Consider the following 57,671-nt stretch of genomic DNA (forward strand, 5'->3'; position numbering starts at 1 on the left):
CCTGGTGCGTGTCGAGTTCGCTCATGGACCGACTGTCCCGCGCCGCGGCCTTCCAGGTCCATCGAATGTTTTCGACGGTGTTGTTCAGTTTTCCTGAACGGTTTCGCGTTCGGCGGCCGCCCGGTGGAGCGCGGCCAGGACCCGGGCCACCGCCGGCCCCTCCTCGGCCCCACCGCGCACCGCCGCGACGACGTGGCGGCGCGGCTGGTCGGCGGAGAGGACGCGCATGACGACCCCGGTGCCGCCCCGGCGTTCGGCGGAGGCCATGCGGGGCACGAGCGCGACGCCCATCCCGGCCTCGACCATGGCGAGGATCGCGGTCCAGCCCGAGGCGCTGTGGGCCTGCTCGGGCACGAAGCCGGCGGCCTCGCAGGCGGCGGTGGTGATCTCGGACCAGGGGCCCGAGCCGCCGTAGATCCAGGGCTCGGCGGCCAGGTCGGCGAGCCGCAGGCCGGGGGCGGCGGCGAGCGGGTGCCCGGCGGGCAGGGCCACGTCGAGCGGGTCGGCGAGCAGCGGCACCCGGCTGAACTTGGGGTCGCGGGCGGAGGGGGCGTGGGCGGCGAGCGAGAGGGCGAGATCGACCTCGCCGGCCGTGAGCAGTTCGTACGCCTCCGCCGCCTCGGCCTCCCGGACCCGGACGTCGAGCCGGGGGTGCGCGGTCCGCAGGTGCCGCACGGCGGGGACGACGAGCGCGGGCACGGAGGTGGAGAAGGCCGCGACCCGCACCTGCCCGGCCTCGCCGCGCAGATAGCCGTCGAGTTCGGCGTCGGCGCGCTCCAGCTGCGCGAAGACCGCCTCCGCGTGCCGCAGCACCAGGTGGGCGGCGTCGGTGAGCCGGACGCGGCGGCCCTGGGCCTCCAGGAGCCGGACCCCGAGCTGCTTGGCGAGGTTGGCGAGCTGCTGCGAGACGGCCGAGGGGGTCATGAGCAGGGCCTCCGCGGTCGCGGTGACGGTGCCGCGGTCGCGGAGGGTGCGGAGGATATGGAGCTTCTTGATGTCCCACTCGGTCATGGGCGCAACCTATCGGGGGGCCTTCGAGGGCTCTTTCCCGATCGGGGTCTCTTTCACGATGGGGGCCGCTTTCTCGACCGGGGCGCCCTTCTCGACCGGGGCTTCCTCACCAGTGGGGGCTCGGCCTTCGACGTCCGCCGGGGCTTTGGGCGTACGGGAGTTCAGCTGGCCCGCCGCGGTGGCGCCGAGGGCGATCGCCATGCCGAGGAGCTGGACCGGGCCGAGCGCCTGGCCGAGGGCGGCCCAGCCGATGATCGCGGCGGTGACCGGCGAGAGGGGGCCGAGGAGGGTGACCGAGGAGGCGCTCAGCCGCTCGATGCCGCGGAACCAGAGGACGTACGAGATCGCGGTGTTGCCGAAGGCCAGGTACGCGTAGCCGGCCAGGTTGGTGCCGGTCAGGGCCGGTGGGGCGCCCTCGACGAGGAGGGCGACCGGCAGGATGACGAGGCCGCCGGCGGTGAGCTGCCAGCCGGTGGCGGCGAGGGCACCGACGCCCTCGGGGCGGCCCCAGCGCTTGGTGAGGACGACGCCCGCCGCCATGGAGAGGGCGGAGAGCAGTCCGGCGGCCACGCCGACGAGGTCGAACGCCGCCCCGGCCCGGAGGACCACGAGGCTGACGCCGAAGGCGGCCGCGACGGCGGTGAGCAGGGTCCGGACGGTGGGCCGGTCGCCCAGGAGGAGGGCGGCGAGGCCGACGACGAAGAGCGGGCCGACGGAGCCGACGACGGCGGCGATGCCGCCGGGGAGCCGGTAGGCGGCGAGGAAGAGCAGAGGGAAGAAGGCGCCGATGTTGAGGGTGCCGAGGACGGCGGCCTTCCCCCACCAGGCGCCCGTCGGGAGCTTGCGGGTGAGCGCCAGGAGCAGGAGTCCGGCGGGCAGGGCGCGTATCAGGCCGGTGAAGAGGGGCCGGTCGGGCGGCAGGAACTCGGTGGTGACGTAGTAGGTGGAGCCCCAGGAGATCGGGGCGAGGGCGGTCAGCGCGACGAAGGCGGCCCGGTGGGGCGCGCGGGCCGTGTGGGCCTTGTGGGACATGCGGGTTCCCCCTGGAGGCGGGTGCCGGTGCGCCGGGGTGCGGGGTCCCGGTCCGACCGGTTCAGCTTGGCGCTAATTAACTTAGCACTAAGCTACTTGCACGCAAGCTACTTTCTTGCCGTCGAGTCGTACGGAAGGAGAGACTGGGAGCATGGACACGAAGACCCCCGGCCCGGGCCCCGCCCGCGACGCCGTCGACGCCATCACCGACCAGTGGGCGGCCGTCCGGCCCGACCTGGACACGGTGCCGATGGCCGTCTTCGGCCGGATCTACCGGCTGGCGAACGCCATGGGCGACCGGGTGAGCAGGGCGTACGCGCCCCACGGCGTGGCGCGCGGGGAGTTCGACGTGCTCGCGACCCTGCGCAGGTCCGGGGAGCCGTACACGCTCTCGCCGCGCGAGCTGTCCGCCACGCTGATGATCACCACGGGGGGCATGACGGGCCGCCTCGACCGCCTGGAGAAGGCGGGGCTGCTCAGCCGCAGTCCCGACCCGAACGACCGGCGCGGACTGCGGGTCACCCTCAGCGAGCGCGGCCGGGAACTGGTGGACCGGGCGGTCGCGGACGGCCTCGCGGAGCAGCGGGCGGCCCTGGAGGCGGCGCTCGACGCGGAGGAGGCGGAGCGGCTGGCCGGACTGCTGCGCAAGCTGCTCGCGACCACGGCGTGACGCGGGTACGGGCGCGTGCGGGCGCGCGAAGGCGCCGCACGGTACGTCGGTACCGTGCGGCGCCTTCGACGGAGCCGGAGGAAGGAGTTACGCCTTCTTGGACTTGTCGAGCACCATCACCAGGCCGGTGATGACCAGGAACAGCACCAGCGGGGCGGCCACGAACAGGCCGAGGGTCTCGACGACCTCCAGCTTGGGGGCCGGGTCGTCACCGTCGTCGCGGGTGAGCGCGAGCGCGGGGGACGACATGAGCAGCATCATCAGCGTCGTACCGGCCGCGACGGCGCCGGCGCGCAGGGCGTTCTTCTTGTCCACGGTGCAAACGTAGCGAACGCCTAAACGCGCCGCGCGCCCGGGGGTGCCGTACGGGCGTGCAGCTCGCTCAGGAGGGCGTGCGCCCGGGGCGAGGCGGCCAGCTGCTCCAGGGTGAGCGGCTGCCCGTCGGGGCCCGCGACCGGCAGCCGCCAGTTGGGGTACTCGTCCCAGGTGCCCGGCAGGTTCTGCGGTCTGCGGTCGCCCACGGCGTCCGGCAGCCACACCCCGACCATCCGGGCCGGGGTGGCGAGCAGGTACCGGTGGACGGCCCGGATCTCGGCCTCCTCCCCCGGCCCCTCCGGAAGCAGTCCGAGGCGCTCGAACAGGCCCCGCCACTCGGCGGTCTCGGCCCGGTCCGCCGCCCGCTCGCGCTCCAGGTCGCCGGCGAGCAGCCCGAGCCGGTGCCGCAGCACGACGTGGTCGCCGGAGAGCCGGGCGGCGGTGGAGGGCAGGTCGTGGGTGGTGGCGGTGGCCACGCACTCCGCGCGCCACTCCTCCGGGGGCAGCGGGCGGCCGGTGCCCGCCCAGTCCCGCTCGAACCAGAGCACGGAGGTCCCGAAGACCCCGCGCCGGGCCAGCTCCTCCCGCACCCCCGGCTCGACCGTGCCCAGGTCCTCGCCGATCACCAGGGCCCCGGCGCGGTGCGCCTCCAGGACGAGGACGGCGAGCATCGCGTCGGCGTCGTACCGGACGTACGTGCCCTCGGTGGGCTCGCGGCCCTCCGGCACCCACCAGAGCCGGAAGAGGCCCATCACGTGGTCGATGCGCAGCGCGCCCGCGTGGCGCAGGAGTTCGCGCAGGAGCCCCCGGTACGGGGCGTAACCCGCGGCGGCGAGGGCGTCGGGCCGCCAGGGCGGCAGGCCCCAGTCCTGACCCCGGGAGTTGAAGGCGTCGGGCGGGGCGCCGACCGACATGCCGGCGGCGAAGGCCTCCTGCCCGGCCCAGGCGTCCGAGCCCTCCGGGTGGACGCCGACCGCCAGGTCGTGGACGATCCCGACCGCCATCCCGGCCTCGCGGGCGGCCCCGGCGGCGTCCGCGAGCTGCCGGTCCGTCAGCCAGGCGAGCCGGCAGTGGAAGTCGACCCGGGCGGCCAGGGCGGGATCGGCGCGCACGGCCGCCTCCGCCGCGCGCGGGGTGCGCAGCGCCTCGGGCCAGGAGCGCCAGTGGGGGCCGTGCCGCTCCGCGAGGGCCTGGTAGGTGGCGTGGTCCTCCAGGGCGCGGCCCCGCCCGGCCAGGAAGTCGTGGAAGTCGGCGCGCCTCCCGGGGCCGAGCTCCACGCTCGTGAGGAGCAGTTCCAGGGCCCGCCGCTTGACCTCCCAGACCGCGTCCCGGTCGATCAGGGCGCCCTTGCCGAGGACCCGTTCGCGCAGCTCGGCCGCGTCGGCGAGGATCCGGTCCAGCTCCTCGCGGCGCTCGGGGCCGATCAGGGCGTACTCGGGGATCTCCTCGATCCGCAGGTGGACGGGGTCCGGGAAGCGGCGCGAGGAGGGGCGGTACGGGGAGGGGTCGGCGGGCGCGCCGGGCACGCCCGCGTGGAGCGGGTTGACCTGGACGAACCCGGCGCCGTGCCGGCGGCCCGCCCAGGTGACGAGCTCGCGCAGGTCGCCGAGGTCGCCCATGCCCCAGGAGCGGCCGGAGAGCAGCGAGTAGAGCTGGACGAGGAGGCCGTACGCGCGCCGGGCGGGCCCGGGTACGCGCGCGGGGCTCACGATCAGGGTGGCGGTGGCCGTGCGCCCGTCGGGGGCCTCGGCCTCGACCGTGTGGACGCCGAGGGGCAGCCCCGACCAGTCGTCGCCGAGGACGACGGCACCGTCCTCGGTGGTGACCTGGAGCCGGGTGCCGGGCGGGAGGTGGGACGGGGGGCGGAGGGGGGCGTCCCCGGGGTACGCGGGGGGTTCCCCGTACGGGGCCGTGCTCTCGTACGGGCCCGCGTTCTCGTGCGGGTCCGTACCGGGCGCGTGGGTCCCGCCCCCGCCCGGCCCGTCGCCCCCGTCCCCGGTCCGCCAGTGGACCAGGGTCGGGGGCAGCAGGCGCTCCCGGTCGGCGCGTTCCGCCGCTTCGAGGGCGGCCGTGACCGCCTCCGGCGTGGACGCGTCCACGCCCAGAGCGGCGAGGACGGCCACCACGGTGGCCTCCGGCACGGGCACGTCGCGGCCGTCGGCGGGGCTGTGGACGGTGGCGACGCCGTGGCGGGCGGCGAGACGGGCCAGGGTCACTTCACACTCCGGGGGACTCCGGGCCGCCCGCGTAACCGGGGGCGGTGGGTTCGCTGGTCAGATGGGCCTCCGCGGTCAGCGGGGGCTCGCTGGTGAGGGGGGACGCTTCGGGCAGGGGCGGCTCGCTGGTCAGCGGTTCGCCGACGGGCGCCGACTGCTGCGGAATCCGTATCCGTTCGTGGCGGGCGGTCGTGGTCACGGGGGTCTCCCGATTCGTCTCGACAGGTGGGACCTGGACAACGACTGAGCCATACCCACCGCACCTCGTTTTACCGGCGGAAAGTGACGAAGTGACGTCACCCCGCCGACAACCCACCGGGCAAAGCCGACACATCGGCCATGTGCATTGACACTCGCGTGCGACGGGTGGTGGGCTCGTGACCGACTCGTGACCAACCGGCGGAGCGGCCGGCCCCGCCGAAGGGAGACCCCCGTGCACCTCGGGCGCAGGAAGCGCACCGCGACGGCCGTCGCCGCCGCGGTCATCGGCGGCCTCCTCGGCGGCACGGTCCCGGGCACGGCGCAGGCGCTCCCGAGGGTGCCGGCGGCCCCCGCGACCCCGACGGCTCCCGCGCCCTCACGGACCCCCGCGGCCCCGAAGCCCCCGCCGGCCCCCGGGGCCGCCACCGCTCCCCCGGCGGCCTCCCGCGCGGACACCGACCGGCAGACCCCCGCGCGCGTGCCCGCCGTCTGGCCCCGGCCGCAGTCCCTGACCGGCTCCGGTCCCTCCGTACGGCTCGGGGGCGAGGTGACGCTGCTCGCGGACGCCGACGCCGACCCGTACGCCCTCGACGCGCTGCGCGGGCTGCTGCGGGCGGCCGGGGTGCGGACCGTCCACACCGGGCTCCCGGGCCGGGGCCCGGTGGTCCGGGCCGCCGGACCCGCCGGGGAGGGCGCCGAGGAGGCGCTGACCGCCCTGGGCGTGCCCGAGCGCTTCGACCTGCCGCGCGGCGGCTACCGGCTCGCCACGGGCCGGTTCCAGGGGCGGGAGACCGTCGTCCTGGACGGGGTCGGCGAGGACGGCCTGTTCCACGCCGTGCAGACGCTGCGTCAGCTCCTCGGCTCCGGCCGGGAGGTGCCCGGGGTCGTCGTCCGGGACTGGCCCGGCACGGCCGAACGCGGCATCACCGAGGGCTTCTACGGGCGCCCGTGGACCCTGGAGGAGCGGCTGGCGCAGCTCGACTTCCTGGGCCGGACCAAGCAGAACCGCTATCTGTACGCACCCGGGGACGACCCGTACCGGCAGCTCCAGTGGCGGGAGCCCTACCCGGCCGCGCAGCGGGCGGAGTTCCGGGCGCTCGCGGAGCGGGCCCGCGCCAACCACGTGACGCTCGGCTGGGCCGTGTCGCCCGCCCAGTCCATGTGCCTGGCCTCGTCCGCCGACGTGGCGGCGCTGACCCGGAAGCTCGACGACATGTGGGCGCTCGGGGTGCGCTCCTTCCAGCTCCAGTTCCAGGACGCCTCGTACGACGAGTGGCACTGCTCCCGGGACGCCGACGTCTTCGGGCGCGGTCCCGAGGCCGCTGCCGCCGCCCACGCGCGCGTGGCGAACACGGTCGCCCGGCACCTGGCCGAACGGCACCCGGACGGCGAGCCGCTGACGGTGATGCCGACGGAGTACTACCAGGACGGTTCGACCGCGTACCGGACGACGTTCGCCGGGGCGCTGGACGCGGACGTGCGGGTGGCGTGGACCGGGGTCGGCGTCGTGCCGCGCACGATCACCGGCGGCGAACTGGCCGGCGCCCGGAAGGCGCTGGGCCACCCGCTGGTCACCATGGACAACTACCCGGTCAACGACTACGCGCAGGACCGGCTGTTCCTCGGCCCCGCGACGGGCCGGGAGCCGGCCGTGGCCGCCGGTTCCGCCGCCTTCCTCGCCCTCGCCATGGAGCAGCCGGCGGCCTCCCGCGTCCCGCTGTTCACCACCGCCGACTACGCCTGGAACCCGAAGGGCTACCGGCCCGAGGAGTCCTGGCGGGCCGCCGTCGACGACCTCGCGGGCCCGGACCCGGCCGCCCGCGAGGCGCTGCGGGCGCTCGCCGGGAACGGCGCCTCCTCGATCCTCGCCCCGGCGGGCGAATCGGCCTATCTGAAGCCGCTCCTGGCCGCCTTCTGGGAGGCGCGCGGCGGCGCGGACACGCGCGCGCGTGAGGAGGCGGCGCGCGGGCTGCGGGACGCGTTCACCGTGATGCGGCAGGCCCCCGAGCGGCTGACGGACACCGCGGGCGGTGTCCTCGGCGCCGAGACGGGGCCGTGGCTGGAGCAGCTCTCCCGGTACGGCCGGGCGGGCGAGACGGCGGTCGACATGCTGCTCGCGCAGGGGCGCGGCGACGGCGCGGCGGCCTGGCGGGCGCAGCTGGAGCTCGAAGGGCTGCGGAAGGAGCTGGGCGCGAGCCGGGTGACGGTCGGCGCGGGGGTCCTCGATCCCTTCCTCACGCGCGCGGTGACGGAGGCGGCGGCCTGGACCGGCGCCGACCGGGTCCCGGCGGCGCGGGCCGAGCGGGCCGCCGGCTCGTACACCGTCCGGCTCGACCGGGCGCGGTCCGTGGAGGCCCTGACGGTGCTCGCCGCGCCGGGGCCGGAGGGCGGCCGCGCGGGCACGGACGCGCGCGTGGAGGCGTACGTCCCCGGCGAGGGCTGGCGGCCGCTCGGCCCGCTGTCGCCGTCGGGGTGGACGCAGACGGAGCTGAAGGGGCTGCGGGCCGAGGCGCTGCGGGTGGCGTGGAGCGAGGGCGGACCGGCCCCCGAGGTGCGCTCCCTGGTGCCGTGGTTCGCGGACGGGCCGCGCGCCGGTGTCGCCCTGGCCCGTGCGGAGGCGGACGCGGAGATCGGCGGTCCGGCGCAGCGGGTGGACGTGGAGCTGACGGGCCGGCGCGCGGGCGGGGTGAGCGGGCCGCTGACGGCGAGGGCCCCGAAGGGGATCGCGGTCCGGCTGCCGAAGCAGGCGGCGGTGGAGCGCGGCGCCCGGACGCGCGTCCCCCTGGAGGTGTCGGTGGCGGCGGACGTGCCGGTCGGGGCGTACCGGGTGCCGGTGTCCTTCGCGGGCGAGGAGCGGGTCCTGACGGTCCGGGCCTTCCCCCGTACGGCGGGCCCCGATCTGGCGCGGACGGCGGAGGTCTCCTCGTCGGGCGACGAGACCTCCGACTTCCCGGCCTCCTCGGCGGCGGACGGCGATCCGGCCACCCGCTGGTCCTCCCCGGCGGAGGACGGCGCCTGGTGGCAGCTGGAGCTGCCCGCGCCGGCCCGGATAGGGCAGGTGGTGCTGCACTGGCAGGACGCGTACGCCTCCCGCTACCGCGTCCAGGTGTCGGCGGACGGCCGGGTGTGGCGCACGGCGGCGACGGTCGCCGAGGGCAGGGGCGGCCGGGAGTCGGTCCGGATGGACGCGGCGGACACGCGCTTCCTGCGGGTGCAGGGGGAGAAGCGGGCGACCCGGTTCGGCTACTCGCTCTGGTCGGTGGAGACGTATGCGGTGGCGCCGCCGGAGAAGCCGGAGACGTCCGAGGAGCCCGGGAAGGCGCCGCCGGAGAAGCCGGAGAAGCCCGTGACGGCTCCGGACGCCCCCGCGACCGCGCCCCCGGGCGCGCCGGAGGAGCGGCCCGCCCCCTGAGGGCGCACCGCTCGGTGCCGCAGGCTCCCGCGTACGCGAAAGGCCCGGCTCAACCCGTCGTGAGCGCCCCCACGGGGGTCTCCGCGACGGAGTCGATCCGGGCCATCACGTCCTCGGCGCCGTAGGGCCGCAAGTACGGCAGCCAGCGGGGGTCCCGGTGGCCGGTCCCGATGATCCGCCAGGCCAGGCCGGTCGGCGGGGCCGGTTGGTGGCGCAGCCGCCAGCCGAGTTCGCGCAGGTGCCGGTCGGCCTTGACGTGGTTGCAGCGGCGGCAGGCCGCCACCACGTTGTCCCAGGCGTGCGTGCCCCCGCGGCTGCGCGGGACGACGTGGTCGACGCTGGTCGCGACGCCCCCGCAGTACGCGCAGCGCCCGCCGTCGCGGGCGAAGAGGGCCCGGCGGGTCAAGGGAACGGGCCCCCGGTAGGGGACCCGCACGAAGCGCTTCAGCCGCACCACGCTGGGCGCGGGGACGACTTGGGTCTCGCTGTGCAGGAAGGCGCCGGACTCCTCGAGGCAGAGAGCCTTGTTCTCCAGGACGAGGACGAGTGCGCGGCGGAGCGGTACGACGCCGAGCGGCTCGTACGACGCGTTGAGGACCAGGACATGCGGCACGGATGCCTCCTATGGCGCCGGCGGCGCGTGGCTCGCGCCGGGACGAACTGCTCTCAGTCTCTCCTCATGCCTGGTCGGAGCGCCACCACGTATCGGGATCGGGGTGAGGGGCCCGGAGTGTTCTCGACCACACCGGCCGCACCGGCGCCCCTCCTTCCCCTCCTGGTGAGGTCCGTCTCTCCCCTCGTCGGGACCACGGGACCACGTCCGGCGCCCCGTTACTGTGGATGGCCTGCGTACGCGATGCCTGGAGGTTGTCCCGTGTCCTGGTCCGCCCTGGCGGCTGCCACCGAACCCGAACCCATGCCGGTGACCCTGGACGAGGCCGCGGAGCGGGCCACGAACGCCGCCACCTGGGTGGAGGAGAACTGGTCCACCTGGCTGAACACCGGCCTGCGCATCCTCCTGATCCTGGTCGTCGCGCTGCTCCTGCGGATGGCCGTCCGCCGGGCCCTGACGAAGCTGATCGAGCGGATGAACCGCTCGGCGCAGGCGGTGGAGGGGACGGCCCTGGGCGGTCTGCTCGTCAACACCGAGCGGCGGCGGCAGCGCTCGGAGGCGATCGGTTCCGTGCTGCGCTCGGTGGCGTCCTTCCTGATCCTGGGCACGGCGGGCCTGATGATCCTGGGCGCCTTCAAGATCGACCTGGCGCCGCTGCTCGCGTCGGCCGGTGTGGCCGGTGTGGCGATCGGTTTCGGCGCGCGGAACCTGGTGACCGACTTCCTCTCCGGCGTCTTCATGATCCTGGAGGACCAGTACGGCGTCGGTGACTCGGTCGACGCGGGCGTGGCCTCCGGCGAGGTCGTCGAGGTGGGCCTGCGGGTAACGAAGCTGCGTGGGGTGGACGGCGAGATCTGGTACGTGCGCAACGGCGAGATCAAGCGGATAGGCAACCTCAGCCAGGGCTGGGCGACGGCGGCCGTGGACGTGACGGTCCGGCCGACGGAGGACCTGGACCGGGTGCGGTCGGTGATCACCGAGGCGGCGGAGGCCATGGCCAAGGAGGAGCCGTGGAACGAGCGCCTGTGGGGTCCGGTGGAGGTGCTGGGCCTGAACGAGGTGCTGCTCGACTCGATGACGGTCCGGGTCGCGGCGAAGACGATGCCGGGCAAGGCGCTCGGCGTGGAGCGCGAGCTGCGCTGGCGGATCAAGCGGGGCCTGGACGAGGCCGGCATCCGGATCGTGGGCGGCCTCCCGGCCCCGGCCGAGGAGTCGGCGGCCGATCCGACGGCGGGCATGGCGGCCCCCTCGGTCTTCGGCAACGCGGCCTCGCCGCAGTCGGTGGCGACGACGCCGCTCCCGAAGGACCTCTCCAAGTAGATCGCGGCGCTGTCTGTTCGAAGCCCCCGCGGGTAACGCTTTCGTTGCCTTCGGGGGCTTCGCGCGTTCACGGGTCCGGGGCTTCGTCCGTTCACGGGTATTGACGGGCCGGTGGCGGGCGAATTATTTTCCTCCCACCCAATAGGAAACTTTCCTAACAGTGTAGGCAGTGCAGACAGGGCAAGGACAGGTGCGCACCCATGGCCGGTACGACCCCGGGAACCCCCGGTACGCCGCGCGTGCTGCGGGCCATGAACGACCGCGCCGCCCTGGACCTGCTCCTGGAGCACGGCCCGCTCTCGCGGACCCGGATCGGCAAGCTCACCGGCCTCTCCAAGCCGACCGCCTCCCAGCTCCTCGCCCGCCTCGAAGCGGCCGGGCTCGTCGTCGCCACCGGCACCACCGAGGGCCGCCCCGGGCCGAACGCCCAGCTCTACGCGGTGAACGCGCGCGCCGCGTACGCCGCCGGGCTCGACGTCACCGCCCACCGCATCCGCGCCGCCGTCGCCGACGTCGCCGGCGCGATCGTCGGCGAGTCCGAGCTGCCCACCCCCGGCCGCTCCGCCACCGGGGTCGTCGGCCAGGTCACCGAGGCCCTCGACGGGGCCGTGAAGGCGGCCGGGATCGCCCGCGAGGACGTGCGGCGCCTGGTCATCGGCACCCCCGGCGCCTTCGACCCGGCCACCGGGCGCCTGCGGTACGCCTCCCACCTGCCCGGCTGGCACTCCCCCACCCTCCTGGAGGAGCTGGCCGCCGCCCTGCCGATGCCGTTCGAGTACGAGAACGACGTCAACCTCGTCGCCCTGGCCGAGCAGCGCCTGGGCGCCGCCCGGGGCCACTCCGACTTCGCCCTGCTCTGGAACGAGGAGGGCATCGGCGCCGCCCTCGTCCTCGGCGGGCGGCTGCACCGGGGCTTCACCGGCGGCGCCGGCGAGGTCGGCTTCATGCCCGTGCCCGGCACCCCCCTCGTGCGCCGGGTCGCCCGGGCCAACTCGGGCGGCTACCAGGAGCTCGCCGGGGTCCAGTCCGTGCCCCGGATCGCCCGCGCCCTCGGCATCGACACCCCCGAGCAGCCGTACGTGCCGGTGGCGTCCGGGCTGCTCGCGCACGCCGCCGGGGAGGGGGCCGGGGACCCCCGGTACACGGCCCTCCTCGACCAGTACGCCGAGCGGGTCGCCATCGGCCTCTCCTCCGTCGTCGCCGTCCTCGACCCCGAGCTGATCGTGCTCTCCGGCGAGGTCCTCGTCGCCGGCGGCGAACCCCTGCGCGCCCGCGCGCAGTCCGCGCTCGCCGACCTCGCCGCCTCCCGGCCGCGCCTCGTCCTCGCCGCCGTGCCCCGGCGCCCCGTCCTGCGCGGGGCCCTCGAAAGCGCCCTCGCCGCCACCCGCGACGAGGTCTTCGACACGTCCCGCTGACCCCGCTTCCCCTCCGCCCGCGACCCCGTTTCCCCTCCGCCCGCCCCAGGGAGAACCCGTCATGCCCGTACGCCCGCGCAGAGCCGCCGCGGCGCTCGCCGCCACCGCCGCGCTCGCCCTCCTCTCCTCCGCCTGTACCGGCTCCGCGAACGACGCGGCCGCCGACGACCCGAAGGCGGAGACGACGATCACCTTCTGGCACGGCTGGTCGGACCCCGCCGAGGTCAAGGCGATCGAGGCCAACGTCGCCCGCTTCGAGAAGGCCCACCCGAACATCAAGGTGAAGCTCGTCGGCAACATCAACGACGACAAGCTCGGCCAGGCCCTGCGCGCGGGCGGCTCGAACGGGCCGGACGTCGTCTCCTCGTTCACCACGTCCAACGTCGGCAAGTTCTGCGCCTCGGGCGCCCTCGCGGACCTGAAGCCCTTCATAGAGAAGTCCAAGCTGGACCTGGACAAGACCTTCCCGAAGGTCCTCCAGGACTACACGCAGTTCGAGGGCCGGCGGTGCAGCCTGCCGCTGCTCTCCGACGCGTACGGGCTCTACTACAACAAGGACGCCTTCCGGGAGGCCGGGCTCGACCCCGAGGCCCCGCCGAAGACCTGGTCCGAGTTCACCGAGGTCGCCAGGAAGCTGACGAAGCCCAAGGGCGACTCGTACGAGCGGCTCGGCTTCATGCCGACCTACCTCGGCTACGAGACGGTCGTCTCGCACTACATGTCGCAGTGGAAGCACGGCGGGTACTTCGACGCGGACGGGAAGTCGGCCGTCGCGAAGGACCCGGCGTTCGCCGAGATGATGACGTACCAGAAGTCCCTGGTGGACGCCCTCGGCGGCTTCCGGAAGCTCGACAAGTACCGCACCACCTTCGGTGACGAGTGGGGGGCCGAGCACCCCTTCCACACCGGGCAGGTCGCCATGCAGCTCGACGGCGAGTGGCGGCTGAGGTTCGCCGAGAAGGCGAAGCCCGGCTTCGAGATCGGCGTCGCGCCGCTGCCGGTCGCGGACGACGAGGTGGCCGAGTACGGCAAGGGCTACCTCTCCGGCACGATCATGGGCATCGCGCCGCAGAGCCGGAAGCAGAACGCGGCCTGGGAGCTGGTCAAGTACATGACCACGGACACCGACGCCGTGGTCGCCTTCGCCCACGACATCGGCAACGTGCCCTCCACCCTGGAGGCGCTGAAGTCCCCGAAGCTGAACTTCGACCCGCGCTTCAAGACCTTCCTGGACATCGCCCGGCACCCCGCCTCCACCACCTCGGACGGCGCCGTCAACGGCTCCGCCTACCAGGACACCCTCCAGAAGTTCTCCCAGCAGTACGAGAAGGGCCAGGTCACCGACCTGAAGAAGGGGCTCGCCGACACCGCCGCCCAGATCGACCGCGACATCGCCGCGGCGAAGTGACGGCCGGACACCGCCCATGAGCACGGACACCCTGCCCGCGAAGGAGGCGGCCGCCCCGGCCGCCCCCTCCCCCGGGGGACGGAACACACTGCGGTCCAGGCGCCGCCGCGACGCGCTGCGCACCCTGGCGTTCCTGTCGCCCTGGCTGATCGGATTCGGCGTCTTCTTCGCCTATCCGCTGGTCTCCACCGTCTACTTCTCCTTCATGAAGTACGACGGCCTCAACCCGCCCGAGTGGCGGGGCCTCGCCAACTGGTCGTACGTCTTCGGCGACTTCCCGCAGTTCTGGCCGGCCCTGCGCAACACCCTCTGGCTCTGCGTCGTCATGGTCGCCTGCCGGGTTCTCCTCGGCCTCGGCGTCGGGCTGCTGATCACGAAGATCAAGACGGGCGCCGGGATCTTCCGTACCCTCTTCTACCTGCCGTACCTGGCCCCGCCGGTGGCCGCCACGCTCGCCTTCGTCTTCCTGCTCAACCCCGGCACCGGGCCGGTCAACTCGCTCCTGGAGGCGGCCGGCCTGCCCGCCCCCTCCTGGTTCAACGACGCGTCCTGGTCCAAGCCGGCCCTCACGGTCCTCGCCGTGTGGGGCGTCGGCGACCTCATGGTCATCTTCATGGCCGCGCTGCTCGACGTGCCGAAGGAGCAGTACGAGGCGGCCGAACTGGACGGCGCCTCGCCGTGGCAGCGGTTCCGCCACATCACGCTGCCCACCATCGCGCCGATCGTCCTCTTCGCGGTGGTCACCGGGATCATCGGCGCGATGCAGTACTACACGCAGCCGATCGTGGCCTCCAAGGTCGCCTCGGGCGTGATGGGCGGCTCCGGCGTCACCTTCGTCCCCGGCTATCCCGACGACTCCACGCTGACCCTGCCGCAGCTCGTCCACAGCCTCGGCTTCAGCCAGTTCAACTACGGCGCCTCCTGTGTGGTCGCGCTGGTGCTCTTCGCCTTCTCCATGGCCTTCACCGCGCTCCTGATGCGCCGGCGCGGCGGCCTGATCGGCTCGGGTGACTGACCATGACGACCCCCACCGCCACCGCCCCGACTCCCGCGGGAAGGCGGGCCCGGCGCAAGGCGCTGCTGCACTGGATCGCCGTGCACGCGCTCGGCGTCGCCGCCGCCCTGTTCTTCGTCCTGCCGTTCGTCTTCGTCCTCCTGACCTCCCTGATGAGCGACCAGCAGGCGCTCACCCGGGACCTGACCCCGGACTCCTGGCACTGGGAGAACTACGTCCGGGTCTTCGAGACCGAGGGCTTCCTCACCTGGTGGCGCAACTCCCTGCTGTACGCCGGGCTCGGCACCGTCCTCGTCGTGGTGTCCTCGGTCCCCGTCGCGTACGCCCTCGCCAAGTTCCGCTTCCGGGGCCGGCACCTGTCGATGCTGCTCGTCATCGCGATGATGATGCTGCCGCCGCAGGTCGTGATCATCCCCATGTACCTGTTCTGGGCCAAGCAGATGGACCTCTCCGGCACCCTGTGGCCGCTGATCGTCCCGATGGCGTTCGGGGACGCCTTCGCCGTCTTCCTGCTGCGCCAGTTCCTCCTCACGATCCCCGACGAGTACGTGGAGGCGGCGCGGATCGACGGGTGCGGCGAACTGCGCACCCTGCTCAAGGTCGTGGTCCCGATGGCCAGGCCCGGGATCGCGGCCGTGGCCCTGTTCCAGTTCTTCTACTGCTGGAACGACTACTTCGGGCCGCAGATCTACGCCTCCGAGAACCCCGGCGCCTGGACCCTGAGCTACGGCCTGGAGTCCTTCAAGGGCGCGCACCACACCGACTGGAATCTGACCATGGCCGCGACCGTCCTGGTCATGGCCCCCGTGATCCTCGTCTTCTTCTTCGCCCAGAAGGCGTTCGTCGAGGGAGTCACACTGACCGGAGTGAAGGGCTGAGCCACACATGAAGCTCACTGTCGTGGGGGGCGGTTCCACCTACACCCCCGAACTGATCGACGGATTCGCGCGGCTGCGCGACACCCTGCCGATCACCGAACTCGTCCTCGTCGACCCCGCGGCCGACCGGCTCGACCTGGTCGGCGGGCTCGCCCGCCGGATCTTCGCCCGGCAGGGGCACGACGGGAGGATCACCACCACCTCCAACCTGGACGCCGGGGTCGCGGGCGCCGACGCCGTCCTGCTCCAGCTGCGGGTCGGCGGACAGGCCGCCCGCGAGAAGGACGAGACCTGGCCGCTGGAGTGCGGCTGCGTCGGCCAGGAGACCACCGGCGCCGGCGGCCTCGCCAAGGCGCTGCGCACGGTCCCGGTGGTCCTGGACATCGCCGAGCGGGTCCGGCGCACCAACCCGGACGCCTGGATCATCGACTTCACCAACCCGGTCGGCATCGTGACGCGGGCGCTGCTCCAGGCCGGGCACAAGGCCGTCGGCCTGTGCAACGTGGCCATCGGCTTCCAGCGCAAGTTCGCCGCGCTCCTGGACGTGGCCCCCTCCGACGTGCACCTGGACCACGTCGGGCTCAACCACCTGACGTGGGAGCGGGCGGTACGGATCGGGGGCCCCGGCGGCGAGGACGTGCTGCCCCGGCTGCTCGCCGGGCACGGCGACGCGATCGCGGACGACCTGCGGCTGCCGCGCCCGGTCCTGGACCGGCTCGGCGTCGTCCCCTCGTACTACCTGCGCTACTTCTACGCGCACGACGAGGTCGTGCGCGAGCTGGGGACCAAGCCCTCGCGGGCCGCCGAGGTGGCCGCGATGGAGAAGGAGCTCCTGGAGATGTACGGGGACCCGGCGCTCGACGAGAAGCCGGCCCTGCTCGCCAAGCGCGGCGGCGCCTTCTACTCGGAGGCGGCCGTGGACCTGGCGGCGGCCCTCCTGGGCGGGGGCGGTTCGCCGTACCAGGTGGTGAACACGTACAACAACGGCACGCTGCCGTTCCTGCCGGACGACGCCGTCATCGAGACGCAGGCGGCGGTCGGCCCGGAGGGCGCGGTGCCGCTGCCGGTCGCGCCGGTGGACCCGCTGTACGCCGGGCTGGTCGCGAACGTGACCGCCTACGAGGACCTGGCCCTGGAGGCGGCGCTGCGCGGCGGCCGGGACCGGGTCTTCAAGGCGCTGCTCGCACACCCGCTGATCGGGCAGTACGCGTACGCCGACGGCCTCACGGACCGGCTGGTCGCGCACAACCGGGAGCACCTCGCGTGGGCGTGAACGGGACCTTCCCCGCGGCGGGCGCGGGGGTGCTCCTCGCGGTCGACGCGGGGAACAGCAAGACCGACGTCGCGGTCCTCTCCGGGGACGGCGCCGTCCTCGGGACGGCCCGCGGCGGCGGGTTCCAGCCCCCGCTGGTGGGGGTGGCGGCGGCGGTGGACGGGCTCGCGGAGATCGTGGCGCGGGCGTGCGCGGAGGCCGGGGTGCCGACGGAGTTCGCGCACGTCACGGCCTGTCTCGCCAACGCCGACCTGCCCGTGGAGGAGGCCGCGCTCCGGGACGGGGTGCTCTCCCGGGGCTGGAGCCGGTCGGTGCGGGTGCACAACGACACCTTCGCCATCCTGCGGGCCGGGATAGACGAGCCCCGGGGCGTGGCGGTGGTCTGCGGGGCCGGGATCAACTGCGTCGGGATGACCCCGGACGGGCGGACCGCCCGCTTCCCCGCCATCGGGAAGCTCTCCGGGGACTGGGGCGGCGGCGGCGGACTGGCCGAGGAGGCGCTGTGGTGCGCGGCGCGCGGCGAGGACGGGCGCGGCGAGCCGACCGGGCTGTCGCGGGCGCTGCCCGCGCACTTCGGCCTGGAGACGATGTACGCGCTGATCGAGGCCCTGCACCTGGGGCGGATCCCGATGGAGCGGCGGCACGAACTGGCGCCCGTGCTCTTCCGGGTGAGCGCGGCGGGCGACCCGGTCGCGCTGTCGCTGGTGCACCGGCTGGCCGAGGAGGTCGTGGCCATGTCGTCGGTGGCGCTCGGGCGGCTGGGGCTGCTCGACGAGCCGGCGCCGGTGCTGCTCGGCGGCAGCGTGCTGGCCGCCCGCCACCCGCAGCTGGAGGAACGCATCCGCGAACTCCTCGCGGCGCGGGCGCCGAAGGCGGTGATCGGCTTCGTGACGGCGCCGCCGGTCCTCGGGGCGGGGCTCCTCGCCCTGGACGAGACGGCGGCGGACCCGTCGGCGGCGGCCCGGCTGCGGGAGCACTACGGGGCATAGGGGCGCGGGCGCGGGGCGTCCTCGCGCGGCCCGGGGGCGGGGCGTCCTCGCCGGTTCGGCGGGGGCGCCCCGCACGCATGTTCACCTGTTCGAGCGACGTCCGGCCCGGAACCGATTCCGGAGCGGGGACGTATTCAAGGTGAGGGGGTTCTCCCGCGGTCGCGTGGGAGGCATGGGGCACGATAGGAGCCGTCAGGAACAAGATCCAGTCAATCCCGGTGTGCGGAAGGGCCCGTGCGGCCATACTGCTCGCCGGGGTGGTCCTCCACCGGAGCCGGTCCGCCGGCGCTCCGGGGCGGGCCGGACCGTCAGCGACCGAGGGGGAGGTCACGTGGCACACCCGCCGATCCCGCCCGCCGAACCGGCGGCGCGGAGCACGGCCCCGGCGCCCGCGCGCCCGGCCGGCGTGCCCGCGCAGACGCCGCCGGTGCAGCCGTCGCCCGTGCCGCCTACCGCGCCGCCCGCCGGGCGCGGGGCCTGGGCCGTGGGCCGGGAGCAGCTGCGGACGGTCACGACGACCGAGCCGGGCCGGCTCCGGATCCTCGGGGCCGTACTGGCGCTGCTCGTCGTCGCGTTCGGGGCCGTCACCGCCCTGGAGGTCACCGGCCGGGCCTCCGCCGCCGACGACGTCGTGGGCCGCAGCCAGCCGCTGAGCGCCGACGCCGCCGCGCTCTACCGCTCCCTGGCCGACGCCGACACCACCGCCGCCAGCGGCTTCCTCGCCGGCACCCTGGAGCCGGCCGGGTCGCGCGAGCGGTACGCGGAGGACGTCGCCACCGCCTCCCGGCTCCTCGTCAAGGCCGCGGCGCACACGGACGGTTCGCCGGAGTCGACCCGCGAGATCACCGTGCTCGGCGAGCAGCTCCCGCGCTACACGGGCCTCGTGGAGCGCGCCCGGGCGGCCAACCGGCAGGGCCTGCCGCTGGGCGGCGCCTATCTGCGGTACGCCAACCAGCAGATGACCACCGTCCTGCTGCCCGCCGCCGAGCGGCTGTACGCGGCGGAGACGGAGCGGCTCCACCGGGACGACGACGCGGCCCGCGCCTGGCCGTACGCGTCGCTCGCGCTCGGCCTGGTCGCCCTCGCCGCCCTCGGGTGGGCCCAGCGCCGCACCTACGTCCGCACCCACCGGGTCTTCAACCACGGGCTGCTCGCCGCCACCGCCGCCACGGGCGCCGTCCTGCTCTGGCTGCTGGCCGCGCACACCGTCGCCCGGGCCGAGCTGAACAACGCGCGGGCGCACGGGCAGGAGTCCCTCCAGGTCCTCAACACGGCCCGGATCAGCTCGCTCACCGCCCGCGCCAACGAGAACCTGACCCTGGTCGCCCGGGGCGCCGTCCTCACCGAGGACGGCAAGGGCGACAAGTACGAGGCCGACTACACGGCCGGCATGGGCGCCCTGAAGGCGGCGCTCGCCTCGGCGCGGGAGCTGGCCGACGACGACGCCGGCCGGGGCCCGGTCGGCGAGGCCGCCGCCCGCGCGGGCGAGTGGTCGCAGCGCCACAAGGACGCACGGGCGAAGGACGACGACGGCGACTACGAGGGCGCCCTGGACCGGATCGTCGGCCCGAAGGGGTCCACCGGGGAGTCCTTCGACCAGGTCGACGCGGCCCTGGAGCGGGCCCTCGCGCACGAGCAGGCCGAGTTCACCCGCTCCGCCGGGGACGCCCGGGACGCGCTGTCGGCGCTGCCCCTGGGCGCGGCGGCCCTCGGGATCCTGGGGGCGGCGGGCGCCGTGCTCGGCGTCAACCGCAGACTGTCGGAGTACCGGTGAGAGGGGGAGGGATGTCCGAGGACACGGAGCCGCTGGTGCGGCGGGCGGCGAAGCGGCTGCGCGGCTGGGGCGGAGTGGCGGCCATGGCCGTGGCCTGCGGGCTCACCGCCTCGCTCACCCTGCTCCCGCTGGCCCGGGAGGGGAGCGACGCGGCGGCGGCACCCGGGCCGGGGACGGGCGCCGGTGCGGGCAGCGGTGTGGGGGTCGGCGCCCAGGTCAAGGCCGACACCTGCCGGAACCCGGAGGCGTCCCTCACGCCCTCCACGGAGGACGGGCCGTCGGTCCGGGCGATCAAGGAGCGCGGGAAGCTGATCGTCGGCGTCGACCAGTCCAGCTACCGCTGGGGCTACCGGAATCCGGAGAAGGGCGTCCTGGAGGGGTTCGACATCGCCCTCGCCCGGGCCGTCGCCAAGGGCGTCCTCGGCGACGAGAACGCCGTCGTCTTCCGCGCGATCCCCACCAACCAGCGGATCGCCGCCCTGGACAGCGGCAAGGTGGACCTCGTCGTGCGCACCATGACGATCAACTGCAAGCGGATCGAGCAGGTCGCCTTCTCCACCGCCTACTTCCAGGCCGGGCAGCAGGTCCTGGCGCCCAAGCGCTCCGACATCACCGGGTACGACTCCTCGCTGCGCGGCAAGCGGGTCTGCACCGCCGAGGGCTCCACCGCCCACGAGGCCCTGGAGGAGAACTCCTTCGGCGCGGTCTTCAAGGACGAGGGCGACGGCACCAAGGACGACAGGGACCTGCTGACCGTCCCCAACCAGCTGGACTGCCTGGCCCGGCTCCAGCTGGGCGAGGTCGACGCCGTCGTCACCGACAACGCCCTCGCGGCCGGCCAGGCCGCGCAGGACCCGGCGGTCGAGCTGAAGGGGGAGCCGTTCACGAAGGAGTACTACGGGGTGGCGGCCAAGCTGGGCAACGACGACCTGGTCCGCCGGGTCAACCACGTCCTGGTGGGGTACCGGCAGGGGCCCTGGCAGGCGGCGTACAGACAGTGGCTGGAGAAGGACCTGCCCGGGATATCCGGGCCGCCCGCTCCCCTGTACAAGTAGCCGCCGAGAGCAGTTCCCGCACACAAGACTCCTTGCACACATGGCGGAAGAGGTGACCGATGGGCGTCACGGGACCCCCTGGGCCGGTGATGGACCGGGACGAGGTGGACCGTGCGCTGGCGCGGCTCGGCGCCGAGCACAAGGCGGTCGAGGACTCGCTCCTCGCACTCCAGGACCACGCGGGCCGCAGGCTCCTCGAAGGGGCCGAGCTGACCGGTACGACCCGGGAGCGCTGGGCGGCGGCCGAGCGGACCATCACCCTGCTCTGGACCTGCTTCGACGTGTACACCGACGCCCTGCGGGAGGCCCGTGAGGTACGGGCGCGGCGCCGCTGGCCCGGGCGGGAGGAACTGGTGGAGCTGACCGACCGGCTGCGCGGCGAGAGCGTCCTCGTGCCGGGCGGGGCGGGCGAGGGGGCGCTGCTGTCCGAGCGCTTCACCCTGGAGGGCCTGGTGCGGCGGATGAACGAGCTGTACGCCTCCTCGCTCGACCTGGTCGTCACCGCCGACGCCGTCTGGTCGGCGCTGCCCGCCCGGATAGACCTGCTCGCCGCCGAGCTGGGCCGGACGCGGTCCCTCGCGCACTCGGTGGGCGTGCGGCCGGGCGAGCACCCGGCCGGGGACGAGCTGGAGGAGATCACGGCCGAACTGGGCCTGCTGCGCTCCCAGGTGATCACGGACCCGCTGGCCTTCTGGCGTCCGGCGGCGGGCAGTTCGGCGCCCGGCGGGGGCCGCCCCGACACCGGTCGGTACGACCGGGCCGCCCTGGCCCTGGAGGACGTGCGGCGCGAGATCGAGGCCGTCCTCGCGGTCCGGCAGGACTCCGAGGAGCGGCTGCTCCGGCTGCGGGACGTGCTGTCGCGGGCGGACCGGACGCTCGCCGAGGCACGGGCCGCGCGCGGCGAGGTCCTGGCGAAGATCGCCGCCTCCGAGGTGCCGGCCGTCAGCGGGCCGCCGACGGCGCTCCAGGAGCGGCTGGTGGCCGCCGCCGAGTACCGCAGGCACGCCCAGTGGCACCGGCTCTCCCCGCTCCTGGACTCCCTGGAACGGGAGGCGGAGGACGAACTGCTGCGGGCCCGCGAGTCGTTGACGGCGGTGACCGCGCCGCTCGCGGTCCGGGCGGAGCTGCGCGGCCGGCTCGACGCGTACCGGGCGAAGGTGGCACGGCTCGGCGCGGCGGAGGACCCGCTCCTGATCGAGCGGTACGACGCGGCCCGGCGGATGCTGTGGAGCGCGCCCTGCGACCTGCGGGTCGCGGAGCAGGCGGTGCTGCGCTACCAGCGGGCGGCGGCGGAGGTGCTGTCCGGGCCGGGAGACGCGGAGGGCGCGCGGACGACGGGGGACGCGGGGAAGACGGAAGGCGCGGGGAACGCGGAAGGCGCGGGAGGGCGGCAGTGGTGAGCGGGGAGACGGGTGCGGGGAGCTGCCAGCGTCCCTCGTGCGAGGGCTCGTACGAGGACATGGGGAGCGGCGAACTCTACTGCGACACCTGCGGGCTCGCGCCGGTCGTCGCGCCCGGCGGGATGATCGGCTCGATGCCGACCGGGGTGGCCGTGCCCGGCCGGTCCACCCGTACGGGAACGGGCACGGGGACGGGCGCGGAGGTCGGCGGGCCGGACTCCCGCTCCGCGCGGAGCGGTTCGCGGGCCTCCTCGCGGGCCTCGTCCCGCTCCTCGACCTCGCGCCGGTCGGTCTCGGGGCGTCTGTCGCGCTCGCTGTCCGGGCGGTCCACGGGCCGTTCGGTGTCGGTGCGCAGCTCGGGCCCGTCGACCGGGCAGTCCGCCCGGAACCGGCTCGGCGCGGGCCTGGTCACGGTCCCGGAGGTGCCACGCCCCGACCCGCGGGCCGCGGTGATGGAGAATCCCGAGGTCCCCGAGCGGAAGCGGTTCTGCTCCCGTTCCGACTGCGGGGCCCCGGTGGGCCGGGCGCGGGGCGACCGGCCGGGCCGCACGGAGGGCTTCTGCACCAGCTGCGGGCACCCGTACTCCTTCGTGCCGAAGCTGCGGGCCGGGGACATCGTCCACGGGCAGTACGAGGTGGCGGGCTGCCTCGCGCACGGCGGTCTGGGCTGGGTGTACCTGGCCGTCGACCGGGCCGTCTCGGACCGCTGGGTCGTCCTCAAGGGCCTGCTGGACACCGGCGACCAGGACGCCATGGCGGCGGCGATCTCGGAGCGCCGCTTCCTCGCCGAGATCGAGCACTCCAACATCGTCCGGATCTACAACTTCGTCGAGCACCTCGACCAGCGGACCGGCTCCCTGGACGGCTACATCGTCATGGAGTACGTCGGCGGCAAGTCGCTCAAGGAGATCGCCAACGGGCGCCGGACGCCCGACGGGCGGCGCGACCCGCTGCCGGTGGAGCAGGCCTGCGCGTACGGCATCGAGGCCCTGGAGGCGCTCGGGCACCTGCACAGCAGGAACCTGCTGTACTGCGACTTCAAGGTCGACAACGCCATACAGACCGAGGACCAGTTGAAGCTCATCGACATGGGCGCGGTCCGGCGGATGGACGACGACGAGTCGGCGATCTACGGCACGGTCGGCTACCAGGCGCCGGAGGTGGCCGAGGTCGGCCCCTCGGTGGCGAGCGACCTGTACACGGTGGCGCGCACGCTCGCCGTGCTGACCTTCGACTTCCAGGGCTACACGAACGTCTTCGTGGACTCGCTGCCCGACCCGGAGAACATCGCGGTCTTCCGGACGTACGAGTCGTTCTACCGCTTCCTGGTGCGGGCCACCGACCCGGACCCGGCGCGCCGGTTCGCCTCCGCGCAGGAGATGGCCGAGCAGTTGACGGGCGTGCTGCGGGAGGTGGTGGCGCTCCAGTCGGGGCGGCCCCGGCCGGCGCTCTCGACGCTGTTCGGCACGGAGGTGCGGGTCACGGACACGGAGCTGTTCGCGGAACTGACGGAGGACGTGTCCTCGTTGGGGGCGCGGCGGGCCCGCGGGGGGCGGAAGGCGCGGTCGGGGGCGGGAGCCGGTGCCGGCTCGGCGGTTCCGCCCGGGGCCGCTGCCGGTGCCGTGGTTCCGCCCGGGGCCGGGCTCGGGGGGCTGCTCGCGCCGCTCGACACGCCCGCCACCGCGCTCGCGCTGCCCGTGCCGCACGTCTCCCCGGCCGACCCCAACGCCGGTTTCCTCGCCGGTCTGGCGGCCGCCGCGCCGAACGAGCTGCTCGGGGCGCTCCAGGCCGCGCCCGCGCCCTCCGTCGAGCTGCGGCTGCGCACCCTGCGGGCCCAGCTGGAGCTGCGCGACCTGCCGGCCGCCGCCCGGACCCTCGCCGGTCTGGAGGAGCGGGACCCGGACGACTGGCGGGTCGTCTGGTACCGGGGCGTCGCCTCCCTGGTGACTGGGGACCACGCGCACGCGGCCCTCGCCTTCGACGCGGTGTACGACGCCTTCCCCGGCGAGCCGGCGCCGAAGCTGGCCCTGGGGATCTGCGCCGAGGTCCTCGGCCAGCTGGACAACGCCGCCGAGTACTACCGCCTGGTGTGGACGACCGACCCCGGTTTCGTCAGCGCGGCCTTCGGGCTCGCCCGGGTGCGGCTCGCGGCGGGCGACCGCGCCGGGGCCGTACGGACCCTGGAGTCGGTGCCGGAGGCGTCGATCCACTACACGGCGGCCCGGGTCGCGGCCGTGCGGGCGCGGCTGCGGCGGCGCCCGCCGTCCGACCCGCTCGGCGCCGACCTGACGGCCGCCGCGGCGCAGGTCTCGGCGCTCCAGGGCTTCGGTCTGGACGCGGTGCGCCGGGAGCGGTTGTCGACGGAGGTCCTCGGAACGGCCCTCGACTGGGTACTCTCCGGGAGTCCCGGTGCGGCACCGGGCGGCGGCGCGCTGCTGCTCGGGAGCGAACTGGACGAGCGCGGACTGCGCTTCGGCCTCGAACGCGCGTACCGGGTGCTGGCCCGGCTCGCCCAGCAGGGCGGGGAAAGGATCGAACTGGTGGAGCGGGCCAACCGCTTCCGCCCCCGGACGTGGGTGTGAGGATGTCCCAGAAGCCGAAGCCGTCGCACGGACTCGCCGCCTGCCCGGGCTGCGCGGAGCCGCTGGATTCGGGTGACCGGTTCTGCGGGGCGTGCGGTTACGACCTGTCGGCCGTCCCGGCCGCCGGGATCGGTCCCGACCGCCCGACCGTGGCGATCGGCACGCCCGTGAACTGGCCGGACGCCCCGCCCCGCGAGCCCGGTTCGCTCTCGACCGTGACCCAGCACCCCGGCGACCTTCCGGGCACCGACTCGGGCGGCCACGACCTGCCCGCCGCCCCTGCCCCCACCGGGGACTTCGAGCTGGCGGCGCCCGACCCCCGGGCGGCCGTACGGGTCGACGACCCGGTGCCGGTCCCGGGCGTGGCTCCGGGCGCGGCTCCGGCTTCCGTATCGGCGCAGGCGCAGGCGCAGGCACAGCAGGCACCGGCCCCCGGGGCGGCGCACGGCGACGGGCTCTGCGTGGCCTGCCGGGCCGGGCGGGTGGACACCGACGGGTACTGCGAGAACTGCGGGCACGCGCAGCCCCGCGAGCGCGACCACATGGAGCGGGAGCTCGGCGGCGTGGCCGCCGTCAGCGACCGGGGGCTGCGCCACCACCGCAACGAGGACGCGTTCGCGGTCTCCGCGACCACCCTGGCCGACGGCTCCCCCGCCACCCTGGCCGTCGTCTGCGACGGCGTCTCCTCGGCGACCCGTCCCGACGAGGCCTCCGCCGCCGCCGCGGAGGCGGCCGGCGCCGCGCTGTGCGCCGCGCTGCCCCGGGGCACGCACCCGCAGCAGGCCATGCACGAGGCGATCGTCGCCGCCTCCGAGGCCGTCAACTCCCTCGCGGAGAAGGCTGCCGACGGCGAGCCCCACCGGAACGCGCCCGCGTGCACCATCGTCGGCTCCGTCGTCGCGGACGGCCTGCTCGTCGTCGGCTGGGTCGGCGACAGCCGCGCCTACTGGGTGCCCGACGACCGGACCGCCCCGGCCGCCCGGCTCACCGAGGACGACTCGTGGGCCGCGCAGATGGTCACGGCGGGCCTGATGAACGAGGCCGAGGCGTACGCGGACGAGCGCGCCCACGCGATCACCGGCTGGCTCGGCGCCGACGCGTACGAACTGGACCCGCACACGGCCGCGTTCAAGCCGGACCGCTCCGGCGTGGTGGTGGTCTGCACGGACGGCCTGTGGAACTACGCGGAGGGCCCCGAGGACATGGCGCGGGTCGTCCCGGCCGACGCGGCGGACCGCCCGCTGCACGGCGCCCGGGTCCTGGTCGGGCACGCCCTGGACGGCGGGGGGCACGACAACATCACGGTCGCGCTCGTCCCGTTCGCCGTCCCGCCGCAAGGGGCAGGATCGGCCTGAGCACCGGCCGGTCCCCCGTCCCTCCGCCCCGCATCTCCGTCCCACAGCCACTGCCCCGTCCGTCGCTGCCCCATGACCGCCGTCCCGTCGCCGTTGCCCGAGGAGCCGAACTGATGGCGAACTTCTCCAAGCCGACCGTGCCCCGGTTCTCGGTGGACGTGTACCAGAACGAGTTCCTGCCGGAGGGCGGCCGGGACGTCAACGCGATCGTCACGGTGACCTCGACCGGCGGCGGCACCGTCGGCGCGGGCGGCCACGGCTCCGCCGGTGTCGTGATCATGGTCGACTGCTCCGGCTCGATGGACTACCCGGCCACCAAGATGCGCGGGGCGCGGGAGGCGACCGCCGCCGCCGTCGACACCCTGCGCGACGGCACCTCCTTCGCCGTGGTCGCCGGCACGCACGTGGCGAAGGAGGTCTACCCCGGGAACGGGCGGCTCGCCGTCGCCGACGCCCGCACCCGGGCCGAGGCCAAGGAGGCGCTGCGCCGGCTCACCGCGAGCGGCGGCACGGCGATCGGCACCTGGCTGCGGCTCGCGGACCGGCTGCTCTCCTCCGCCGACCTCACCATCCGGCACGGCATCCTGCTCACCGACGGGCGCAACGAGCACGAGTCCCCGGAGGCGCTGCGGGCCGCGCTCGACGCCTGCGCGGGCCGGTTCACCTGCGACGCGCGCGGGGTCGGCACCGACTGGGAGGTCAAGGAGGTCACCGGGATCGCCTCGGCGCTCCTGGGCACCGCCGACATCGTCGCCGACCCGGCCGGCCTCGCGGCCGACTTCACGGCGATGATGGGGCAGGCGATGGGCAAGGGCGTGGCGGACGTCGCGCTGCGCCTGTGGACCCCGGTCGGGGTGGAGATCGCCTTCGTGAAGCAGGTGGCGCCGACGGTCGAGGACCTCACCGGGCGGCGTACGGAGGCGGGGCCGCGTGCCGGGGACTACCCGACGGGCTCGTGGGGCGACGAGTCCCGCGACTACCACGTGAGCGTGCGGGTCCCGCGGGCCGCGGTCGGCCAGGAGATGCTCGCCGCCCGGGTCTCCCTGATCGCCCCGGACCCGGCGGGCGGCGACCCGCGCCCGCTGTCTCAAGGGCTGGTACGGGCGGTGTGGACGGACGACCTGGCGATGTCGACGTCGATCAATCCGCAGGTGGCGCACTACACGGGCCAGGCCGAGCTGGCGGACGCCATCCAGGCCGGACTGGATGCCCGCAAATCGGGCGATCACGACGGCGCGACGGCCAAACTGGGCCGTGCCGTGCAGCTCGCGGCGGCCTCCGGCAACGCGGATACGGCGAAACTCCTTTCGAAGGTGGTCGACGTGGTCGACGCGGTGGCGGGTACTGTGCGTTTGAAGGCGAAGGTCGCCGAAGCGGACGAGATGACACTCGAAACCCGCTCCACGAAGACCGTTCGCGTCAAGAGGTAGCCCGGTCACCGGGCCGGACGACGAGAGGGGGAAGCACCGACATGCCGACCTGCCCGAACGGACACCAGTCGGTCTCCGACGACTGGTGCGAGGTCTGCGGCCATCGCATGGCCGCGGCGGGCGCGCCGACGGGTGCCGTACCGCCGCCTCCCCCGCCGCCGCCCTCGTACGGATACCCCGGCCCCGGTGGACCGGGAGGCCCCGGCGGCCCCGGTCCCGGTGGTCCTGGCCCCGGCCCCGGCCCCGGTCGGCCTCCGGCCGGCCCCCCGCCGGGTGCCCCCGGCGGCTTCGGTCCCGGTGGCGACCCGAACGCCACGGCCCAGGCGGAGCTGTGCCCGCAGTGCCGTACGCCGCGTGAGCACATGGCGCCGTTCTGCGAGGAGTGCCGCTGGAACTTCCTCACGAACACGGCGACCTCGTACACCCCGGTGGCCCCGGCCAACCTCCCGCCCCGGCAGCCCGGGCCGCCGCCCGGCCTGAACCTGCCGCCGGGCTTCCAGACCCCGCCGCCGGGCGCCCCGCAGCCGCCGCAGCCGCAGGACCCGTTCGGGTACCAGGGCTCGCGGCCCTCGCAGGTGAACCGTCCGGCGGAGCCGCTCGGCGCCGAGCCCACCCACCACCAGGCCCCGCCGCAACGCCCGCAGGCACCGCAGCAGCAGCCCCCGGGACAGCAGCAGCACCAGGCGCCGCAGCCTCCGGGGCAGCAGCACCAGGCCCCTCAGCACCACCAGCAGCAGCCTCCGGCGCCCCCCGCGTACCACCAGGCTCCGGCCCAGGCGCCCGCCCAGGCCCCGGCGCCGCCCGCGCCGCCGCAGCCGCGCGCGGACGACGACTGGCTCCTGCCCCCGCCGTCCCAGCACCAGCCGCCGCAGGCGCCCCCGCAGCAGCACCAGGCACCGCCGCCGCAGGCGCCCCCGCACCAGGGACCGCCGCAGCACCAGGGACCGCCCCAGCCCCCCGCGCACCAGGGGCCCCCGCCACAGCAGCATCAGGCGCCTCCGTCGCCCCCGCAGCAGCACCAGGGGCCGCCGCAACAGTTCCAGCCGCCGGGGCCGCCCCGGAGCTGGAGCGCGGTCATCGGTCCGGACCGCGCGTACTTCATGGCGATGATGCAGCGCAGCGGCCCGGAGGCCACGGGCCTGAACCTGCCCGCGTACTCCCCGGACAAGCACCTGCCGCTCCAGGGCAACCAGGTCTCCATCGGCCGCCGTCGGCACTCCACCGGCGAGTCCCCCGACATCGACCTGTCGGTGCCGCCGGAGGACCCGGGCGTCTCGCACCAGCACGCGGTCCTGGTGCAGCAGCCGGACGGCTCGTGGGCGGTGGTGGACCAGAACTCCACCAACGGGACCACGATCAACGGCGGCGAGGAGCCGATCCAGCCCTACGTCCCCGTCCAGCTCCAGGACGGCGACCGGGTGCACGTCGGCGCCTGGACCACGATCACGATCCGCCGGGACTGAGCCCCTGAGGAAGCCGGGGGCCGGGGGTCCTGGACCTCCGGTCCTCGGCCGGGGCATCTGAGACGATGGAGCGGTGAGCGAGATTCCCGGGAACACGACACAGGAGCAGACCTTCTACGAGCAGGTCGGCGGCGAGGAGACGTTCCGCCGTCTCGTCCACCGCTTCTACGAGGGCGTCGCGGAGGACCCGCTGCTGCGCCCGATGTACCCCGAGGAGGACCTCGGCCCCGCCGAGGAGCGCTTCGCCCTCTTCCTGATCCAGTACTGGGGCGGGCCCCGCACCTACAGCGACCGCCGGGGCCACCCCCGCCTCCGGATGCGCCACGCCCCGTTCGCCGTCGACCGGGCCGCCCACGACGCCTGGCTCCGCCACATGCGGACCGCCCTGGACGAGCTGGGCCTCGCGCCCGAGTACGAGGCGGAGCTCTGGCGGTACTTCACCTACGCCGCCGCCTCGATGGTGAACACGGCGGGCTGACCCCGGCTCCCGGCCCGCCCCCTGGTCCGCGACTCGCCCATGGGCCTCCTCGCCGGCGGTCTCGCGCCGGCCTGTGCCGTCTGCGCGGCGGCCACGGTCGCCGGCGGCCGGCCGGCCGCTTCACGCACAGGTGGGTACCGCACGGGGAGTGACGGGGCGGGGAACGGCCGGGCGGGGCGGGCGCCAGGTGCTTCCGGGCAGCACCGGGGGCACTTCCGGGCAGCCCCCGCGTACGGAAGGGCACATTCCGGAGCCGTGGCACCGAATAACGGTCACGATCGCGTCAAGGTGGGCCCGCAAGCGGTTTCCAGCCGTACGTGCGTTCTGAAAGCATCCGGGAGGGGTGCCGGGGCGTTCGGAAGGCGTTCGTCGCGCGCACCGTGATCAGGGCGGCCAGGGGGACGGGTGACGGGGTTCGTATTTCTGCGTGTCGGGGCGCACCGGCTGCTGCTCGCCGCCGCGCTGCTCTCCGTGCTCCTGACCACCTCGGTGCTCGCCACCCTCGCCGCCTTCTCCGGCGCGATCGGGGACGCCGCGCTCCAGGCGGGCCTGCGGGGCCGGTCCGCGGCCGCCGCCTCGCTGCTCGTGAGCGGCCAGGTGCCCGCCGAGAAGCGGGCCGCCGCCGACGCCGCCGTACGCGACGGGACGCGGGCCTCCTTCGACGGACTGCCGGTGACCGTGCGGCGGCTCGAACACTCGGGGACGTACTCCCTGCCCCGGACCCTCCAGCCGGCCACCGCCCGCGAGGGCGAGCCCGACCTCACCCGCTTCGCTGCGCTCGACCGCTCGCGGCTCTCCCTCGTCCGGGGCTCCTGGCCCTCGGCCGCCCGGCCCAGCGGCATGGTCGAGACGGCGCTGCCCGAGGAGGCGGCCCGGCGTCTGAAGGTCGGCCCCGGCACCGTGCTCGACCTCACCGACCGGCTCACCGAGCGGCGGGTGAAGGCCCGGATCACCGGCGTCTACCGGCCCGTGGACACCGCCGACCTGTACTGGCGGCTCGACCCGGCCGGCGGCCGCGGCGTGCGGACGGTGTCGTTCACGACGTACGGGCCGCTGCTCGCCGACCCGGCCGTCCTCGCCTCCGGGGCCCTGGCCCCCGGCGACACCTCCTGGCTCGGCACCGCCGACTTCACCGGCCTCACCACGGACCGGATGGACGCGCTGCGCGCCGCCGCGACCGAGGGCCCGAAGGCGCTGGCCGAGAACCGGGCCGCGTTCGGCGCGACGGTCTCGGCCTCCACCGCGCTGCCCGCCGTCCTGGAACAGACCGGGCGGGCCCTGCTCGTCTCCCGCTCCACCCTCCTGATCGTCGCCGTGCAGCTGGTGCTGCTCGCCGCGTACGCGCTGCTGCTCGTCGCCCGGCTGCTCAGCACCGAGCGCTCCGGCGAGACGTCCCTGCTGCGGGCGCGCGGCGCCTCGCGGCGCCGGATCGCGGGTCTCGCCGCCGCCGAGGCACTGCTGCTCGCCCTGCCGGCGGCGGTCGCGGCCCCGCTCCTGTCCGGGCCGCTGACCGGGCTCTTCGCCGAGCGGTCCGCGCTCTCCTCGCTCGGGGTGCGGCTCGACACCTCGCCCTCGCCCGGGGTGTGGCTGGTCGCCGCCGTGGTGGCGCTGTGCTGCGCGGCGGCCGTCGTGGCGCCCGCGCTCGCCGCCGGGGACGGCGCGGCCGTCTCGCTGCGCAAGGCCCGCTCGGCGTCGCTGCCCGGCGCGGTGCGGGCCGGGGCGGACCTCGGGCTGCTCGCCGTCGCCGCCGTCGCGTACTGGCAGCTCCAGCGGCCCGGCGCGGCGGGCGGCACCCTCGGCGCGGACGGGGGCGGGGGCTCCGTCGATCCGGTGCTCGTCGCCGCGCCCGCCCTCGCCCTGCTCGCCGGGACCGTCCTGACGCTGCGGCTGCTGCCGCCCGCCGCCAGGCTGGCCGAACGGCGGGCGGCCGGCGGGCGCGGGCTCTCCGCCGCCCTCGCCGGCTGGCAGTTCAGCCGCCGCCCGCTGCGGGGCGCGGGCCCCGTCCTCCTGCTCGTCCTCGCCGTGGCGATGGGCATGCTGGCCATCGGGCAGAGCGGCTCGTGGGAGCGTTCGCAGCGCGACCAGGCCGACTTCCGGGCCGGTGCGGACATCCGGGTCCTGAGCCCGGGACCCGGCGAGCCCACGCGGACCGAGCGCCTGGGCGCCGTGCCGGGCGTCGCGGCCGTGGCGCCCGTGCACCGCACCACCGTGGACGTCTCCGGGGGGAGCGCCACCGTCCTCGCCGTGGACACCCGGAACGCCGCGGGCGGCCTGCTGCTGCGCCCCGACCTCGCCGGCACCCCGGCCCCGGACCTGCTCGCCCCGCTGGCCCCGAAGGCCGGGCCGCGCCCGGGCCTCGCGCTGCCCGCCGGGACCCGGACGCTCACCGCCGACCTGCGGGCCGCCGCGCCGGCGGGCAGCGGGCCCTCCCGGGTCACGGCCGTCCTGGAGGACCCGAGCGGCGTCCCGTACCGGCAGGCCCTGGGCACGCTGCCCTCCGACGACCGCGTCCACCGGCTGACCCTCGACCTCGGCGCCCTCACCGGCGCGTCCGGCACCTCCGCGTCCGGCAGCGGCGACGGCCGGGGCTCCGGCGGGCTGCTCACGCTCACCGGTCTGGAGTTCGACGGCGGGCTCGCCGAGGGCCCGCACCACACCCGGACCGTCCGCGTCGAGCGCCTGACCACCACCGGGGCGGACGGCGGGACGCGGACGCACGCGCCCGCGAAGGTCCTCGCCGACTGGTCGTCCGGGATCGAGCAGACCGAGAGCGGCGAGGGAGGGGAGAGCCGCGCGGCGGCCGGCGGGCCCGGCCGGGCCGCACCCGGCGGCGGCCCCGCCCCGTACTCCGTCTCGTTCGGGGCGCGGGGTCCGAAGGCCGGCGACCTGCACGCGGCACCGGAGGAGTACACGCTGCGCCTCGCGGCCCCCGCGCCGAAGCCGCCCGAGCGGCTGCCCGCCGTGGCCACCGGGGCCTTCATGGCGGCGACCGGCGCCGAGCCCGGCGACACCGTCGCGGTCACCGTCGGCGGCCTGCGGGTCCCCGTCTCCGTCGACAGGGTGGTCGAGGAGCTGCCGACCACCGGGCCGGGCGCCCGGACGGCCTCCGCCGACATGCCTTCGGACGGCGGCGCGCTCCTGTTCGACCTGAACGCCGTCAACCGTTACCTGGCCGGGTACGGCGGCGGGACCGCGTCCCTGCCTGCCACCGAGTGGTGGCTGACCGCCGCCCCCGGGCGGACGGCCGAGGTCGCCGCGACCCTGCGGGCCCGCCCCGACGCGGACCCGGCCCAGGTCCTCGTACGCGACGAGATCGCCGCCGAACTCCTCGGCGACCCGCTCGGCGCGGGCCCCAACGCGGCCCTGATGGCGGTGGCCGCGGCCGCCGCCGCACTCGCCGCCGTCGGCTTCGCGGTCGGCTCGGCCGGCGCGATGCGGGAGCGGTCCGCCGAGTTCGGGGTGCTGCGGGCGCTCGGCACGCCGCAGCGGCGGCTCGCCCGGCTGATCGCCGCCGAGCAGGGGCTGCTCATCGGCATCGGACTGCTCGTCGGCATCGGGCTCGGCACCGTCCTGGCCCGGGCCGTCGTCCCGCTCGTCGTCCTCACCGGCCAGGCCGCCCGGCCCGTCCCCCCGGTCCTGGTCGAACTGCCCCTCGGCCAGGTCGCCCTGCTGGTCGCCGGGGTCGCCGCCCTCCCCCTGGCCATCGTCACCGCGATCGCCCTGCGCCGTACGGACCCGGTCGTGACCCTGCGCCACCAGGGGGCGAGCTGATGTCCCCGGGCAACGAACACGACGACGACACACCGGACCGGTCCCGGGGCGGCGCCTCGAACAACAGGGGTGCCGCCTCCGACCAGGCCCGGAACGCCCCCTCCGTGCCGCCCCGGGACGGCACGGACGCCCCTCTCGGTCGGGGGCCGAACGCCGCCGGTACGGACGGGGCACCGGCACCGAGCACGTCCGGGTCCTCCGGCCGGGCCCCGGCCGGAACTCCGTCCCCGAGCACGGACCGGACCCCGGACGAGAACCCCGGCACGGGCGAAAAGCCTGCCCCGGACGCGAGCCGGACACCCGACCGGGCCCCGGACGAGACCCCGGGCGCGGGCGGGGCCTCCGGCCGGACCCCGGACAGGGCCCCCGCCCCGGACCGGGCGCCCTCCGCCCCGGGCGGAGACGGCACCGACCAGCCCGACGTACGCAGGAAGGCACCCGACATGTCCCGGCCCCGGTCCTCCCGGCCCGACCAGCCTTCCGGATCCGGCGACCGGCCTTCCGGGTCCGGCAACCGCCCCTCCGGATCCGGCGGCCGGTCCTCCGCGCACGACGCGCCCTCCCCGTCCGGCAGGACCCCCCGTGCCGTCGCCCCCTGGGTGCGGACCCGGCTGCGGACCGCCCCCCGGGCCGCCGCGGCGCTCGCGCTCCTCGTCCTGGTCACCACCTACCTCGCGGCGGCGCTGCCGCGCGCCGTCGACCGGTACGAGACGGAGGGCCTCCGGCACGGCATCGCGTCCGCCGCGCCCCGCGACAGCGTCCTCGAACTGACCTCGCCGCTGCCCGTCGCCACCCCGTCCCAGTACGCGGAGGTCCTGTCCCCCGATGCCCTCCGGAAGCGGAGCGACGAGCTGCGGGCCCTGCTGCCCGACCCGATCCGCACCGACCCGGCGCAGACCGCCCACGGCGTCCGTACGGTCGCCCGGCTCGAAGGGCTCGACCCCTGGCTGCCCCGGCCCGACGGGATCTCCCCCCAGTTCGTGCTCTCCTCCCCGTCCGGCCTCGACCGTCACGCGACGCTCCGGCAGGGCAGGCCCGCCGCGGGCGGCCCCCTCCGCCCGGAGGCGGTGGTGACCGCGAAGACCGCCGAGGCCCTGCGCCTGAAGCCCGGTGCGGTCGTGCACGTGCCGAGCCGGAACGGCGAGCGGGTCGCCGTCACGGTCACCGGCATCGTGGAGCCGCACGGCCCCGACGCCCCCTACTGGGCGGTGGAGCCGCTGCTGCGGGCCCCCGTGCTCGCCCCGCTGGTGGACGAAGAGGTGAAGTACTTCTGGCAGGCGGCCCTGCTCCTCTCCCCCGACTCGGCCGCCTCACTGCTCGCCACCGCCGGCGAACCGGAGGTCTTCTTCCGGTACGCGCCGACCGCCGACCACCTCACCGCGCGGGACACCGACCGGCTCTCCGCCACCCTCCACTCGATCGGCGGCGGCCCCGACCTGGTCAAACTGACCAGGGCCGTGGGCGGCAACGTCACCGTCACCACCGGGCTCGACGAGATCGTCGACGCCTACCGCTCGATGCGCGACGCGATCGACCCGGTCGTGGCCGTCGCCGTCTTCGGGATCGGCGCGGTCGCGGCCGTCGTCCTCGCCATGACCGGCGGGCTCTTCGTCGCCCACCGCGACGCCGAGCTGGCGCTGCTGCGCTCCCGGGGCGCCTCCCTCACCGGCATCGGCCTGCGGCTGCTCGGCGAGACGTCGGCGGTCGCCGTGCCCGCCGCCGCGCTCGCCCTGGGCCTCGCGGTCGCGACGGTCCGCCCGCCCGGCGGCGGGTCCGGGGCGGCCGGGGCGGCCGGCGGTCCCGGAGCGCCCGAGGCGGCCGGGGCTGCCGACGGAGCCGGGGCGGTCGGCGTGCTCGGCGGCATTCCCCTCGGCCCCTCCCTCCTCGCCGCCTCCGCCGTCGCCCTGGTCGCGATGCTCGTCCTGCCGCTGCGGGCGGTCGTGCTGCACCGGCGCCCGCGTCTGCACGGCGGCCGCGACGACCTGCTGACCGCGCGCCCCTCCCGGCGCCGCACCGTCCTCGAACTCACCCTGCTCGTCCTGGCCGTGGGCGCGGTCGTCTCGCTGCGGCTGCGCGGCACGGGCGACTCCGGCGACCACCTGGTGAGCGCCGCCCCCGTCCTGGTCGGCCTGATCGCCGCCATGGTGCTCGTACGGATCTATCCGCTGCCGCTGCGGTGGCTGGGCCGCCCGGCCCGCCGACTGCGCGGGGCGGTCGGCCCGCTGGCCCTGGCCCGCGCCGGCCGCTCGTCCTCGACCGGCATGCTCCCGCTGCTCGCCCTCGTCCTCGCGCTGACCACGGCGGCCTTCGGCGGCTCCGTCCTCGCCGGCGTCGCCGACGCCCGCGACCGGGCCGCGCTCCTGTCGACCGGCGGGGACGCCCGGATCGACGGCTCGGTCGAGTGGACCCCGCTGCCGGCGGGCCTCACCGAGACCGTGCGCGGTACGGCGGGGGTGCGGGACCTGGCGGCGGTGCAGATCGAGTACGGGGTGGCCCTGCCGTCCCACGAGGGCACCATCGCCCGGCCGATGAGCGCGCCGCTCGTGGGCGTCGAGCCCGCCTCGTACACCCGGCTGGCGGAGCGGACCGGCTTCGGCCCGTTCCCGGCGGAGCTGCTGGCCTCGACGGGGAAGGGCGGGGAGGCCGCCACGGCCGACACCGGCCGGGTGCTGCCCGCGATCGCCTCGCCGTCGGTGGCCGAGCGGCTCGGCCGCGAGCCGCTGGAGGTCGTGGCGGCGGCCGGGACGTTCCGGGTGAAGGTGGTCGGCGTCCGGGCGGCCACCCCGGCCGTGCGCGGCGAGGACTTCCTCCTCGTCAACGGCGCCGACCTCACCCGCCGGGCGGCCACCGCGCTGCTCGTCACCGGCCCGGTGGACGGAACCGCGCTGCGGAGCGCCGTGACGGCCCGGACGGACGCCTTCCGGGTGACGCTGCGGAGCGAGGAGCGGGCCGGTTACGTGGACTCGCCGCTCCAGACGGGCGCCGAGCGGATCTATCTGGGCGCGATCGGCGCGGGCGCCGGTTACGCCGTGGTGGCCGTGCTGCTCTCCCTCGCGCAGAACGCGCCGGAGCGCGGCGCCCTGCTCGCCCGGCTGCGGACGATGGGCCTGACCAGGAGGCAGGGGCGGCGGCTGCTCGGTCTGGAGGCGCTGCCGCAGGCGGTCCTCGCGGCGCTCGGCGGCGTACTCGTGGGCTGGGCGGCGGTGCCGCTGCTCGCACCGGGCGTGGACCTGTACCGGCTGGCGCTGGCGACGGCCCCGGGGCTCGCCCGGATCGACGGCGCCCCGCTGCGGGCGGACCCGTGGTCGCTGCTCGTGCCCGCGCTCGCCGTCGTGCTCCTGACGGCGCTCGCGGCGGCCGGGCAGGCCTGGTGGGCGGGGCGCAGGGGCTCGATCAAGGAACTCAGGGCGGGAGACGCACGATGACGAAGACCGGAATCCAGGGCGGTGCCGGTGCCGGGGCCGCGGGTACCGGGGGCGCTGGGGGCACGGGCGCCGGAGGTGCCGCCACCCTCGAAGAGCTGGAGCGGCGGGCGACGGCGCGGCGGGACCGGCCCTCGTACGGTCACGACGCGCTCATCGCCTGTGACCGGCTCGTCCGCATCTTCACCACGGACGGGGTGGAGGTGCAGGCGCTCCAGGGCCTCGACCTCCTCGTGAAGGAGGGCGAGCTGATGGCCCTGGTCGGCGCGTCGGGCTCCGGCAAGTCGACGCTGATGAACATCCTGGCGGGTCTGGACGTGCCGACCGCCGGCGCGGCCCGGGTCGCGGGCTGCGACCTGCTGGCGATGGACGGCGGGGCGCGGCTGCGCTACCGGCGCGAGGTCGTCGGCTTCGTCTGGCAGCAGACCGCCCGCAACCTCCTCCCCTACCTGACGGCCGCCCAGAACGTGGCGCTCCCCATGCAGTTGCGGGGCCGGTCGAAGACGCGGCAGAAGACGGAGCGGGCGGAGGAGCTGCTGGCGATGCTGGGCATCGCGGAGGTCCGCGACCGGCGGCCGCACCAGCTCTCCGGCGGCCAGCAGCAGCGGGTGGCCATCGCGGTCGCCCTGGCCAACGACCCGGCCGTGCTCCTCGCCGACGAGCCGACGGGCGAGCTGGACTCGGCCACCGGCGAGCAGGTCTTCGCGGCCTTCCGCCGCGCGAACGAGGAGCTGGGCACGACGATCGTGATCGTCACCCACGACCAGGCGGTCGCCTCCGAGGTGCGCCGCACGGTCGCCATCCGGGACGGCCGCACCTCCTCGGAGGTGCTGCGCCGCACGGAGGTGGACGACCAGGGCCAGGAGTCGCTGGTGGCCCGGGAGTACGCGATGCTCGACCGCGCGGGCCGCCTCCAGCTCCCGGCGGAGTACACGCAGGCGCTCGGCATGGAGCACCGGGTGGCCCTGGAACTGGAACAGGACCACATCGGGGTCTGGCCGGACGACGCGGAGCGCCGGTAGTCCCGCGGGGCGGGCGCCGGGGTCAGCGCCCCGGCGTCACCGGCAGGGTCATCGGTACGGTGCGGAGGGCGACGGAGCCGTACGGGGTGCGCAGGCGCAGCCACGGGCCCGAGGCGAACAGCGCGACCGGGCCCTCCTCCACCCCGGCGGGCGGCAGGAAGCCGAGGGACTGGGCGGCGTGGACGGCCCGCAGGGGCAGTCCGGTGGCGCCGAGGGTCCTGGACCAGATCTCGCGGCCGATCCGGTCGCGCTCGGCGCGGGTGCGCCGCTCCTCGGGCAGTTCCTCGTCCCTGGTACGGAACTCGGCGACGGCCGCCGCGACCGCGCCCCGCATCTCGGCGGCGCCCGGCAGGCCCTCGACCGGCCGCCAGCCGGAGCGCGGCGGCAGGACGCCCGCCCAGGGCGGCCCGGTCACGGCGCCGGGGACGACCGCCTTGCCCGCCGTCTCCTCGATGCCGTCGAGGAGTTCGCCGGCGGAGACGGTGACGTCGAGGTCCACGGCGTCGACGAGCCGGGCCGTGCGGATCGCGAGGACCTCGAACGACGGCGGGCGTCCGAAGACGGCCAGCGCCCCGCCGCCCGCCTGGAGGCGGACGGCGGCGGCCCGGTCGTAGTGGACGAGCCGGGTCAGGAAGGCGGCGAGGGCCGCCGCCTCCCGGGCGTCGGCGAAGTGCAGCGGCGCGAGGACGGTCATGCGGCGGCGGTCATCCCGTCGTCCACGTACTCCTCCAGGAAGGAGCGCTCCTCGGCGGTGATCCGCCGGGGCCTCTGCGCCTCCAGGTCGAAGGGCACGACGACCGTGGACGCCCGTACGTAGACGGTGTCGGGGTCCTTGATCTCGTACGCGATCGTCAGCGACGCCGCGCCTATCTTCGTGACCCACGACTCGACGGTCACCGGCTCGTGCCGGTGGACCAGCGGCCGCACGTAGTCGATCTCGTGGCGGGCCACGACGGACCCGCCGGAGAACGAGGGGGAGCCGTTCCCCGGCGCCAGGCGGAACATGAAGTCGATCCGCGCCTCTTCCAGGTACCGCAGGAAGACGACGTTGTTGACGTGCCCGAAGGCGTCCATGTCCGACCAGCGCAGGGGGCAGCTGTAGATGTGCCTCGCCATGGGTCCGTCAGCCCCGGGTCAGCTTCTTGTGGGTGGCGCGGTGCGGACGGGTCGCGTCCGGGCCGAGCCGCTCGATCTTGTTCTTCTCGTACGACTCGAAGTTGCCCTCGAACCAGAACCACTTGGAGTCGCCCTCGTACGCCAGGATGTGCGTGGCGACCCGGTCGAGGAACCAGCGGTCGTGGGAGACGACCACGGCGCAGCCGGGGAAGTCGAGGAGCGCGTTCTCCAGGGAGGACAGGGTCTCGACGTCGAGGTCGTTGGTGGGCTCGTCGAGGAGCAGCAGGTTGCCGCCCTGCTTGAGGGTGAGCGCCAGGTTGAGGCGGTTGCGCTCGCCGCCGGAGAGCACGCCGGCCGGCTTCTGCTGGTCCGGGCCCTTGAAGCCGAACGCCGAGACGTAGGCGCGGGACGGCATCTCGACCTGGCCGACGTTGATGTAGTCCAGCTCGTCGGAGACGACGGCCCACAGCGTCTTCTTGGGGTCGATGTTGGAGCGGCCCTGGTCGACGTACGAGATCTTGACCGTCTCGCCGATCTTGATCTCGCCGGAGTCGGGCTTCTCGAAGCCCTGGATCATCTTGAAGAGCGTGGTCTTGCCGGCGCCGTTCGGGCCGATGATGCCGACGATGCCGTTGCGCGGCAGGGTGAAGCTGAGGTCGTCGATGAGGACCTTGTCGCCGAAGGCCTTGGAGAGGTTGTTGACCTCGACGACGACGGAGCCCAGGCGCGGGCCCGGCGGGATCTGGATCTCCTCGAAGTCCAGCTTCCGCATCTTGTCGGCCTCGGCGGCCATCTCCTCGTAGCGGGCGAGGCGGGCCTTGGACTTGGCCTGGCGGCCCTTGGCGTTGGAGCGGACCCACTCCAGCTCTTCCTTGAGGCGCTTCTGGCGCTTCTCGTCCTTGCGGCCCTCGACCTTGAGGCGCTCGGCCTTCTTCTGGAGGTAGGTCGAGTAGTTGCCCTCGTACGGGTGGGCGCGGCCGCGGTCGAGCTCCAGGATCCACTCGGCGACGTTGTCGAGGAAGTACCGGTCGTGGGTGATGGCCACGACGGTGCCCTTGTACTGGGCGAGGTGCTGCTCCAGCCAGTTCACGGACTCGGCGTCGAGGTGGTTGGTGGGCTCGTCGAGCAGCAGGAGGTCGGGAGCCTCCAGGAGCAGCTTGCAGAGCGCGACGCGGCGCTTCTCGCCACCGGAGAGGTTGCCGACCGGCCAGTCGCCGGGCGGGCAGCCCAGGGCGTCCATGGCCTGCTCCAGCTGGGCGTCGAGGTCCCACGCGTTGGCGTGGTCCAGGTCGTCCTGGAGCTTGCCCATCTCCTCCATGAGCTCGTCGGTGTAGTTCGTCGCCATCTCCTCGGCGATCGCGTTGAACCGGTTGAGCTTGCCCTTGATCTCGGAGACGCCGTCCTCGACGTTCTCCAGGACCGTCTTGGACTCGTCGAGCTTCGGCTCCTGCATGAGGATGCCGACGGAGTACCCGGGCGACAGGAAGGCGTCGCCGTTGGAGGGCTGCTCCAGGCCGGCCATGATCTTCAGCACGGTGGACTTACCGGCGCCGTTCGGGCCGACCACACCGATCTTCGCACCGGGCAGGAAGCTCAGCGTCACGTCATCGAGGATGACCTTGTCGCCGTGCGCCTTGCGCGTCTTGCGCATGGTGTAGATGTACTCAGCCAAGAGAAACCGTCCGGCAAAGAGTGAGTGGGCAGATACACCCCATCTTGCCTGACCGCCACCCCCGGGCGGAAACCGGTAAGCCCGGAGGCCCGGCGCGCGGACGGGGCGCGGGCGGGGTGGTGCGGGGGTTTTCGGGGCTCGGACGTGCGGGCCCGCGCGTCCCGCGCCCGTACGTACGGGTCCGGACGCGCGACGACCCCGGCCGCGGGTGCGGTCCGGGGTCGTGCGGGGATCACGGGGAGGGCGCCGTGTGACGCACCTCACTCCGCAGGGTGCTGCTCGGGCCCGGTGCCGGACGCGGGGTCCGGCACCGGGGCCTCGGCTCAGTGGCCGGCGGTCTTCTTCTTGCGGAGGAAGAACACCGCGCCGCCGCCGACCAGGACGAGCGCGGCGGCGATGCCCGCGATCATCGGGGTGGCGTTGGAGCTGCCGGTCTCGGCGAGGTCGCCGCCGCCGGTGGTGCCGGTGCTGCCGCCCGCGGTGTCACCGCCGGTGGTGCCGTCCGTGACGGACGGGGAGGGAGCCGGGGTGGTGGGCTCGGTGCCGGGGGTGGTCTCGGAGGGCTTCGGGCCCGGAGGGGCCGTCTCGCAGTCCAGGACGCCCTCGAAGGTCTGCTCGAAGCCGTTCGGGCCGGTGATGGTGAACTTGTAGGCCTCGTCCTCGGCGAGCTTGACCGGGATGGTCTTGGTCTCGCCACCGGCGACCGTGTAGGAGGTGCCCTTCAGCTCGAAGGTCCAGTCCTCGTCACCCTCGTTGGAGGCGACGACCTCGAGGCCGCCCTTGGCGCAGTCCTTGGCGACCGTGACGGCCGGGATGACGCCCTTCTTCGCCCAGGCCGCGGTGGCCTTGGCCGTGACGGTGGAGTCGCTGGAGCCGGCCAGGATCAGGGTCTGCGACGGGCCGTCGATGGAGACGAAGGCACGGCCCAGCTGAACCTTGGTGGTGGCCTCGACGGCCAGCTCGGCGGTGCCGTCGGCGGTGCCGGCCGGAACGTCGAAGAAGATCTCGTCGCCGTTGGAGGCGGTGGTGACGGGCTCACCGGCCTTGTTGACGATCTTGACGCCGGCGGCGACGCCGGGAACGGCGGCGACCTTGACGCCGTCGTTCGCGACGTTGGTGTTGACCGTGATCGGGCCGAGCTTCTCACCGGACTTGCCGGCGACGGAGGACGGGGAGAGGCTCAGGGAGGGCTTGGGCTCCTCGAGCTTCTTCGCGTTCTCCAGGAGGTACGTGGTCAGCTTCAGGGCGTCCTCGGCCTTGGGCTTGGCCGTGACGTCGTCCGAGAGGGTCCAGATCGCGGCCTGGGTGCCCGCGGCGGCCTCGCTCTTGGAGAGGTCCACGCCGAGCTTGTCGCCGAGGTCCTTGGTGGAGAGCTTCGGGTAGCCGTTCTCCAGGATCCAGAGGATCTTGCCCGCGTTGTCGTTGTTGTGGAGGGACGACTGGTCCCAGCCGACCTCCTTGTAGTCGAAGTCGTGCTTCGCCGGGGTGCGGAGGTCGATGCAGTACGTCGAGAGGGAGCCGCCGCCCTCGACCTGCATGTTGAAGAGGCCGCCCTGGACGGACCAGGGGTCCGAGCCGTCCTTCTCGAAGATCTGGACGCCGCCGGACTCTTCCTTGGACAGGTTGCCGAGCTTCGCCTTGACGCCACCGGCGCCGGGGGCGTCATCGGCGAACGCCGGACCGGCCATCGCCATCGTGCCGGCGGCGACGAGCCCCGAGACCAGGGTGGCAGCGGCGAGGCGGCGCGCAGTGCCCCGCCCACGAACTGAAAACATTGGATTCCCCTCCGGGCGAGCCACTCCGCGAACAGCGTTGTTCCGCGTGGGGGGAGCGCACGCCTACAGACTCACAGACTCGATGGGCTCACGTGCCACATGAGTACCCGGGAATCCTAGGGATGCGGAAGCCCCCGGTGCCCGGCCATACGGTCAGACAACCATTCCGTCTCGGAATCGTTATCACGTGCGGTGAGTTGGTCGACAAATCGTCACGACGCAAGGTCAGGACGTGGTTACCAGCCCGTGTTCGGCGCTCTTTTCCTCTCCTTTTCCCCTGATTTCCGCCGCCCGGGCCGCCGTTTCCGTCCGTGTTTCCACCGCACTCCCGGAGACCGCTCCCGCCACCGCCTCCGCCACCGCTTCCGTCCAAGGGTCCCTCTCCGGCGCCGGGCCGAGCGAGGGTCCGTCGCCGGGGCGCGGCTCCCCGTCCGCCCGCGCCCGGGACTCGGCCCGCGCCGCACGCCGGAAGGCCGCGGTCCCCCGGGCCAGGTCGTGGCCCACGGCCAGCGCGTCCACGTCCACGAAGGTCTTGCGCTGCCCGTCGCGCTCGTCCTCCCGGACCCTCAACCGGCCGTGCACCACGAGCGGTTCCCCGACCGAGACCGAGGCCGCGAGATTGGCGCCCAGGGAACGCCAGGCCGACACCGTGTAGAAGCTGGTGCCGCCGTCGGACCAGAGGCCCCGCTCCCGGTCCCAGCGGCGCGCGGTCACCGCGAACCGGAACCGGGCCACCCCGCCCGTCGCCGTCTCCCGGTACTCCACCGCCGTCGCCACGTTGCCGACGAGCGTCACGGTCGTGTCGTTCATGGTCCGCCCCTCCGTCTCCGCCGGACGCCCTCCGGTCGGGCGCCCTTCCGATCCCATGGTGGGGCGAAGGGGCGAATCCCGCCGGAGCCTGTGGAAAACCCCGCAACCGTGGACAACTCCGTTACCCGGAAGGGTGAGAACCGGCGGAGGGAACGGGGAGGGGCGGCAAGGGGAACGGGGAGGGGCGGCAGGGGGAGGCCGCCCCGGTTAGCAGAAGGGGGCCTGCCCCGGCTACCTCGCCCGGGCGCCCGCGCGGGTGGCGCCCAGGCGCCTCGTACCGGAGCGGTAGCCGCCCACGACGCGGGCCGACGCGCCCAGGACGCGGGCCGACGGGCGGCTGCCCACCACCGTCGCGTACTGCTCGCGCACCTCGCGGTAGCGCACCAGCTCGGCCGCCACCGGGTCGAGCACCCGGGCCCGGCCGCAGGCGGCGGCCGCCTCGCGCAGCCGGCGCTCGGCCTCCTGCCCGTACCGGCGTGCCGGGCCCTTCACCGCGCCCTCACAGGCCCATTCGACGAGCGGGCCGCCCACGATCCCGGCGAGCATCACGAGGACCGGCGGCAGCAGACCGGGCTCCAGGACGCCGATGATCTGCCCCACCAGCCAGAGCGCGCCGAAGATCTGGAGGAGCGTCATCACGACCTGGGCGAGGACGGCGGCGGGCCACCAGGCGGGCCGGGGCGGCCGGGCGGCCGGGTCGCCGAGGGAGAGGGCCAGTTCGTCCAGGGCCTCGGGAAGGCCGTCCGCCCCGCGCGTCGCCGCCTCGCGCACGGCCTGCGCCCACGGGGCGGGGAGTCCGCGCGAGGCGTCGTCGGCGACGATCCGCACGGCCTGCTCCACGCGCTGGCGTGCCGTCAGCTCCTCCTCGGCCGGGGGCGCGGGGTGCGGTTCGGCGGAGCCGTGCGCGCGCTTGCGCTCGTACCAGCGGTAGAGCCGCAGCCAGGGGGTGCCGCAGGCGCGGATGGCGCCCCGGCGCCAGACCCGCTCGGCGGCCTCGCCGGCGGCCTGGGCGCCGACGGCGGCGGCGAGGCGGTCCGTGAAGGCGTCCCGGGAGCGCTCGTCCAGACCGGCGCGCCCCTCGGCCACGTACGCGTGGCGCAGCTTGGCGGCGGCGGCGTCGATGTCGGCGGAGAGGCGCCGCTCGGGGGCGGTCCTCTCCTGGACGAAGCGGGCGACGAGTTCGCGCAGTTCGGGGACGCCCTCGCCGGTCAGGGCGGAGAGGGCGAGGACGGTGGCGCCGGGTTCGCCGTGCTCGCCGAGGGCCACGCCGTCCTCGTCGAGGAGGCGGCGCAGGTCGTCCAGGACGAGGTCGGCGGCGTCGGTGCCGAGCCGGTCGATCTGGTTGAGGACGACGAAGGTGACCTCGGCGTGGCCGGCGAGGGGGCGGAGGTAGCGCTCGTGGAGGGCGGCGTCGGCGTACTTCTCGGGGTCCACGACCCAGATGACGCCGTCGACCAGGCCGAGGACCCGGTCGACCTGATCACGGTGGGCGGTGACGGCCGAGTCGTGGTCGGGCAGGTCCACGAGGACGAGGCCCTGGAGTTCGGTGTCGCCCGTGCCGCCCGCGAGGGGCCTGCGGCGCAGCCGGTTGGGGATGGCGAGCCGGTCGAGGAGCCCGGCGGCGCCCTCGGACCAGCTGAGGGCGATGGGCGCGGCGGTGGTGGGGCGGCGCAGGCCGGTCTCGGAGACGGAGACGCCGGCGAGGGCGTTGAAGAGCGTGGACTTGCCGCTGCCGGTGGGGCCCGCGACGGCGATGACGGTGTGCCGGGAGGAGAGCCGCTGGCGGGCGGCGGCCTCGTCCAGGACGCGCCCGGCCTCGGCGAGGGCGTCGCTCTCCACGCGCGCGCGTGAGAGGCCGACGAGTTCGTGGAGGGCGTCGAGGCGGTTGCGGAGGGGGCGGCCGTAGTGCCCGCCGAAGGGGGTCGGCACGTCCTCGGCGCCCGCCCCGGGGCCTCCGCCTTCGAGGCCTTTCCCGGCCTCCTCCTTGAGGGCGGCGCGCTCGCTCGCACGGCGGGCGATCAGGCCGTCGTCCCAGCGGCCGAGGTCGCGCTCGCGGTCCCGGTCCCGGTCGAAGTCCTCGGGGCGACGGTCCTGGTCCTGTCCTCGGTCGCGATCACGACTCCGGTCCCGGCCGAGGTCGAGGCCGAGGTCGTCGGAGTGACGGCCCCGGCCCCCGTCCTGGTCGCGACCGAGGTCGCCGGACCGACGGCCCTGGTCCCGATCACGATTCCGGTCCCGCCCCCGATCCCGCCCCTGCCCCTGGCCCCGACCCCGGTCCGGGTCCCGGCCGAGGTCGAAGTCGAAGTCGCCGGAGCGGCGGTCCCGGTCCTGGCCGGGGTCGCCGGGGCGGCGCTCCCGTCCCTGGTCGCGCTTGCGGCCGTCTTCCAGCTGCACGTCACTTCTCCTTCTGCAGTACGGAGAGCGCGGCGATCAGCTCCGCCTGCGGCTCGGGGGTCACGTCGAGCGCGTCGAGGGGGGCGAGGCGCCGGTCGCGTTCGGCGTGCAGGACCCGGTCGACGTACGTGAGGACGAGTTCACCGCCCTTGTCGCGCAGGCGCAGGGCGACCTGGGCGCCGAGGAGTTCGGCGAGGCGTTCGCCGGCGGGCCGGGTGCGGCGGCCGCCGAGGAGGGAGGCGGCGAGGAGGGCGGCGACGGTGTCGGTCTCGGGCAGGGCGCCGCGGGAGCCGGCGGGGCGCTCCACGTCCCGTACCTCCTCCTCGGCCAGTTCTTCGAGCACGCGGCGCCAGCGGCGCGCCTCGACGCCGATCCGCTCGCCGGTCTCCCGGTCGGCGCAGGTCCGCACCGGGCCGAGGGCCTCGGCGGCGGGCTCGTGGCGCCAGCCGTCCCGCACCCGCTCCTCGGCGGCGGAGACCGCGCAGTGGAGGAGGGCGGCGAGGGATTCGGTGAGGGCGTCCAGGAGTTCGTCGGCGGTGCTGTCGCGGGGGTAGGCGCGCCAGCGGGTGCGGGCGTCGCCGGCGAGGACGGCGCCGCGGCCGAGCTGCTTGCGCACCCGCCGGCCCTGCTCGTGGTAGGCGGCCTCGACGACGCCGCCGAGGCGGACGGCGGCGGCGTACTGGGCGGAGACGGCGCCGGCGAGTTCGGGGAGCCGGGTGTCGAGGGAGTCGATGACGCCGAAGGCGGTGCGGTCGGCGGCCTGCTGGTGGGCGGCCGGGTCCTCGGCGCGGTGGGCGAGCCAGCCGCGGAGGGCGGCGACGGCGCTGTCGGGCAGCAGTCCGCTGCCGCCGCCGGTGGACTCGGGGAGTTCGGGGATGGTGAAGCGGGGCACGTCGCCGAGCCCGGCCCGGTCGAGCAGGGCGCCGTACTGGCGGGAGACCTCGCCGATGACCTGGTGGGGGACGCGGTCGAGGACGGTGACGAGGGTGGCGTCGTACTCCTTGGCGGTACGGAGCAGGTGCCAGGGGACGGCGTCGGCGTACCGGGAGGCGGTGGTGACCATGACCCAGATGTCGGCGGCGCAGATCAACTCGGCGGCGAGGAGGCGGTTCTCGACGACGAGGGAGTCGATGTCGGGGGCGTCGAGCAGGGCGAGGCCCCGGGGCAGGGAGGAGGAGGTCTCGACGCGGAGGGCGTTCTCCTCGGGGGCGGGTTCCTCGACGGGGTGGTCGTCGTCGGCCTGGGGCAGCCAGACGCGGGTGAGCTGCGGCAGGACGCGCATCCCGGCGAACCAGTGGTGGTCCTCGGGGTGGCAGACGAGGACGGGCGTGCGGGTGGTGGGTCTGAGCACGCCGGCCTCGCTGACGCGGCGCCCCACAAGGGAGTTGACGAGCGTGGACTTCCCGGCCCCGGTGGAGCCGCCGACGACGGCGAGGAGCGGGGCGTCGGGGTCCTTCAGCCGGGGCACCAGGTAGTCGTCCAGCTGGGCGAGCAGCTCGACCCGGTTCTGGCGGGCGCGGTCCGCGCCGGGGAGGGGCAGGGGGAGACGCACGGCGGCGACACGGTCGCGCAGGGCGGAGAGTGCGTCGATCAGCTGAGGCCGTTCGTCCAAGGTCACCACATGCGAAGAATGCCCAATTTATGAGTGTTTTTGAAGCGTATGGGGGCCCTGCGCGCCGAAGAAAAGGGCGGTGACCGGAAGACGGGGCATAACGAGTGCACAACACCCGCCCCGAGCGATGCGAAAAGCGCTGCGCGAATCGCACCTGCCTGCGATTATCGTTCCGCTTCACCGAACCTCCACATCGTGCCACGCAGGCGAAGCAACCGGGCCAAGGCGATCGGAGCCCTATCCTTGTCCCGGCAGGCCACACCCCACCCACCAGGGGGCTCCTGGCCACACGGCCACCACCCGGCCCCCGTAGCTCAGTGGATAGAGCAGGTGCCTTCTAAGCACTTGGCCGCAGGTTCGAGTCCTGCCGGGGGCGCATCACGGAAGACCCTCCTTCGGGAGGGTCTTTTTCTGTTCGGAGGCGGTTTTCGCCCGGAGGCGGGTGTGCCGGTGCGAGGACTCCGGATGGCTTGATCGGTCCGGCTGAAGCCGGCCGGAGGTGGTCTCCGGCGGTCGTTCGGGCCGAAAACGGCTCGCCGTTTCAGTCGCCCACTGCCCGCCTCGCTCCGCCCCGCGCGCTCTTCTCTTGGGGCGAGTCGCCGAGGGATCGCTCGGCCTGCCGGCGGGCACGCACCACTCCGTCGCTATCAGGCACGACAGCGGAGAGGAGAGGGACGCGTTCATCGACGTACATGGGCAGAAGCGCCGCGGCGTCGGCACCGGAGATTCGGGCAACCAGTTCCGGAAACCCCTCCTCGTCGGCGATGGCGCTGTGGATCCGGCCGTCCTTTTCCTGCCAGACGCCCTCGATGAGGCCCTCAGCGGGGAGGGCGGCGAGGACGGCAGCGCTGTCCGAGGACAGGTCCGGCCACACGGCCAGGCGCGCGCGGGGAGCAAGAGCGGCGCGAACCATGTCGACGGTGTCGCTGGTGAGGCGATGCCGACGCGAGGCGTTCTGGACGTAGATCTCTTCCAGGAGTACGGAACGGCCGCCGGTCACAGCCCTGTGCAGGCCGGCCCAGAAGTCGTCGCCGCCCGGCCGCAGGACGCCGTCCTCGTCGGGCTCGAAGTCGTACGGGGACGCGTCCAGGCGTTCCGGGTGCAGGCCGAGCTCGCGGGTGCGGGCCAGTGCCGCGCGGTGAGGCCGTCTGCTGCCGATGTAGAGGTACTGGTCCCGCCCGACGTGCACGGCGAACGCCCCCTCCGCCTCCAGCCGGCACCGGGCTCCGCCGTCCCGCAGCATGAGCCGCACGAGTTCCACCCCGGTGTCCAGCGGCACCTCGGCTCCGTCGTGGAAGTCGGCGAGACCGCCCGGAAGAAGCGCGCCGAGGCCGAAGTCCTCCGAAGGCGCCTCGACTCCGCAATGGGCGAACGAGGCGATCTCCGGCTCACGGACGGCCAAACGGTCGACGCCGGCCTCCACGGCGAACGCCTGAACCGCCTGGAGACAGGCCTCCTCCACCTCGCCGTGATCGCTGGTGGTGTCCTCCGTGCCGGTGTAATGCCCGTGAGCGCCGCGGTCGGCGGGGTCGTACTTACTGACGCGAAAGACGTGGGAGAGCTGCACGCCGTCATCTTCCCGGTGCCGCCCGCGGGAAGTGCCACGGACTTGGGGCGGGGCATCGGTACGCGCTGTGAGGCCGAACCGGGATCCGCGGATCAGTTACGTCGCGCGACACGACACGAGCCGCAGGTCGCAGGGGCCCCACCACGGCCGGGTCCCTCTGGTCCGATATGCACGGCCACCCTCGACGTTTGTCGGAGGCGGTGTGATGATCCGTCGCATGGCCGTCTGGCTCGATCGCACCGACTTCGCCCGCTACGCGCTCATCCCGGAGGAACTCCTTCCGGCGTGGGAGGGAAGCGAGGCGGACGACGTGATCGACGAGTACGTCTCGGCCCTGCGGCCGGCCGGCCGCAGGGTCCTGACGCTCGGCGCCGAACCCCTGTCCATCACCTGGCTCGCCGAGTACCTCACGTTCGCACGCTGGTGCTACGCCGACGACGACACAGGACTGCCACCCGCGGTCCGGGACGCCTCGGTGTCCGACGGCTGGGAGGACGTGCTCTCCCTCGAACTCGGGGGGCGATACGTCCTGGCCGACGCCGCCTACGAGGCCGACAGGACCCTCGACTCGCTGCGGGGCTCGGGGCAGCCGGCGGAGGCACTCCGCGTCGAAGTGCCTCCGGGGCGCTACCGCGTCCAGTCGCTGGTTGCCGATCCCGACCCGAACACGCAGTTCATGCTGGAACGGCTGCTGCCCGAATGACCGGTCCGCCGACGGGCCCTCCCTCCGCCGAGGTGCCGTCATGCGCTGTGGCGCCCGTCCCCGGTACGCGCCCCGGCCGGGGCACCGCCCGCGTACTCGGCCGCGGGTTCGGGGGTTCCCCGGAACGACAAAGGAGACAAAGCGGCATTCCGGTTGAAGTCGTGCTGGTGTCCGGATCATCCTTGCTGCCGTGTCCCTCGCCACCACGCTCGACGTGTCCCGCCTGCCCGACTACGCGTACGACTGGGCCCTGGTCGACGTCGAGACGTCCGGGCTGGTCGCCCGGCGCGATCGGGTCCTCTCGGTCGCGGTGCTCACCTTCGGGCCGGACGGGGTCCAGAACGGCGAGTACTCCACCCTGCTGAACCCCGGCTGCGACCCCGGGCCCGTGCACGTCCACGGCCTGACCGCGGAGCGGCTGAGCGGCGCCCCGACCTTCGAGCAGGTGGCCGGACGGATCGGAGCGCTCCTGCAGGACCGCGTCATGGTGGCCCACAACGCGCAGTTCGACTACGACTTCCTGGCCCACGAGTTCGCCCGCGCCCGGCTCCACCTCCCGGTCACCCGCCGCCTGTGCACCCTGGCCCTGAACCGGCGGGTGGAACCGCCCGTCGCCGACCTCAGTCTGGCGTCGCTGGCCGCCCACTACGGCGTGCCGCAGACCCGCGCCCATGACGCGCTGGACGACACGCGCGCCCTCGCCGGGATCTTCCGGTCCTCCCTCTCCGAAGCCGCGCGGCTGGACGTCCCGCTGCCGCTGGTGCCCTGCCCGCCCCGGCAGGACCCGAAGTTCGCGCCGAATCCGCCGAAGACCCCGTGCGCCTACCGGAATCCCGGCCGTCCGGCGCCCGGTGGTCCGCTCGTCCAGGGCATGAAGGTCGCCATCACGGGCGAGACGGCGACCTCCCGGGCCGAGCTGGTGTCCCGGGCCGTCGCCGCCGGGCTGAACATCATGTCGTCGGTCAGCCGGCACACCAGCGCCCTCGTCACCAACGACGCGGCCTCGGGCTCGGCGAAGGTGCGGCGCGCGATCGCCGAGGGCGTCCCGGTCCTCGACGAGCACGCCTTCCTGAAGCTGCTGGGCGAGGTGCGCCCCGGGACGCCGCACGAGGACCGGACGCCGTCCCCCGTCACGGTTCCGGCCGTCACCGCCGTCACCGCCGTCGCGGCTCCGTCGACGCCCGCGCGTCCCGTCAAGCCGTTCGGGCGCCGGCGGGTGCTGGTCCTGGGCGGCACCCACGAGGAGGCGGCCGCCGCCCGGGCGCGGATCGTGGACATGGGCGGTGCCGCCGCCATCAACCTCTCGGCGAGCGTCACCGACGTCGTCCTCTTCCCCGGGGGCGAGCGCGACCGCCGCATGGCCCGCGTCACCTCCCTCGGGCTGCCGGTCCGCGAGCCCGCCTGGCTCGGAGCGCCGGTCCCCGAACCGGGCGGGCCGACCGGGTCCACCGAGCCCGTCGAGGCCCCCGCCCCGGCCGGTGTGACGGCCGACGTCCTGCCGCGCGGCGGGGTCATCGACCTTCCCGCGCCGTCCACCGCCGGTCGCTGGCACGTGAGTGCCTCCTGGGCACAGCAGACCACCTGTGAGATCGACGTCGTCGCCCTCGTCCTCGACGAGGACGAGCAGGTCTCCTGCGACGGGGACTTCGTCTTCTACGGTGCGCCGGAGAGCCCCGACGGGTCCGTCCGCCTCCTCTGCGACGGTCCGACCGAGCAGACCGTCGCCGTCGACCTCGCGGCGCTGCCTCCGGCCGCCCGCAGGATCGCGATCGCCGCCGCCGTCGACGGTGCCGCCACCTTCGGGGACGTCGGGGCGGTCCACCTCGCCCTCGCACCGGGCGTCGACGCCCCGGCCACGGCCCAGGCCACCCTGGACGCCGCCACCAGCGAACGCACCCTGCTCCTCGCCGAGCTCTACCGCCGGGGCCCGCTGTGGCGCTTCCGTGCCGTCGGCCAGGGGTACGACCACGGTCTGGAGGCTCTCGTACGGGGGTACGGCGTCGAGGTGGAGTAGCCGTCGCGGGGCGCTCGGACGGCGAGCGGCCTCTCCCGCGTCCTGCGCCGCTGCCGGACCGGTTCCGGCGTCCTCACCAGCCTCCGGCCGGTACCGGGCCGTCGATCGCGTGGTGGGGTTCGTTCTCGGCCGCGTACTGGTCCCCGACGACGAACGTGCAGGCGCAGTCGGGGCATTCGGCTCGGCCGAACAGCCAGGTGAGGCCCTCCGCCAACTCGGCGAAGCCGAGGGCCCGGGCCGTTTCGTGCATCCACGCGGCCAGGCCGTCGAGGTCGCCGGGGTCGGCTCGGCGGAGCGGGCGATGTCCCGCAGATGCGGAAGCGCGGCGAAACCGGCCGCCGAGACCGTGAGGCCCTCGGTGGCGAGGAGGTGCCAGAGTTCCCGCCACGCCTCCTCGTCGTGGGACGGCGAGCGCAGGACCCGTTCGAGAACGGGTGGAACCTCGTCGTACGGTCCTCGCCCGTACCTCGGCAGCCGTCACTCGCCCATGCGCCCGATTCGAGCACGGAGCCGGACGCGGCCGTGCGGCCCCGGCACTCGGAAGGTCGGTCGTGGGCAGGGGAGGCGTCAGGGGGCGGCCGTGTCCGCGTGCGCCCCACCAGGAGTCGATCCCGGGTGCACCTGTGCGGTACTCCCCGGCGCGGACGGGGACGAGGGGGGTCGGGGAGCCAGTCGCGGGCCGGGTCGTACTCCAGCCATCTGCTCCGCCGCGCCTCGGCGGCGCAGGCGGCGGTGAGGCGGTCCAGGCCGGGGTGGCCGTCGCCGGTGCGCCAGAGCAGGGACCAGGCGTACAGCGGGGTGGGGTCCACCAGCGGTACGGAGCGGAGGCCGGGGGCCTCCGGCAGGGGGACGTCGGCGGGCAGCAGGGCGAAGCGGCGCGGGTCCTCCGTGATTCCGGCGAGGAAGTGCCCCAGGCCCAGGTTGACGCTCACGGCCGTCTCGCGGACGCCGAACCGGTCCGCGAACCGGTGGAGGAAGTCCAGCCGGTCCAGCGGGCCGGGCGCCCACAGCACGCCGGAACTCAACTGGTCGGGGCGGAGGGACGGTTCGGCCGCGAGGGGGTGGCCGGCGCCCAGTACGGCGTCCACCGGTTCGAGGCGGACCAGGCGGTGGGTCAGGCCCGCGCGCAGCGGAGGGTGGACCCGGCCGAAGGCCACGTCGACGTCGCCCGCGAGGAGCGCGTCCGTCACCGCCGGCAGGTCGCGCCCGTGGCCCAGTACCAACGCGCCTGATTTTCCCGCCACTTGGGCCAGGGTGCGGGTCGGGGCGTACAAATGGCCCCAGACGTCCACGCGGAGCGGGCGCTCGTGTCCGGTCACCGAGGCGACCGCCGCGTCGGCGGCCGCCACCGTCCGCCGGGCCGGCCGGAGGAAGCGCTGCCCGGCCTCCGTGAGGCGCACTCCCCGGCCGTCGCGCAGGAACAGCCGGGTGCGGAGCAGGGATTCGAGGCGCGCGATCCTCTTGGACAGGGCCTGCTGGGAGATGCCCAGCGTTTCGGCCGCCCGCCCGAAGTGCAGCTCCTCGGCGGTGCGTACGAAGGCGCGCACCTGCGCCACGTCGAGATCCACGGCCCTCACCCTAGGCGACAACCGGTGGTTGTCGGAGGCTCCCTTCCGTTGTTGGAACGGCGGCCGGGCGCCGGGTTTGCATGCCCGTCATGCAGAGACTGATTCCCACCGGGGAGGCGGCCCGTCCGGTCGCCTTCGCCGAGGTCCCCCAGCCCGTACCGGAACCGGGGGAGGTACTGGTCAAGGTGGAGGCGTTCGCGCCGAACCGGGGCGAGACGTTCCTCCTCGAAGCCCCCGCGCCCGGGTTCCTGCCCGGCAAGGACGTCGCCGGGCTCGTCGTCCAGGAGGCGGCGGACGGCTCCGGGCCCGCCGTCGGCACCCGTGTGGTCGGGCATCCGGCGCGGGGCGGCTGGGCCGAGTACGCCGCCGTGCCCGTCCACTCCCTCGCCGTCCTCCCGGACGGTGTGGACGGCGTACGGGCGGCGGCCCTGCCCCTGGCCGGGATCACGGCCCTGCGGCTGCTGCGGACGGTCGGCGCCCCGGCCGGACTGCGGCTGCTGCTCACCGGCGCCTCGGGCGGGGTCGGCCACTACGTCACCGAACTGGCCGTCGCGGCCGGGGCCGAGGTGACGGCGGTGACGGCCACTCCGGAGCGCGGCGCGCGGCTCGCGGAGCTGGGCGCGCACGTGGTGCACGACGTCGCGGAGGCGGCGGGGCCGTTCGACGTCGTCCTGGAGTCCACGGGCGGGCCCGACCTGCCCCTCGCCCTCGCGAAGGCGCGGCCGGGCGGCACGCTCGTCTGGTTCGGTCAGGCGAGCCGCACCCCTGCGACCCTCGACTTCTTCGCGCTCCTCGGCGGGCCCGAGCGCGTCGTGATCCGGCACTTCCACTACGCCGGCGCCCCCTACGGCCCCGATCTCGCGACGCTGGTGCGCCTGGTGGACCAGGGCCGGCTGCACCCGGAGATCGGCCGGGTCGCCCCCTGGGGACTGACCGCCGACACCCTCGTCGAGCTGCGGGAACGCCGCATACGCGGCAAGGCCGTCCTGCTGACGGGAGAAGCACGATGACTGATAGGAAGAGCGCGATGACTGACGGGAAGAGCACGATGAGCGCGTCCGACGCCATGGCCGGCTTCGTCGCCGAGCAGTGGACCCGCGTCACCGGCGTGGGCGTCGATCCGCACGAGTACCGGCGCGTCACCGACGGCCTCGCCTCAGTCGCCGAATGGGGGCCGGCCTTCCTGCGCACCGGGCGGGAGCACCTGGAGCGCGCCGAGGACGCCGGATCGCCCCTTTCGGCGGGTACGCACCTGCTGGCGGCGGCCCGGTGGTTCCACTCCGCGACGCTGGCGCCGTACGCGGAGGCGGCCCGTGCCGCCGCCGCGGCGGACGACGCCCTGGGCCGGGCGCTCGCGCTCCTCGAACCGGGGGCGCGGCGGGTGAGCGGCGAGGGGTTCACGGGATGGCTGCGCGTTCCCCCCGCCGGACGCGGTGACGGCGCGGTCGGGACCGTGATCGTCGTCCCCGGGCTCGACTCCGCCAAGGAGGAGTTCCTCGACCTGGCGTCCGCGCTCCTCGCCCGGGGCCTCGCGGTGTTCGCGATGGACGGCCCCGGGCAGGGCGTGCTCGCGGCGTCGTCGGTCCTCGTGCCGGAGTACGAGGAGGTCGTTGGCCGGGTCGTCGACGCCCTCGGCGTCCCGCGCGTCGGTCTCGTCGGCCTCAGCCTGGGCGGCTACTTCGCGGCCCGGGCGGCGGCGCTCGAACCGCGCGTGGCGGCGGCCGCCACCGTCAGCGGCCCGTTCCGCCTCGACTGGGACGAACTCCCGCCCCCGCTGCAGGACATGGTGGTCCGGCGTACGGGAGGGGTCGACGCGGCCCGGGAGTTCGCCCGGCACGTGGACCTCGCCGGCCTGGCGCCCCGCGTCACGGCGCCGCTGCTCGTCGTGGACGGCGGGCAGGACGTCATCCCCGGCGTGACGAACGGCGAGCCGCTGGCCCGGTCGGCCCCCCGGGGGACCCATCTCTCCGTCCCGCACGGCGACCACCTCCTCGGGAACGCGCGCCCCGACTGGCTGCCCCGCCTCGCCGACCACCTCGCGCACACGCTGACGGGGGCGTGAGCACGGGCCGTCCCAGCCGCTCGCGGCGAGTGACCCGCGTCACAGGGCGCCGGACGTGTCACAGGAACCGGTCGGGCGGTGTCTTGAGGACGAGCCCTTCGAAAGACAGAAGGGCGGACCCCTTGAGCGGGGGAGACACCATGACCGGGGACACCGAGGTGGTCGTGATCGGCGGTGGCCGAGGACGTCGAGCTCGCCGAGAGCGCGTCGATGGCGATGGTGCTCGTCCTGGAAACGCCGTCGCCGACCGAGCGCGCCGTCTTCGTGCTGCGCGAGGCCTTCGACGTCGGGTACGACGAGATCGCGGCCGCCGTCGGCAAGAACCCCGCCGCCGTCCGCCAGATCGCGCACCGCGCCCCCCCGGCACGTCGACGCCCGCCGCCCGCGCCGGGTGGTCTCCCCGGCCGGGGCCAGGGCGGCCCTGGAGTTTCTACCTCGGCGGCTCCGCGAAGGCCGGGGTCGCGATCGCCTGCGAGCCCACGGCGGTCAACGGCGATCCGGCGCTCGCCGTGTACCTGGACGGCGCGTTCGACGGCGTCATGGCGCTCCGGGTCGTGGACGGCCGCATCACCGGCCTCTCCTGCGTCCGCAACCCCGAGAAGCTGACCCGCTTCACGGCGGAGACCCCCCTCACCCTGCGGCGAGGGGGCGGCACTCGCCGCCCCTCCGACCACCGCGCGGGCGAGCGCGCGCGAGAATCGCCCCATGGTGATCACCCCGCGCGGCCTCAACCGCTCCACCCTCGCACGGCAGTTGCTCCTCGCCCGCGAGCCGGTCGGCGTCGAGGAGGCCGTGCGGCGGGTGGTGGCGCTCCAGGCGCAGCAGCCGGGTTCGCCGTACGTGGCGCTGTGGAACCGGATCGCGGGCTTCGAGCCGGAACGTTTCGACGAGGCCCTGAACGGCTTCCGGGTGGTCCGCTCGACGCTGATGCGGCTCACCCTCCACCAGGTGCACGCCGACGACTACCGGGTCTTCCGGGAGGCCATGGAGCCGACGCTGCGCGGCGGGCGCCTCCACGACCCCCGGTTCGCGGCGGCCGGGTTCACGCCCGCCGACGCCGACGCGCTCCTGCCCGGCCTGCTCGCCCACGCCGCGGAGGCCCGGACCGGGGCCGAACTGCGGGAGCTGGTCGGGCGGGGCCGGGACGGGCCGGTGGCGCCCGTGGTCTGGCGGATGGTGCGCCAGTACGCGCCGCTGTGGCACGCGCCGACGGGACCGCCGTGGGCGTTCGGGAGCGCGCAGTCCTTCGTCACGGCGGCCGAACGGCCCGCGCTCGCCGACCCGGAGGCGTCCGCCGCCGCCCTGGCCGTCCTCCTCCGGCGCTACCTGGAGGGGTTCGGCCCGGCGTCCGTCGCGGACATGGCGCAGTTCACGACGGCGCCCCGCCGCCTGGTGCGCGAGGCCGTGCGCGTACGGGAGGAGGAGCTGGTACGGCTGGAGGGGGCCGACGGGACGGTCCTGTACGACGTCCCGGGCGCGCCGCTCCCCGACGGGGAGGTCCCGGCCCCGCCGCGCCTCCTCGCCATGTGGGACAGCGTCCTCCTCGCGTACGCGGACCGCTCCCGGATCGTCCCGCCCGCGTACCGGAAGCTGGTGGTCCGGGTGAACGGCGACACGCTTCCGACGCTCCTGGTCGACGGGTACGCGGCCGGGGTCTGGCGGCCGGTCGACGGCGGGATCGAGGCCACGGCCTTCCACCCGCTGTCCGCCGGGGCCTGGGAGGGCCTGGCCGCCGAGGCGGCGGCGCTGGGCGGCTTCCTCGCCGCCCGGGACCCGCTGGTCTACCGCCGCTACGACCACTGGTGGGCCAAGGGCTTCCCGGCGGCGGAGACCCGGGTGCTGCCGGCCGGTTGACCGGACCGCCGGTCAGCTCTTCGCCACCAGCTCCCGCAGCGCCACGTTGAGCGCGAGGACGTTGACCCGGGGCTCCCCCACGAAGCCGAGGGCGCGGCCCTCCGTGCGGTCGGCGACGAGCTTCGCGACGGCCGCGACGGGCAGGCCGTTGCGCTCCGCGACCCGGTGGACCTGGAGCCGGGCGTACTCCGGGGAGATGTGCGGGTCCAGGCCGGAGCCGGAGGAGGTGACGGCGTCGGGCGGCACGTCCGAGGGCCGCACCTCGTACGAGGCCGTCGAGTTGTCCCGTACGACGGCCGCCCGGGCCTCCTTCACCCACCGGATCAGGTCGGCGTCGTCGCCGGACCGGTTGGTCGCGCCGGACAGGAGCAGGGAGTGGCGGGTGTTGACGGAGTTGGTGCCCAGGCCGTTCGAGGGGCGGGGCTGGAACCAGCGCAGGTCGGGGCCCGGGGCCTCCTCGCCGTCCTGCGCCGGCAGGTCGTAGCGCTGCCCGACGAGCGAGGAGCCGACGACCCGGCCGCTCCCGTCCCGTACCTCGGAGCCGTTCGCCCGGCCCGGGAAGGCCAGTTGGGCGACGGTGGTGGCGGCGAGGGGGTAGAGGACGCCGCACACGAGGGTGAGGACGAGGAGGGCGCGCAGGCCCGCTCCGAGCAGACGTCCGGTCCTCCTGACGGAGTTGTTCATGGTCAGCACGCCTTCCGCGTCACCGCAGGCCGGGAATGAGGGAGAGGAGCAGGTCGATGAGTTTGATGCCGGCGAACGGGGCGACCAGGCCGCCGAGTCCGTAGACCGCGAGGTTGCGCCGGAGCATCGCGTCGGCGCCGGCCGGCCGGTAGCGCACGCCCCGCAGGGCGAGCGGCACCAGGGCGACGATGACCAGGGCGTTGAAGATCACGGCGGAGAGGATCGCGGACTCGGGCGAGGCCAGGCCCATGACGTCGAGCGTCTCCAGGCCCGGGTACGCCACCGTGAACATGGCGGGGACGATCGCGAAGTACTTCGCG

General features: G+C 75.0%; 43 protein-coding genes, 1 tRNA gene and 2 pseudogenes (2 of these 46 cut by a window edge). 27 read left to right on the forward strand and 19 right to left on the reverse strand.

All coding sequences use genetic code 11. From position 1 onward, the window contains the following. The 3 genes in view from alc to CP977_RS11885 are tightly spaced (at most 59 nt apart) and all read right to left on the reverse strand, a layout consistent with a single transcriptional unit that may run on beyond the window. Positions 1-25, reverse strand: the start of a protein-coding gene (gene alc, locus CP977_RS11875) for an allantoicase (protein WP_062755616.1). It extends 1,100 nt beyond the left edge of the window; 25 of the gene's 1,125 nt are visible here — the first part of the coding sequence; its start codon is at positions 23-25; the stop codon falls past the left edge of the window. 59 nt (positions 26-84) lie between these two features. Continuing rightward, complete coding sequence (locus tag CP977_RS11880) at positions 85-1,011, reverse strand: LysR family transcriptional regulator (protein ID WP_062755614.1); 927 nt, start codon at positions 1,009-1,011, stop codon at positions 85-87. Positions 1,012-1,020: 9 nt separating this feature from the next. Then, positions 1,021-2,043, reverse strand: a complete 1,023-nt coding sequence (locus CP977_RS11885) for an EamA family transporter (RefSeq protein WP_062755612.1) — start codon at positions 2,041-2,043, stop codon at positions 1,021-1,023. A 151-nt stretch (positions 2,044-2,194) separates the two neighbouring features. Here CP977_RS11885 and CP977_RS11890 point away from each other — a divergent pair, with 151 nt between their 5' ends. Next, positions 2,195-2,713 carry a MarR family winged helix-turn-helix transcriptional regulator gene (locus tag CP977_RS11890; RefSeq protein ID WP_062755610.1) on the forward strand — a complete coding sequence of 173 codons (519 nt, stop codon included), beginning with the start codon at positions 2,195-2,197 and terminating at the stop codon, positions 2,711-2,713. A gap of 87 nt (positions 2,714-2,800) precedes the next feature. On the opposite strand, the gene CP977_RS11895 is transcribed toward CP977_RS11890, so the two are convergent. The 3 genes from CP977_RS11895 to CP977_RS11905 are packed head-to-tail and all read right to left on the reverse strand — an operon-like array spanning position 2,801 to position 5,443. Beyond that, positions 2,801-3,028: a hypothetical protein gene (locus CP977_RS11895; RefSeq protein WP_030210606.1), complete on the reverse strand. Its 228-nt coding sequence runs from the start codon at positions 3,026-3,028 to the stop codon at positions 2,801-2,803. Positions 3,029-3,048: 20 nt separating this feature from the next. Next, positions 3,049-5,244 (reverse strand): 4-alpha-glucanotransferase, encoded by a 2,196-nt coding sequence (gene malQ, locus CP977_RS11900; RefSeq protein WP_152370065.1) that lies wholly within the window; start codon positions 5,242-5,244, stop codon positions 3,049-3,051. A 1-nt stretch (position 5,245) separates the two neighbouring features. Then, positions 5,246-5,443: a hypothetical protein gene (locus CP977_RS11905; RefSeq protein WP_062755605.1), complete on the reverse strand. Its 198-nt coding sequence runs from the start codon at positions 5,441-5,443 to the stop codon at positions 5,246-5,248. Between the two features lie 234 nt (positions 5,444-5,677). Between CP977_RS11905 and CP977_RS11910 the strand changes: the two genes are divergently transcribed. After that, a complete protein-coding gene (locus CP977_RS11910; RefSeq protein ID WP_152370066.1) occupies positions 5,678-8,857 on the forward strand; it encodes a glycoside hydrolase family 84 protein in 3,180 nt (1,059 codons plus the stop codon). Between the two features lie 49 nt (positions 8,858-8,906). Here CP977_RS11910 and CP977_RS11915 read toward each other — a convergent pair whose 3' ends face one another. Continuing rightward, positions 8,907-9,470, reverse strand: a complete 564-nt coding sequence (locus CP977_RS11915; protein WP_030210594.1) for an HNH endonuclease — start codon at positions 9,468-9,470, stop codon at positions 8,907-8,909. Positions 9,471-9,713: 243 nt separating this feature from the next. On the opposite strand from CP977_RS11915, the gene CP977_RS11920 reads away from it, so the two are divergent. The 18 genes from CP977_RS11920 to CP977_RS12005 all read left to right on the forward strand — a co-directional run bounded on the left by CP977_RS11920 (position 9,714) and on the right by CP977_RS12005 (position 37,520). Next, positions 9,714-10,790, forward strand: a complete 1,077-nt coding sequence (locus CP977_RS11920) for a mechanosensitive ion channel family protein (protein WP_062755601.1) — start codon at positions 9,714-9,716, stop codon at positions 10,788-10,790. 200 nt (positions 10,791-10,990) lie between these two features. After that, on the forward strand, positions 10,991-12,205 hold the full coding sequence (locus CP977_RS11925; RefSeq protein WP_062755599.1) for an ROK family transcriptional regulator: 1,215 nt from the start codon (positions 10,991-10,993) through the stop codon (positions 12,203-12,205). Between the two features lie 61 nt (positions 12,206-12,266). Continuing rightward, positions 12,267-13,613 (forward strand): ABC transporter substrate-binding protein, encoded by a 1,347-nt coding sequence (locus CP977_RS11930; protein ID WP_062755597.1) that lies wholly within the window; start codon positions 12,267-12,269, stop codon positions 13,611-13,613. Positions 13,614-13,629: 16 nt separating this feature from the next. Beyond that, complete coding sequence (locus CP977_RS11935; RefSeq protein WP_062755595.1) at positions 13,630-14,628, forward strand: carbohydrate ABC transporter permease; 999 nt, start codon at positions 13,630-13,632, stop codon at positions 14,626-14,628. A gap of 2 nt (positions 14,629-14,630) precedes the next feature. After that, positions 14,631-15,506, forward strand: a complete 876-nt coding sequence (locus CP977_RS11940; protein ID WP_062755593.1) for a carbohydrate ABC transporter permease — start codon at positions 14,631-14,633, stop codon at positions 15,504-15,506. A 7-nt stretch (positions 15,507-15,513) separates the two neighbouring features. After that, complete coding sequence (locus CP977_RS11945; RefSeq protein WP_152370067.1) at positions 15,514-16,779, forward strand: 6-phospho-beta-glucosidase; 1,266 nt, start codon at positions 15,514-15,516, stop codon at positions 16,777-16,779. Continuing rightward, entirely contained in the window at positions 16,770-17,768 is a 999-nt protein-coding gene (locus CP977_RS11950) for an N-acetylglucosamine kinase (protein WP_229991635.1), read from the forward strand. Before CP977_RS11945 ends, CP977_RS11950 begins: the two co-directional genes overlap by 10 nt. 331 nt (positions 17,769-18,099) lie before the next feature. Beyond that, positions 18,100-19,542 (forward strand): hypothetical protein, encoded by a 1,443-nt coding sequence (locus CP977_RS11955; RefSeq protein WP_104860528.1) that lies wholly within the window; start codon positions 18,100-18,102, stop codon positions 19,540-19,542. A gap of 11 nt (positions 19,543-19,553) precedes the next feature. Next, complete coding sequence (locus CP977_RS11960; protein ID WP_109185967.1) at positions 19,554-20,597, forward strand: glutamate ABC transporter substrate-binding protein; 1,044 nt, start codon at positions 19,554-19,556, stop codon at positions 20,595-20,597. A gap of 59 nt (positions 20,598-20,656) precedes the next feature. Then, complete coding sequence (locus CP977_RS11965; RefSeq protein ID WP_229991634.1) at positions 20,657-21,997, forward strand: coiled-coil domain-containing protein; 1,341 nt, start codon at positions 20,657-20,659, stop codon at positions 21,995-21,997. Between the two features lie 59 nt (positions 21,998-22,056). After that, positions 22,057-24,579, forward strand: coding sequence for a tetratricopeptide repeat protein (locus tag CP977_RS11970; protein ID WP_208421171.1), 2,523 nt, complete (start codon positions 22,057-22,059; stop codon positions 24,577-24,579). Between the two features lie 2 nt (positions 24,580-24,581). Next, complete coding sequence (locus tag CP977_RS11975; protein WP_208420717.1) at positions 24,582-25,934, forward strand: PP2C family protein-serine/threonine phosphatase; 1,353 nt, start codon at positions 24,582-24,584, stop codon at positions 25,932-25,934. Between the two features lie 113 nt (positions 25,935-26,047). Next, complete coding sequence (locus tag CP977_RS11980) at positions 26,048-27,364, forward strand: VWA domain-containing protein (RefSeq protein ID WP_109185969.1); 1,317 nt, start codon at positions 26,048-26,050, stop codon at positions 27,362-27,364. 41 nt (positions 27,365-27,405) lie between these two features. After that, a complete protein-coding gene (locus tag CP977_RS11985; RefSeq protein WP_152370070.1) occupies positions 27,406-28,827 on the forward strand; it encodes an FHA domain-containing protein in 1,422 nt (473 codons plus the stop codon). A gap of 73 nt (positions 28,828-28,900) precedes the next feature. Continuing rightward, complete coding sequence (locus tag CP977_RS11990) at positions 28,901-29,305, forward strand: globin (protein ID WP_062755573.1); 405 nt, start codon at positions 28,901-28,903, stop codon at positions 29,303-29,305. Positions 29,306-29,710: 405 nt separating this feature from the next. Continuing rightward, positions 29,711-33,076 (forward strand): ABC transporter permease, encoded by a 3,366-nt coding sequence (locus CP977_RS11995; protein ID WP_152370071.1) that lies wholly within the window; start codon positions 29,711-29,713, stop codon positions 33,074-33,076. A 443-nt stretch (positions 33,077-33,519) separates the two neighbouring features. Further along, entirely contained in the window at positions 33,520-36,501 is a 2,982-nt protein-coding gene (locus CP977_RS12000) for an FtsX-like permease family protein (RefSeq protein WP_152370072.1), read from the forward strand. Further along, complete coding sequence (locus CP977_RS12005; RefSeq protein ID WP_229991633.1) at positions 36,498-37,520, forward strand: ABC transporter ATP-binding protein; 1,023 nt, start codon at positions 36,498-36,500, stop codon at positions 37,518-37,520. Before CP977_RS12000 ends, CP977_RS12005 begins: the two co-directional genes overlap by 4 nt. A gap of 22 nt (positions 37,521-37,542) precedes the next feature. On the opposite strand, the gene CP977_RS12010 is transcribed toward CP977_RS12005, so the two are convergent. The 7 genes from CP977_RS12010 to CP977_RS12040 all read right to left on the reverse strand — a co-directional run bounded on the left by CP977_RS12010 (position 37,543) and on the right by CP977_RS12040 (position 46,899). Continuing rightward, positions 37,543-38,214 (reverse strand): DUF8010 domain-containing protein, encoded by a 672-nt coding sequence (locus CP977_RS12010; RefSeq protein WP_109185972.1) that lies wholly within the window; start codon positions 38,212-38,214, stop codon positions 37,543-37,545. After that, positions 38,211-38,636 carry an acyl-CoA thioesterase gene (locus CP977_RS12015; RefSeq protein ID WP_053648794.1) on the reverse strand — a complete coding sequence of 142 codons (426 nt, stop codon included), beginning with the start codon at positions 38,634-38,636 and terminating at the stop codon, positions 38,211-38,213. The genes CP977_RS12010 and CP977_RS12015 overlap by 4 nt, the downstream gene beginning before the upstream one ends. Before the next feature lie 7 nt (positions 38,637-38,643). Further along, the gene (gene ettA / locus CP977_RS12020; protein ID WP_062755567.1) at positions 38,644-40,308 is read right to left on the reverse strand and encodes an energy-dependent translational throttle protein EttA; all 1,665 of its coding nucleotides are present in this window, start codon (positions 40,306-40,308) and stop codon (positions 38,644-38,646) included. A gap of 323 nt (positions 40,309-40,631) precedes the next feature. Beyond that, the gene (locus tag CP977_RS12025) at positions 40,632-42,083 is read right to left on the reverse strand and encodes an LAETG motif-containing sortase-dependent surface protein (RefSeq protein ID WP_062755565.1); all 1,452 of its coding nucleotides are present in this window, start codon (positions 42,081-42,083) and stop codon (positions 40,632-40,634) included. A gap of 225 nt (positions 42,084-42,308) precedes the next feature. After that, positions 42,309-42,893 carry a single-stranded DNA-binding protein gene (locus tag CP977_RS12030; RefSeq protein ID WP_152370073.1) on the reverse strand — a complete coding sequence of 195 codons (585 nt, stop codon included), beginning with the start codon at positions 42,891-42,893 and terminating at the stop codon, positions 42,309-42,311. Positions 42,894-43,124: 231 nt separating this feature from the next. Next, positions 43,125-45,287: a GTP-binding protein gene (locus tag CP977_RS12035; protein ID WP_372460642.1), complete on the reverse strand. Its 2,163-nt coding sequence runs from the start codon at positions 45,285-45,287 to the stop codon at positions 43,125-43,127. Position 45,288: 1 nt separating this feature from the next. Then, positions 45,289-46,899, reverse strand: a complete 1,611-nt coding sequence (locus CP977_RS12040) for a dynamin family protein (RefSeq protein WP_062755563.1) — start codon at positions 46,897-46,899, stop codon at positions 45,289-45,291. 303 nt (positions 46,900-47,202) lie between these two features. Between CP977_RS12040 and CP977_RS12045 the strand changes: the two genes are divergently transcribed. Then, positions 47,203-47,275: transfer RNA gene (locus tag CP977_RS12045), tRNA-Arg, on the forward strand. 165 nt (positions 47,276-47,440) lie between these two features. On the opposite strand, the gene CP977_RS12050 is transcribed toward CP977_RS12045, so the two are convergent. Next, entirely contained in the window at positions 47,441-48,466 is a 1,026-nt protein-coding gene (locus CP977_RS12050) for an RNA-binding protein (protein ID WP_183953195.1), read from the reverse strand. Between the two features lie 217 nt (positions 48,467-48,683). Here CP977_RS12050 and CP977_RS12055 point away from each other — a divergent pair, with 217 nt between their 5' ends. Further along, the gene (locus CP977_RS12055; RefSeq protein ID WP_167308937.1) at positions 48,684-49,169 is read left to right on the forward strand and encodes an Imm21 family immunity protein; all 486 of its coding nucleotides are present in this window, start codon (positions 48,684-48,686) and stop codon (positions 49,167-49,169) included. Positions 49,170-49,359: 190 nt separating this feature from the next. Beyond that, positions 49,360-51,183 (forward strand): TerD family protein, encoded by a 1,824-nt coding sequence (locus CP977_RS12060; protein ID WP_152370075.1) that lies wholly within the window; start codon positions 49,360-49,362, stop codon positions 51,181-51,183. A 73-nt stretch (positions 51,184-51,256) separates the two neighbouring features. On the opposite strand, the gene CP977_RS34020 is transcribed toward CP977_RS12060, so the two are convergent. Further along, positions 51,257-51,433 carry a hypothetical protein gene (locus CP977_RS34020; protein WP_167308889.1) on the reverse strand — a complete coding sequence of 59 codons (177 nt, stop codon included), beginning with the start codon at positions 51,431-51,433 and terminating at the stop codon, positions 51,257-51,259. A gap of 406 nt (positions 51,434-51,839) precedes the next feature. Further along, a pseudogene (locus CP977_RS12065) lies at positions 51,840-52,751 on the reverse strand (LysR family transcriptional regulator); the annotation flags it as partial. Between the two features lie 89 nt (positions 52,752-52,840). Here CP977_RS12065 and CP977_RS12070 point away from each other — a divergent pair. From CP977_RS12070 to CP977_RS12085, 4 genes and pseudogenes are all read left to right on the forward strand, one after another. Further along, positions 52,841-53,761 (forward strand): zinc-binding dehydrogenase, encoded by a 921-nt coding sequence (locus CP977_RS12070; RefSeq protein ID WP_152370076.1) that lies wholly within the window; start codon positions 52,841-52,843, stop codon positions 53,759-53,761. A 17-nt stretch (positions 53,762-53,778) separates the two neighbouring features. Then, complete coding sequence (locus CP977_RS12075) at positions 53,779-54,813, forward strand: alpha/beta hydrolase family protein (protein ID WP_372460641.1); 1,035 nt, start codon at positions 53,779-53,781, stop codon at positions 54,811-54,813. Between the two features lie 174 nt (positions 54,814-54,987). Continuing rightward, a pseudogene (locus CP977_RS12080) lies at positions 54,988-55,454 on the forward strand (sigma factor-like helix-turn-helix DNA-binding protein); the annotation flags it as partial. 64 nt (positions 55,455-55,518) lie between these two features. Next, on the forward strand, positions 55,519-56,667 hold the full coding sequence (locus CP977_RS12085; RefSeq protein WP_152370077.1) for a winged helix DNA-binding domain-containing protein: 1,149 nt from the start codon (positions 55,519-55,521) through the stop codon (positions 56,665-56,667). Between the two features lie 12 nt (positions 56,668-56,679). Here CP977_RS12085 and CP977_RS12090 read toward each other — a convergent pair whose 3' ends face one another. Beyond that, positions 56,680-57,351, reverse strand: a complete 672-nt coding sequence (locus CP977_RS12090; RefSeq protein WP_152370078.1) for a potassium-transporting ATPase subunit C — start codon at positions 57,349-57,351, stop codon at positions 56,680-56,682. A 19-nt stretch (positions 57,352-57,370) separates the two neighbouring features. Beyond that, positions 57,371-57,671, reverse strand: the end of a protein-coding gene (gene kdpB / locus CP977_RS12095) for a potassium-transporting ATPase subunit KdpB (protein WP_152370079.1). Its footprint extends 1,817 nt past the window's final position; only the last 301 of its 2,118 coding nucleotides appear in the window; its start codon lies beyond the right edge, outside the window — the gene reads right to left on this strand; it ends in the stop codon at positions 57,371-57,373.

This window comes from Streptomyces cinereoruber (assembly GCF_009299385.1).
GTDB classification, from domain to species: Bacteria; Actinomycetota; Actinomycetes; order Streptomycetales; family Streptomycetaceae; genus Streptomyces; species Streptomyces bikiniensis.

Bases quoted from the DNA above. Each gene is read 5' to 3' on its own strand.
- CP977_RS11880 (WP_062755614.1), bottom strand. From the start codon at position 1,011: ATGACCGAGTGGGACATCAAGAAGCTCCATATCCTCCGCACCCTCCGC.
- CP977_RS11885 (WP_062755612.1), bottom strand. From the start codon at position 2,043: ATGTCCCACAAGGCCCACACGGCCCGCGCGCCCCACCGGGCCGCCTTC.
- CP977_RS11890 (WP_062755610.1), top strand. From the start codon at position 2,195: ATGGACACGAAGACCCCCGGCCCGGGCCCCGCCCGCGACGCCGTCGAC.
- CP977_RS11920 (WP_062755601.1), top strand. From the start codon at position 9,714: ATGCCTGGAGGTTGTCCCGTGTCCTGGTCCGCCCTGGCGGCTGCCACC.
- CP977_RS11925 (WP_062755599.1), top strand. From the start codon at position 10,991: ATGGCCGGTACGACCCCGGGAACCCCCGGTACGCCGCGCGTGCTGCGG.
- CP977_RS11930 (WP_062755597.1), top strand. From the start codon at position 12,267: ATGCCCGTACGCCCGCGCAGAGCCGCCGCGGCGCTCGCCGCCACCGCC.
- CP977_RS11935 (WP_062755595.1), top strand. From the start codon at position 13,630: ATGAGCACGGACACCCTGCCCGCGAAGGAGGCGGCCGCCCCGGCCGCC.
- CP977_RS11940 (WP_062755593.1), top strand. From the start codon at position 14,631: ATGACGACCCCCACCGCCACCGCCCCGACTCCCGCGGGAAGGCGGGCC.
- CP977_RS11945 (WP_152370067.1), top strand. From the start codon at position 15,514: ATGAAGCTCACTGTCGTGGGGGGCGGTTCCACCTACACCCCCGAACTG.
- CP977_RS11960 (WP_109185967.1), top strand. From the start codon at position 19,554: ATGTCCGAGGACACGGAGCCGCTGGTGCGGCGGGCGGCGAAGCGGCTG.
- CP977_RS11965 (WP_229991634.1), top strand. From the start codon at position 20,657: ATGGGCGTCACGGGACCCCCTGGGCCGGTGATGGACCGGGACGAGGTG.
- CP977_RS11970 (WP_208421171.1), top strand. From the start codon at position 22,057: ATGGGGAGCGGCGAACTCTACTGCGACACCTGCGGGCTCGCGCCGGTC.
- CP977_RS11975 (WP_208420717.1), top strand. From the start codon at position 24,582: ATGTCCCAGAAGCCGAAGCCGTCGCACGGACTCGCCGCCTGCCCGGGC.
- CP977_RS11980 (WP_109185969.1), top strand. From the start codon at position 26,048: ATGGCGAACTTCTCCAAGCCGACCGTGCCCCGGTTCTCGGTGGACGTG.
- CP977_RS11985 (WP_152370070.1), top strand. From the start codon at position 27,406: ATGCCGACCTGCCCGAACGGACACCAGTCGGTCTCCGACGACTGGTGC.
- CP977_RS12000 (WP_152370072.1), top strand. From the start codon at position 33,520: ATGTCCCGGCCCCGGTCCTCCCGGCCCGACCAGCCTTCCGGATCCGGC.
- CP977_RS12005 (WP_229991633.1), top strand. From the start codon at position 36,498: ATGACGAAGACCGGAATCCAGGGCGGTGCCGGTGCCGGGGCCGCGGGT.
- CP977_RS12010 (WP_109185972.1), bottom strand. From the start codon at position 38,214: ATGACCGTCCTCGCGCCGCTGCACTTCGCCGACGCCCGGGAGGCGGCG.
- CP977_RS12015 (WP_053648794.1), bottom strand. From the start codon at position 38,636: ATGGCGAGGCACATCTACAGCTGCCCCCTGCGCTGGTCGGACATGGAC.
- CP977_RS12025 (WP_062755565.1), bottom strand. From the start codon at position 42,083: ATGTTTTCAGTTCGTGGGCGGGGCACTGCGCGCCGCCTCGCCGCTGCC.
- CP977_RS12030 (WP_152370073.1), bottom strand. From the start codon at position 42,893: ATGAACGACACGACCGTGACGCTCGTCGGCAACGTGGCGACGGCGGTG.
- CP977_RS12055 (WP_167308937.1), top strand. From the start codon at position 48,684: ATGGCCGTCTGGCTCGATCGCACCGACTTCGCCCGCTACGCGCTCATC.
- CP977_RS34020 (WP_167308889.1), bottom strand. From the start codon at position 51,433: ATGCACGAAACGGCCCGGGCCCTCGGCTTCGCCGAGTTGGCGGAGGGC.
- CP977_RS12070 (WP_152370076.1), top strand. From the start codon at position 52,841: ATGCAGAGACTGATTCCCACCGGGGAGGCGGCCCGTCCGGTCGCCTTC.
- CP977_RS12075 (WP_372460641.1), top strand. From the start codon at position 53,779: ATGACTGACGGGAAGAGCACGATGAGCGCGTCCGACGCCATGGCCGGC.
- CP977_RS12085 (WP_152370077.1), top strand. From the start codon at position 55,519: ATGGTGATCACCCCGCGCGGCCTCAACCGCTCCACCCTCGCACGGCAG.
- CP977_RS12090 (WP_152370078.1), bottom strand. From the start codon at position 57,351: ATGAACAACTCCGTCAGGAGGACCGGACGTCTGCTCGGAGCGGGCCTG.